Here is a 57671-nt window from a genome sequence, read left to right as displayed (position 1 = left end):
ACTGCCCGTTTGGGTGCGAGCGCTACCTGAAGGCCGGCGGCAAGGCGGAGTACAAGAAGGGCCAGTGCCCGGTGGCCGACGACCTGTTCGACCGCATGATCAGCGTGGGCCTCAACCAGTGGTACAGTGCCAGCGACTGCAAGCACATCGCTGCAGCGATCAACAAGGTGTTGAGCGCGTACTGCACGCCGGACGCGAAGGGGAGAAAGTGGCTGTAGGCGGGTCTTGTGCGGCGGGGCATAGTGATGTATACTGCGATGTATACATCACGAATGAGAGCAACCATGACCACCACACGCATGGTCCGCAAGCAGGTCTACATCACGCAGGAACTCGAAGAGCGACTGAAGCGGCGCGCGCTGCGCGAGGGCCGGTCCGAGGCCGACATCATTCGCCAGGGCCTGGCGGCCGCGCTCGCGGAGTCCGGAGATGGGCTCGCCCCTGATGAGGCGTGGGCTGCGGAGGAGGCTTTCATCCGGGAGCGCCTGAGCATCAGAGTGCCGCAGCGTCGGCACGCCTGGAGGCGGGAGGACCTCTATGGGGAGCGCCTATCCAAGCTGCCTGGTGGACACAAACGTCCTACTGTACCAGTATGACCCGGCGCAGGTGAGCAAGGGCCGCCGCGCACTGGAGGTGGTCAGGGCGCTTAGTCAGGGCAGGCGGGGGCTCGTGAGCGCCCAGATCCTCGGAGAGTTCTTTGTGGGTCTGCGACGGCTGGAGCCACGGCTATCGCACGAGCACATCGTGCGCCGGGTGCGCTACTATGTCGCGCACTGGCATGTCTGCGCGGTAGACTCCGACACGGTCATGGAGGCCATCCGCGGCACGATGGAGCACCAGTTCGCGTACTATGATGGCCTGATCTGGGCCACAGCGAAATGCAACCATGTTCCCATCGTCCTGAGTGAGGACTGCCACGACGGCCGCACCATTGAGGGCGTGCTCTTCCGCGACCCCCTCGCCGACGGGTTCGACCTGGCCAGCCTGCTGCGAGACCAATGAGCTACGACCCGCACGACGACAGACAGCCGGAACCCTCCGGCCCCAGTTGCCGTCTCGACCAGCCCAGCTACGGGTGACCGTTCGTCGCCCTGGTCACGTGGATCGTGACCGGCATCGCCTGGCTCGTGCGGGCCGTGGCGCGGCTGTGGCGGCGGAAGGGTCCTCGGTCTGAGTAGTCTGACGCGACGCAGATGAGACGCAACCCGAGTAGGGCAGGCGATTCCGCCTGCCCTACTTGATTCCGCGGGCACCCCTTGCAGGAGCAGCGAGCAGGCCGGCTGAGTACGCCCTAGGAACTCTGTGGGAAGTCTCGGCAGGAAGTCGTACGCAAGCGGTCGAATAGCCCCAACGAGGAGTGTGACGACAGCGGCGCGTACAACAGCTCGACATAGGGAGGCAGCCCGTGAGATACCGTGGGTTCACGCTGATTGAGCTTTTGGTCGTCATCGCGATCATCGCCATCCTGGCGGCGATCCTGTTCCCGGTGTTCGCCAAAGCGCGCGAGAAGGCGCGCCAGACCAGCTGTCTGAGCAACGTCAAGCAGATTGCCCTCGGGGGTGTGGCCTACTGTCAGGACTACGATGAGCGCTTCCCGGCGCACGGCTGCGGCTGGGGGAACCGGGCCGATCAGACCTGCTATGCCTCCAAGATCTACCCGTACGTCAAGAACCTGCAGATCTTCACCTGTCCCAGCGCCACCTACAAGGCCGCCATCGGCGCTGACGGAAACGCGTACGGCCACAACCTGCAGTACCTCGGCAACCGCGCCACGACGATCACCATCGGCCAGGTACAGTCGCCGGCGGAGACCATCTGGTATGCCGACGCGACGCGCGGCTACGTCCGCGCCCCGTACTGCTGTGGGATCACAACCACCGCGGCCCTGTGCACCACAACCCCGGCGCCCGGCGACGACAACATTGACTGGCGCCACAACGGCGGCGGCAACTTCGGCTTTGTGGACGGTCACGCCAAGTGGGTCAAGGAGAGCGGCGCGATAGACCACACCAATCACTTCTGGGACCTGAACTAACCATCACCCAACCATCGCCGGTGAACCGCCCGCGGGTGCGCCGGGCCAGGGTTGTGCGCACCCCTTCACGTCCGAGGTGGCCGCTGTGGCCGGCCTCGGGCGTGCTGTTGCTGCTGGTCGGTTGCCGGCCCGCTCCGCCGCCGACGACGACGCAGCCGGCGCCCTCCCGGCCCGCCGTGCCCCGCTGGCAGTGGCTCCATCCCGACGAACTGCAGGCCACCGAGGCGCTCATTGCGGTCGTGGATCGCGGGGCGGTGGCTGCGGACGCCCCGAAGCGCCAGGCGTTCCTGAAGACGTATGCGGCCGCGTTCGCGGAGCTGTCGGAGGCGAACGCTCCAGTCCTGCCCGTGCTGCAGCGGCTGTGGGAGCTGGGCATGGCCGCGCGCCGGGCGCGGCTGTCGGCGGGGGAGGTGCGGCGGGCAGTCGGCCTGGGCAAGGCGGCAGTGCCACCAGCGGCGCGCCACGCGACCAGAGAGCAACCCGTGCTAGGTGTGCGGCTGCTGTCACCGGGTATGGTAGACCCGGCCGTGCGTCGGCTGCTGCGCGCAGTGAAGACGGGGGAGGGCTCGTACGCAGGCTTCGTGAGCCGCTGGGTGCGACGTGTGGTGATCGTCGAGGACCCGGCGTTCCTCAGCCCCGACCTACCCCTCAAGTGCGAGGGCGCTGCGGAGGTGTGGTCGGGCACGGTGTTCCTGACCGCGCGCGACCCGATCACCGGGCAGCCGCGGCCGCCATGGAAGGTCGCCGCGGCGTTGGTGCACGAGGCCGAGCACATCCGCTGGGCCTACGCGGTGGCGGGCGACGATCCGCGCCTGCTCTACAAGGCTCCTGACGAGCGCAACGCCTACCGCGAGATGTTCGTGTTCCTGCGCGAAGTCCGGCTCAGCCCGTCCGGGCGAGCGGGCGGGGCGACCGAGGCCGCCGCGATCAGTGCCGACATGCACAGGTGGCGCGCGGTCGTCGAACGGGCCAACACGCTGCTGGGCTATCCCACGGCGGACCTGTCGCAGCGCACCGAGGCCCTCGTCGCCGATGAGGCCCTGATGACTGACCCGATGAGCGCCCTGCCCGCTACGGGCGCGGCGGCGCCGTGACCGTGACCGCCGCGTCGGCGGCTCGGCCGCTGATGGTCTCTGTCACGCGCACACGCCACTGACCGGGCGCGTCGTTGAGGGCGAAGGGGATGCTGAGCGTCGCCGCCGCCTCGCCGCCGGCGGTGAGGGCCTGGGCGTAGAGCGGGTGCGGCTGCCCCGCCGGGTCGAGGACCTCGGTCACGAAGCTGTGGGCGGCGTTGGCCCGGCCCCGGCTGGGGACGGCCTGCACGCGCGCCTGCCACGTCTGACCCGCGACGACACCGGCCCGCTCGGGCTTGAGGATCAGGCCGGTCACCTCGTACGGACACAGGGCGAACAGCTTCGTCTCGCCCGGCTCCAGCGTGACCGGCCAGTCCGCGACCTCCCCCAGGTACCGGCGCGTCCGCACATCGGTCACGCAGGCCTGCCCGCCGGCCTTCAGGCGACCGCTCACGGGCTTGCCGGTGTCGTTGATGACGCCGACGAAGCTCGTGCCGCGGTGGGTGTATGTCACCACCTCGACCCCCGGCGCGATGTCCCCGTTGTCGCTACTGAAGCGGGCCAACGGCGCGAGGTGCAGCGGCTCTAGCCACGCCTGCAGTTGCGCGCGCGCCTGCTTGCCCACGTCCTCATTGCGGCGACGCGGATAGTCGCTCGGGAAGGCATTCATCACGACGGTCATTCCGGTGCCGGTGTGCTTGACCTCGCCGGGCTTCCCGAACAGGTCAGCCAGCAGCGACCCGCCGAACGCCGGCCGCAGCAGCGCGTCGTACTGGCCCGGCAGCACGTCGGCGATGACCAGGCCGCCCTGGTTGACGAAGTCGCGGATCTGCTTGGCCGCCCCCTCCGACAGGGCCAGCGCCTGGGCCATCACGAGCACCCGGTAGCCCTGCCGGCCGAGCAGGCCCTGCTCCACCTGTGCCCCCGCGACGTAGTCGTACTGCAGCCCCAGGTCCTCCAGCAGGCCCTGGAACACCGTGTAGGCGTTGACCAGCGCCGAGGGGTGCTTGTAGGCCGTGACGGCATGGACGGCCGTCTGGTCATAGAAGATCGCCACGCCGTCATGGTGGCGCTGCGCGGGCTGGATCAGCTCGGCGAGGCCCCGCCGGATGTCCTGGACCTCGTTCAGACTCGTGGCATAGGTGCGCGTGAGGCGGAAGTCCGGCCCGGCGATCCCCGGCGCGGAGCCGTAGGTCGCCTTGCCGTTGGCGATCCACCAGAACAGCCCGTTGTAGTCATGCAGCAGGGCATACCAGGGCAGCCAGCGCATGAACCGCTGGTTGCCGAACTGCCCGTCGTACGACCCCCAGTACAGGCTGCGCAGCTTCAGGTTCGGGCAGCTCTGCGCCAGCGACCGCACGATCTCCATCTGCGGTGGGTCCTGATAGGTATACAGGTTGACGAAGCCCCAGTCGTGCAGCAGGTTCCACCAGTCGGCCCCGTCGGTCGAGTTCAGCCGCCCATAGCCGTCCTCGCCCACCAGCGCCGGCGGGTCGAAGCTCCTGATCTCCCGCGTGACATCCTGCAGATGCTCGCGGTAGCTCTGCTCCATGAAGCGCGTATGCTCCACCCACGACGCGAATCCCCCTCCCTGTAAGGAGGGGGTAGGGGGTAGGACGCCGTTCGCGAGTCGCGCCTTCGCCCTGTCGAGGCTGTCGGGCACCACTGCCCCCCAACTCCCAAACGTCGTCCCCCACGCCGCATTCAGCTCCTCCAGACTCTTGTAGCGCCCCTGCAGCCACTGCCGGAACGCCGCCAGCGTCTGGTGTGAGAAGCAGTTGCCGCGCATCCCGGCGTCGCTGCCGGAGGGGTAGAACAGGTTGTCGCAGAGCGCGAAGGGCCGCGACTTGTCCGCTGCCTCGCGGCTGGCCTGCTGGTAGGCCGGGTCATGTAGGCACGGGTTGTGCACCGGCCCCAGGTCGCTCTGCTCGGTCTTCGGGTAGTACCCCGCAAAGGCCGAGGCGCCGAAGAGGTCCGCCTCGGCGATCATCCGCGCGGCGGCCTCACGGTTGCTGCGGTCGCCCCGGTAGAAGATCGCATCCATCCCCAGCTCGCGGAAGCGCCGGTACCACAGGCCGGAGATGTAGTCCACCTCCGACTCCTCCCAGCAGGCGAGGTGGAAGTCCGGGCGCTGTCGGTAGCGCACCGGCAAGGTCGCGGCGCTCGTCCGCACTGCGCCGCGCGGATCCAGGACCGACGCTTCCAGGCGCACCAGGGACGTGCCGAGGGGCCGCACGTTGGGGAAGCTGAACTTCAGCTCCTGCCCGGCCACGCCCCGCTGCTCGCCCAGCAGGCGCCCGTGGTTGTCCCACAGCCGCACGCGGAGCCACTGCCCCGGCGCCAGCGGCGCGATCAGCGTCACCTCGCCGCTGATGGTGTCGCCCGCGTCGTACGCGGCTTGCGGCAGGTGCAGCACACCCTGGCGCGGGGCCGACACCGTGAAGGGGAAGCTGCCCCAGTCGAGCGCCCGGCCCTGCGCATCTGCAGCCACGAGGTGTGCCACGTAGCGCCCATCGGGCAGCACCGGCAGGGACAGTCGTGCCTGCCCCTCCGCCACGGCGGCGGGTGCGAGCGGCTGCGACGGCCCATTGGGCACGCGCAGCACGGAGCCGGTCACACGCGTCGGCCGGTCTGCCGGCAGCTTCACCGGCACGACCAGCGTGGCGGGCAGATCGGCCTGGGCGAAGGCGTCCTGCAGCGGCGGCGACAGCACCGACGCGGGCTCGCGCTTCGCCGCGCACAGCACCGCGCGCCCGACGAGCGCGATGTACGGCTCGTATTCCCAGGGCGCGGGCCACGGCCACAGGCTCGGCGTCAGCGACTGGTTGGTCGAGTTGGTCTGGTAGCGCAGCGCCACCCAGCGGCCCTGGCCGAACGTGCCGCTCTGGATGACGTCGGCGATCCGGCGCTCACGGAAGGCAGTCAGCAGGTCCCATGGCAGACCGGCGGCGATGGTCACGCCGCGGTCCTCGACGCCGCGGCTGAAGAGCTGCGCCAGTTCGTCGTTCTTGGGCGGGCCGACGTAGACCAGCCCCGCGCCTGCCTGGACCTGCCGGAGGATCTCCGCCCGGTGCTCCAGCAGCAGCATCCCCCAGTTCAGCCCGCCGATGACGATGACATCCGGCTTCCAGGCCAGCCCCTGGTCGAAGCGCAGGGCCACCTTGTCCGGCGCGAGGAAGCCGGCCTCCTGCGCCAGGTTCATGTGCGTCTCGGTCATGACCGCGCGGCAGTCGAAGTCGAAGCGCTGCTGCAGCTCAACCGTTTCGCGCTGGCTCCAGGCGGGCGCGATCACCAGCACCCGCGTCGTCCCGCCCGCGTATGGCTTGGCCCAGGTGAGGTGCGGTGTCACGACCTCGGTGGAGACGCCGGTGTAGAGGTTGTCCTGCAACTCGGCGGCCTGGACGAGCGGCCCGAGGGCGAGGACGAGCAGAGCGACAAGCAGTCGCGTGGGCGGGCGTGTCCCCACGCCCGCAAGTGCCCTGACATACGCTAGTAGCGCGGGCGGCCTCGCCCGCGCGGGCAGGCGAGCCGCCTGCCCTACTGACCTTGGGAGTAGCAGATGGGCTCGTATCATCTCGCACCCCCTTCCCCGGCCGGCACATCAAACAGGCCGGGCTGCATCATCTCCTCGGCGGCCTGCCGGTACGCGCCGCGGAAGGCTTCCAGCGCCTCGGCATTCCCGCGCGCGGGATACTCCCATAGGCAGAACCGGAGCCGCCGCGCCTCGGGCTTGTATGTGATCCGCCCGCTGACGCCGTAGCCGCCGACATTGACGAACGCCCCGGTCGCCTGCGTCGCGTCGAACACGAAGGCGCTGGGCCCGGCGGCGGCGGGGTTGGTCTCGGGGTCGAGGGCTACATCGCTGAAGAACACCGCGCTTTCCTTGCCGACATCGAGGGCCTGCCGCCCGGGTTGGTCGAGCGTCCGCACCGGCGTCCACAGCACATGCTTCGGCTCGCGGTTGAAGCCGGAGACGTAGTTCTGGAAGTCCACGGCGAGCTCGTGCAGCGGCGTCTTCGGCTCCAGCAGCATCTCCGCAAACAGCCGGTCCTCGCCCGCCACGAGGACGAAGGTCATCTGCAGCTTCGCCTGTTCGTTCTCCCACCCCAGCCGCACCATCCCCTTGCGCCCGGACACGGTCTGCACGGTCTCCCCGTTGGCCGGCAGCAGCTCGAACCGCTTGCCGTCCAGCAGCAGGTGCATCATGCCCGCCTGGTACCAGTTGCACTGGGTCGGCAGCGACAGCCCGACGGTGCCATTGCCGGACTTGCGGTCATGGCGGATCTGATAGGTGAAGCGGCCGGACTTGAGGACAAAGGAGATGCAGGGGTAGCTCTCGGCCCCGCCCCCCCAGGCCCATTCGCTGGCCTTGACCTGCACAAGGTCCTGCGGGCCTTCCTTGAGCACAATCCCCCCGACCTCAATGTCGGCCAGGGCGACAGAGACGAGCGCGAGTGGAAGGGCAATGAATGCGAGGATGCGCAAGGCGGCATCACCTCAGATCTTGTGCTTGTCGCGGTCCAGGTCCACCCGCCTTGGCCGAACGGCCGAACAGCCTGCCTAACAGCGACGGCTTGCGGGGAGGTATCTGGATGGCGAAGAGGCGCTCCATGCCGTGCCGCCGGAGGACGGTGCATGGTCCGTACCTCCCCCACGCGAAGCCGTCGCCGCAGCCTGCCTCGCGCAGGTCGAAGATCTCGAACGTGTCGTCCAACGTCGCGGCGAACTCCGCGAGCGTGTCGTCGTCCGAGGCGAGGCTGTCCGCCACGGTCAGGCCTCGTGACTTCTCGTGCCAGATGCGCATGGCGTGGTCCTCATGCACATCGTTGATCGCACTCTCCCAGGGAGGGTTGCCAAAGCGGATCACCTCGGCCAGGAACTCGGCCAGGGAGTCCGTCTGGAACACGAACACCGCCGGGTCATGGCAGGCGAAGAAGATGCCGTCCCACGTTGCGGCCCCGGGGCGCACGTCCACCACCCAGAAGTTGCCGAACCCATCGGAGGCGATGGGATGCCCATGGGGGAACGCCTCTCGCGCGCTGAAGTAGTCGTGCTGTCCGTACAGGTCCACGGACTCCATCACGCCAGAGAAGCCACGGCTGAACTCGAGTAGCTCGCGCACGTCCTCAGGCAGCGGCCCGATCCGCTCCTCGAGCTTGGCCATCTCAGTCGCGGCGAGCGGCGGGAGTAGCTCGATGGTTGACTTGTTGCCGTCCTCATCCACCAACTCCATGCCGTCCGCCTGCTCCAGAACCTCCCGCGGCGTTGCCATCGCGACCTCCTACACTTCGTACTTGCTCCGGTCCAGCAACGGGTGCGGCAGCGCCCGCGGCGGGCCGTCGAGTTCGACGGCCAGCACCGTCATGATCGGGTCGGGCGACGCGACCGGCAGCCCCTCCAGGAACAGCCGCGGGCCCTCCTGCCGGAACGCCACCTCCTGCCCCGTCCCCAGCACGCGCACACCCTGCACTTCGTTCGCGATGCTGATCAGCGTCGTCGCCGGCCCGTGGTAATGGAACAGCGCGAAGTACGCCGTGTTCCCCCGGCTGGTGGTGAGCCGCTGGTCCTGGTAGTCGAACGGATGCGGGTCGGTGCCGTAGATCGCCTCGCCGTTGCGCTCGAGCCACCGCCCTACCTCGCCCAGCAGCCGCTGCCCCTCGGGCGGGATGCGCCCGTGTCCGTCGGGCCCCATGTTGAAGAGCAGGTTCCCCCCGTTGTGCGCGCATATCGCCAGCGTCTGCACAACCTGCCGCGCGGTCTTCCAGTCCGGGTCGCCGGCGTTGTAGCCCCAGCTCCCGTTGGCGGTCATGCAGCTTTCCCACAGCTTGCCCGGGTCGGCGATGGTGTGCTGCTCGGCGCTGTCCACATCCTCGGGCAGCCCGCAGCGGCTGCTGATGAGAATGCCCGGCTGCCGCCGCCGGATTTGGGCATTGACCTCCGCCGGGTCCCAGGTGTTCACCGGCGGGCAACCGTCGTAGAACAGGTAGTCCACCGGGCCGTAGCCCGTCATGAGCTCCAGCAGCTCGGTGCGGCAGTCGCCGATGAACGCGTCCCACCCGGCGCGGTCCCCCTTCGGCCCGGCCACACACCGCGGGTCGCTCCAGTCCAGCACCGAGTAGTAGATGCCCACGCGCAAGCCCGCCGCACGGCAGGCCTCCACGTACTCGCCGACGAGATCGCGCCCCAGCAGTGAGCCGCTGTGGTAGTCGTCGGTGGCGGTGGGGAAGAGCGAGAAGCCGTCATGGTGCCGGGCGGTCAGGCACACGTACCGCATGCCGCTTTGCGCGGCGAGGTTGGCCCACTGAGTGGTGCAGTCAGCGTCGGGGCTGAAGCCGGCGGTCAGGCGGCGGTACTCATCCACGGGGATGCGCTCGTGGCACATGGCCCACTCATGCCGCCCGAGCACGGAGTACAGACCGAAGTGGATGAACATCCCATAGCGCGCTTCGCGGAACCAGGAGGTGTCGGGGGTCATGCGGCAAGGGTTCGTGAGGGGTGGGAGGGGGACCTGCCGACACGGTGACGCCCGCTCCGGAGCCTCTGCTGCATGCACCCGTGACGCCGGCAATGAGGCGCTAGTAACGCGGGAAGTGGAGGCTCGACTCGCTTCGGTCGTCCGGGGTCAGGCAGAAGATGCCGGCGGTGTGCCCCTGCTCCTTGCGCCACTTGGCGTGGCCGTCGGCATAGACACAGTTGCCGCCGCCGCTATGAGGCGCGCCCCAGTGGCCGTGGTTCACAAAATCACCATAGCCGCCGCCGACGTAGCGCGGCCGAGTATAGGAGTACCCGTTCGCCTCGTCACCTTCCCACATGAGGACTGCCGCCACGGGGTCGTTCAGCGTGGTGTCGTCAACCCACCTCACGAAGACCACGGCGTTGGCGAAGTAGGTACAGCTCACGCCCCCGGTATTGCCTGTGACTCTGGATGAGGGACACCGCCATATCTGCTGATTCTTGATGTAGGGGTTCAGAACCTGGACGGCGCTCTGATAGCGGTCCACCGTGACTGCGTGGTAGAACCCGGGGTAGGTGCCATCGTAGTCCTGTATGTACGAAGAGGCTGCCGTGCCCAACTGCCGAACGTTGCTCAGGCAGCTAACCTGTCTGGCCTTCTCCCTCGCCCGTGCGAAGACCGGGAACAGAATCGCGGCCAGGATGGCGATAATGGCGATCACCACCAGCAACTCGATGAGCGTGAAGCCTCGTCGCATGGCGAGCTACCTCCCAGGAAGGCGGATAGCTACAGCTCTCATGATGGTAGTTCGTCGCTGGTGTGTCATCTCCTGTCAGTGTGGTAGGAGATCTCACGGCGTTTTGCGGTTGGGTGCGGCCCTGGCACGGCATCGCCGACCAGGTCGGGCCCGAGCGGCGCGCCGCCCTGGGACTCGTCGGTCGATCTGGGGAAGAGCAACGAGCCGGCGGTCAGGCGGCGATACTCATCGGGCGGAATGCGGTCATGGCACATGGCCCACTCATGCCGCCCGATGACAGAGTACAGGCCGAAGTGGATGAACATCCCATAGCGCGCTTCGCGGAACCAGGAGGGGTCGGTGGTCATGCGGCGAGGGTTCGTTGGGGGGTGGGAGGGGGACCTGCCGAGGGCCCTTCCTCTCGATACTGCTGGTTGACCCTGCCGCTGCCGGCATGTAGACTCAGGGACTATCGCCATTGGGGGTTCTTGAGATGCTGCAGGAGCTGCGACTGCAAAACTACAGAGGCTTCCGAGACCACGCCGTGGAGTTCGGGCCCCTAACAATCCTGGCCGGCATCAACAATGCGGGCAAGTCAACGATCGTCGAGGCTCTCACAATCGTGTCTCGCGTGGTTAGCGGGTACAGGAGCAAGCCGCGACAAGAAGCGCCGCCATGGCTCTCGCATCTGCCGGTAGGCTGGGGGAGAAGACCGTCACTCGCGGGCGTGGATGTGCCAGTTGATGGGCTCTTCAACAACCTGGGCGACCCGCCTGCCATTCTCACAGCATCCTTCGACTCAGCCGTGTTCACGATCTACCTTGGCGCAGACCTGTCAGTACATGCGTCGTGCCCGCAGCTCGATTCTGCCCATCCACACTCGACTGCGGACTCCGCTTTCGAGGCCGTTCCCGACATGCGTGTTCTGCCGCGCGTTGGGCCCGTCGCGCGATATGAGAGGGTACTGCAGAGAGAGACCGTCCTGCGGCATCTCGGTTCTCATTTGAGCCCAGCACACTTCCGCAACGAGTTGGCGATGTTCCCGCTCGGTTATGAGAGGCTGAGGACGCTTGCCGAAGACACGTGGAAGGGACTTCAGCTTCATGACCTGAGCCGCATCCATCGCCAAGAGGGATGGGTTCATCAGCTCATGGTCCGGGTGGGCGACTTCACGGGCGAACTGGCGTTGATGGGGCATGGTCTGCAGATGTGGTTGCAGACGCTGTGGTTCATGGTCCGCACCCCAAGCACTGCGAGTGTCGTACTTGACGAACCCGACATCTACATGCACGCCGACCTCCAGCGGAAGATCATCAGGCTCCTCAAGGGGCGCTACGTCCAGACGATCATCGCCACCCACTCAACGGAGATTATCGACGAAGTCGAGCCTTCTGATATCGTCAGCGTAAATCGCACGGCCGCGCGGTCAGCCCGCTTGGCGGATAGGACCCAGGCTCAAGGCGCCGTCTATGAGTTGGGGTCCATGCACAACATAGCGCTCAGTAGGTTAGGGTCGAGGCGCAAGTTCCTCGTCTGGGAAGGTCAGGACTTGCCTCTCCTCAAGTCATTCCAGAACACGCTTTTCCCGCGGAGTGAGACCCCCTTCGACGCCCTTCCGGGTGCCGGTGTAGGTGGGCAGGGCCAGTGGGGAAGTGTGGTATCGTGGCCAGAGCTGCTGCGGCAGACCGTCATGGCCGATGTCTCCGTCTACTGCGTTCTGGACAGGGACTTCAAGCCAGAGGACGAGATCAGGGGGATGATCAGCGAGTCTCGCCAGAACGGGGTGAACCTCTATGTGTGGCGACGGAAGGAGATCGAGAACTACCTGCTTCTACCCGAGGTGATCGCGAGGTTGCTGCGTCCCGCCGAGCAAGGCTCGGCCGGGACCGATCTAGCGGACCTGGTAGCGCTCAAGATTGACGAGGTTGTTGGCTCCATGGAAGAAGACTGCTTCCAGTCGCTAGCCAGCTCGTGGTGGGCTTACCAGACGAGGGCAGCCAGGCAGGAGGGCAAGCCGCCACCCGACATCAAGACAGTCATGCAACAGGTGCGCACCTATCTCAACAGAGTGTGGCAGAGCCAAGACGGCCGATGGGGTGTCGTGTCCGGGAAAGCGGTCTTCAGCCGACTGTCGGGATGGTCACAGACTGAGTACGGTATCTCGCTCGCGCCCGTCAGAGTAGCGCGTGCAGTGCGCGAGAGCGACCTACCCGGAGAGGTCGTGATGGTTGTGAGCGCCATCGAGAAAGGGGAGGCATTCCCTACTGAGACTGAGTAGTTCACGCCCGGTCGTTTCTCCGCCCACTCGTCTTCTATCGGGGACAGCCGCTTGTGCTCTTACAACCCCTCCCTCTCCAACACCTCCGCCACCTCCGCGCAGTCCTTATCCCCTCGCCCCGAGATGTTCACCACTACGATCTCGTCGGGGCTGAACTCGTCTTTGAGGCGCAGGGCCAGGGCGACGGCGTGCGCGCTCTCGAGGGCGGGGATGATGCCCTCTGTCTCCGAGAGAATCCTGAAGGCCCGCACCGCCTCCATGTCGTCCACGATCTCATAGCGCGCGCGGCCGATGTCCTTGAGGTAGCAGTGCTCGGGACCCACGCCGGGGTAGTCCAGACCCGCGGCGATGGAATGGGCCGGGGCGACCTGGCCGTCCTCGTCTTGCAGCACGTACTGGGCCGAGCCGTGCAGCACGCCGAAGGTGCCCAGGTTCAGGGCCGCCGAGTGATCGCCGACCCGCAGGCCACGCCCACCCGCCTCGGCGCCGATGAGCTGGACCTCCGTGTCGGGGATGAAGTCGGCGAAGAGGCCCATGGAGTTGCTGCCCCCGCCCACGCAGGCGATGACGCGGCTGGGCAGCCGCCCCTCCTTCTCCAGGCACTGCGCGCGCACTTCGCGGCCGATGACGGACTGGAAGTCCTTGACCATGGTCGGGAACGGGTGCGGGCCGGCCACCGTGCCGAACAGATAGTACGTGCTGTCCACGTTCTCCATCCAGTCGCGGAAGGCTTCGTTGATGGCGTCCTTGAGCGTGCGGGTGCCGCTGGTCACGGGCACGACTTCCGTACCCAGCAGCTTCATGCGGAAGACGTTGAGGGCCTGGCGGCGCACGTCCTCCTCGCCCATGTAGACGACGCCCTGCATCCCCAGCAGCGCGGCGACGGTGGCGGTGGCCACGCCATGCTGCCCGGCGCCCGTCTCGGCCAGCAGCCGGGGCTTGCCCATCCGCCGGGCCACCAGCGCCTGGCCCAGGCAGTTGTTGATCTTGTGGGAGCCGGTGTGGTTGAGGTCCTCGCGCTTCAGATAGACCTTGCAGCCGATCATCTGGCTCAGCCGCCCGGCATAGTACAGGGGGCTGGGCCGCCCGGCGTAGTCCTGCAAGAGCCCCGCGAACTCCGCGCGGAACTCTGGGGTATCCTTACAGGCGTTGTAGGCGGCCTCGATCTCGCCGAGCGCGGCGATGAGCGTCTCGGGCACGTACTGGCCGCCGTAGCGACCAAAGCGACCAGCGGGAGAAGGGGTGGCGGCAGACATGAGTTGGGTCCTTTCTGCAAAGCTATGGCAGGATGGCAAGTAGACTGGCACAAACAAAAGCGCCACAGGCGGGTACGGGTGCCTGTGGCGTGTCGGGTACGGCTAGTTTGGGAAGCAGCAGATCAGGCGCCCGCTCAGTTAAGCGAACCAGCGCCAGCACCAGACGAAGGTGAACCTGCTGCTCATGGTGCGCCTATCATATTGCGGCCGGGCGGGGCTGTCAAGGCGGGGGTGGAGGCTGGTACGCCCGACACTCCTGTCGGGCGGATCGTCGTGTCGCCCGACACCCCTGTCGGGCGGATCGTCATGTCGCCCGACAGGAGTGTCGGGCGTACCGCCACCGCCACGGGCGACACGCGGGGGAGGGCTGTCCGCGCGGCGTCACGAATAGGCTGGGGCAGCCACACTTCCTGCCAAGAGGGTGAGAGGCTTGCCCCAGTCACTGCTCATTGTGCTCCTGCTGTTGCTCCTCATCGGCGTTGCTGCCTCGGCGCAACCGGCGCCGCCACCGGACGACCTCATTGCCGGCCCGCCCGCCGGTCCATGGCGGCGGCTGTTCCTCGATGCCATGGTCACCGAGCAGCAGCAGGGCCTGCAGCGCGTCTTTCACCAGGCCACCAAGCACCCCGGCAATCCCGTCATCAAGGCCGATAGGCCGTGGGAGCAGTACGCCACCTTCGGCGGGCCATACCTGTACGGCACCGTCATGTGGGATGAAGGCAAGCTGCGCATGTGGTACCACGTGCATGGCGAGGGTGGGTACCTGAACTGCTATGCGGAGTCGGCCGACGGCGTGCACTGGACCAAGCCCTCGCTGGGGCTGGTGGACTTCCACGGCTCGAAGGACAACAACATCGTCCTGGGCGTCACGCCGCAGGCGGAGGTCGAGTTCCCGGACCTGTACAAGGGCGCCGGCAAGTGCCACAACCCCTCGATCATCAAGCGCCCCTGGGAGCCCGACCCGCAGCAGCGCTATGCCCTGTTCTGCTATGGCGTCGAGTACCGCCGCACGCGCGTGGCCTTCTCGCCCGATGGCCTGCATTGGACCTTCGTTCGGGAGACCGCGCAGAAGGGTCTGTTCAGCTCCGGCGACGTGACCAACTTCACCTGGGACCCCTACAAGAGACGCTACTTTGCCACCTGGAAGACGGGGGACCGCCGGGGCCGGGCCGCGGGTGTGGCCGTCTCGCCCGACGGGCTGAACTGGACCAAGCCGGTGGAGACGCCGGTCTTCGGCGCGGACGACCTCGACCCCGACGCGACGCAGGTCTACGGCATGCCGGTCTTCTGCTACCAGGGGCTGTACCTGGGGCAGCCGTGGATCTACAACTCACGCTGGTTCAAGTACGGCAGCTACACCGACCAGCGCATGTACGAGGTGGAGAAGGACAGCTCCTGCACGATGGATGTGCAACTGGCGTGGAGCTGGGACCTGATCCGCTGGACGCGCCCGACCCAGCGCGAGCAGTTCATCCCGCGCGGGGCGGAGGGCACGTGGGATGACGCGATGATCTACACGGCCCGCGCGCCGGTCCAGGTGGGCGACCAGCTCTACTTCTACTACGGCGGCTGGGATGGCCCGCACAACGCGACGAACGCGAAGGCGAGCATTGGCCTGGCGACACTGCGGCTCGACGGCTTCTGCTCCATGCAGGCCGGGGCGCAGGAGGGCTGGCTCATCTCGCGGCGGGAGGAGATGAAGCAGCCGCGCGTGGTGATCAACGCCGCCTGCAGGACGGGCGGATACATCGTCGCCGAGCTGCTCGATAAGGACAACAAGGTGCTGGCGGGCTGCTCGCGCCAGGACTGCGTGCCCTTCAAGGGTGACTCCGTGCGGCATGTGCTGACGTGGAGGGCGGCGGCCTTCGCGCCTGAGCAGACCGAGGGCGACAAGAAGGTGCGCTTCTTCGCCAAGAACGCGGATCTGTATTCGTACCTGCCGCAATGAGCGCGCGGCCGGGCAGGTCCCGGCGCCGCCGCGCACGAACGTTGCACCCGCGGCCTCGTCCGAGCGCAAGCGGATGGGGATCGCGTGACGCCTCTGCCGCTGCTGCCACCAATCCGTCGCTCCCCGAGGTCAGCATGAGCCACCCATGCCTGGTCTGCCGTTGCCGGTGGGCGATTGCCATCTCCGCCATGGCCGCGCTGTCTGCGGGGGCGGCTGTGGGCGCGGGGAACACGCTGGTGCTCGACCCCGGCGGCGTCTCGATGGACTTCACCGGCTGTGGCCTCACGGCCCTGACGGGGCCCGACCTGCTGCGCAATGGCGGCATGGAGCAACTCGACGCCGCGCAGAAGCTGACCGACTGGCAGCCGGACTGGTATGTCTGGCTGGCCGTACCCGATGCGGCCCGGCAGGCGCAGATCGAGCAGCGCGTCAAGCCGCACCTGCAGTGGCGCGTGCAGGACACGGGGGCCTTCGCCGGGCAACATGCCGCGCGTCTGGCCATTCCTCAGCCCGCCTTCAGCCCTGACGATCCGTCCGGCCACGAGTTTTGCGCCATGTACCACCAGCGCGTCGTGTTGCCGCCGCTGACGCGGCCGATGCGCGTAGTGCTGACCTACCGCTACCGCGGCTGGTGCGGCCAGGACATGCCCAACTGCCGCGCCTACACGCGGATCACGTTCTATGACAGCGAGAACCCGGCGCAAGCCAAGCAGACCCGCGTGTACGACCAGGCGCTGTTCCAGCCGAGCAATGCCTGGAAGCCGGGACAGTTGGTCACGACCGTCCCGCAGGCCACGCGCGTGCTCGATGTGCGGATCGCCCTCACCGGTGTGGGCGAGGTCGAGTTCGATGATGTAGCCCTCCACCAGGCGCAGGAGCAGGACACCGGGCTGAGCGCCCGCCTGATGCCTGGAGCCATGCTCGACAACCGCATCTGCCTGTCCAGCGGCGACCTGCTGACGATGATCTTCGGCTTCCGCAACGGCGACGACCGCAAGCTGGACCGGCCGCAGCTTGTGCTGCAGTTGCCGGCGTGGGTGGAGGTCATGGAGACAGCTCCGGCGGTGAAGCGCGAGCAGACGCCCCTGGCCGATGGCCGCACTGAGCACCGCTTCGACCTGACGCCGCTGCGGGGCAACATCCGTGGGAGCGACTTCCCGTATCCGTGGCACCAGTGGGGCGGGCTATGTCTGTTCGTGCGCACGGGCGAGCCACCGGGCGAGAAGCTGCACGAGGCGACGTACTGGATGGAGGACGGGACGACCCGGGGCGAGGCGCAGCGCTTCAGCCTGCAGGTCGTGCCCAGCCTCCCCACGGCGGAGCGGCCCAAGCTCTTCCGCACCGGCGCCCATCCCTTCGGGATCTGGTCGGCGCGGCAGCCCGAGACCGTGGCGGGGTTCGGCCATACCTACGAGCGCGTCGGCTTCAACTGCGTGCACTGCTCGCCCTCGCCGATCGGTGACGATCTGGGGAAGCGCGGCATCGAGCGCTTCACCCAGCCGTTCGCCAATGGCTACTCCATGGGCGGCCAGAAGCCCGACAACGTGGCGTTCCGTGATATCGAGGGCAAGGCTGTGGCGGGGGCCATCTGCCCGACTGAAGTCTACCGCCGGGGGCCGTACTTCCAGAGCGCCATCGTGGGCGACATGCTGCGCCAGTTGCTGGTGACGGACCGCAAGGCCGACCAGCTCATGTGCAACTGGGAGCCGTACATGTACGTCGGGAAGGGCTGCTATTGCAGTCGCTGCCAGGAGGAGTTCCAGGCCTTCAGCAAGCTCCCGGCCGCGGAGGTGGAGGCGACCTGGCCGCGGACGGTGGCCGAGAAGCACGGTGAGGTCCTGCGCCGGTTCCGCCGCTGGCAGCACGCGCAGTTCATGGCGACCCTCGAGGAGACGGTGCAGGCGCTCGGCAAAGAGGCCGGGCGGGAGATGCACTTCATCCCCGAACTGCACTACGGGCTACTCACCTCGGGTTGGGAGAAGTCGGGTGACGCCGGGGAGTTCGCGGCAGTGGACTACCTGGACAAGCTGCCGGCGTTCAACGCCTGGGGGCCGTACAACTGGTATGTCTTCGGGCGCGGGCCCTATGAGTATGTGCGGGGGTTGCACCTGAACTGTCACGCCACGGCGCTGCAGGTGAAGGACTTCCTGCGCTCCCGGCTCCCGGCGGACAAGCAGCCGGACCTGTACGCCTTCCCATACGGCACCTACGAGGGCGCGACCGAGCCCGAGGCCATCGGCTTCGAGCTGCAGACCTACTTCCTGGATGGCTACCGGGGCGCGATTGTGTACCTGTACCCGGGCGGCTATGATGCGCGCCATTGGCGGGCCATAGCCGCAGCCAACACGCAGATCGCGCGCTTCGAGCCGTTCGTCATGCAGGGCCGCCCGGCCAGACGACACAAGGTGCAGCCCGTGACGCCACTGCCGCCGCCCGACCCGCGCTTTCTGCAGAGTGGGTGCATGGCGGCGGCCGACGTCGAGCGCTGGCAGCAGGCGTCGCTGCTGCAGAGCTGGGAGTTCGAGCGCGACGACCAGCGCCTGTTTGCCGTGGGCAACTTCTGGGAGCGCGGCGAGTGCTTCTTCAGGCTGACGGTGCAGGCGCCGCCCGGGAAGTATGCGCTGACCGAGCCAGCGACGGGCCGCTGCTTCTCACAGAACACCGATGGCACGCTGTCAGCGGCAGACCTGAGCAAGGGCGTACTGCTCCATGCCGGGGCCCTGAGATATGCGTTCTTCGTTCTCGAACCGTACCGGACCGGCAGCAAGCAGGACACGATCGTTCGCCCGCAGCAAATGGAAACGGCGAGGCGCGAGCGGGAGCCCGCGATCCGCAAGGCAGCGGATTAGGCCGCCGCCCGGCCCATCAGCGATCGGCGTCTCAACGACTCAACGATTCAACGGAGCCCTCATGGACATCTCGCACCTCATGCGCACCCCCGAAGAAGTGGACCGACTCTTCCCCTGGCTGCGGGAGGACCTCATCCGCGGGATCCCACACTTCATCAGTCCCGCCTGGGGCAAGGACCGCTCGCAGTTCGACGCTGAGCTGTGGGCTGAATGGTGGCAGAGGATCGGCTTCGGCTCGGCGACGCTGCTGACGGGACACCATGACGGCTACCTGCTGTACCCGAGCAAGCTGCAGCGCCAGCAGCCCGACCGCGACTACTTCGGGGAACAGGTGGCGGCCTGTCGCCAGCGCGGTATGCACGTCATGGCGTACTACTCGCTCACGCTCGACAGCCTCGTGGGCAGTGAGCATCCCGAGTGGCGCGTGCGTGACATGGCCGGCCGCATCTACCCACCCAACTACGAGCAGTTCTCGCACTACCACTGGCTGTGTCTCAACAGCCCGTACCGTGAGTACGTTGTCGCGCAGCTCGAGGAGGTCGTGGACCACTACGACGTCGAGGGCGTGTGGATTGACATCCTCTATCTGCCGGGGCACACCGAGGAGTTGGAGCGCGACACGTGCTTTTGCGACCACTGCCACCGGCAGTACTCGGAGTGGACCGGCGGCGAGCACCTGCTGGATGCCGCGGGCACGCCGCGGGCCAATGAGTTCCGCGCGCTCACGTATCGCAACTTCCTGGTGAGCCTCAAGACGATGCTCATGAGCAAGGACCGCCCCATCGCGCTGACCTTCAACGGCGCGGGGCGGCGGCGGATGCCGGGCTACAAGATCTGCGACGATCTGACGGACTTCTTCTCCGGCGAGGCCCACAACCCCACCTCGCTCTCGATCACCAGCAAGAGCCATCGGCACTCGGGGCGGACGTTCGAGCTGCTCAGTTGCTCCGAGGTCTGCTGGTCGCACAACCAGCTCAAGCCCGATACGCTCATCAAGCTCGAGAGCCTCTCCACACTCATCGCCGGCGGGACGTACACCATGGGCATCACCCAGGCGCCGGACGGGCGGCTGTCGGAGCCGAACGTGCGGCGCCTGGCCGACTGGGGCCAGTGGATCAACGCGCGCCGGGACCTCTTCCGCCCGGCCGAGCCGGTCTACGAGATGGGCCTGCTCGCCCCGGAGCTGGGCCCCACCGGCATCGAGAAGTGGGCCGAGTGGCTGCGCAAAGGCCACTTCCTGTTCGATGTGTTCATGGACGTCCCGAGGGGTCTGTCCCCGGAGGGGCCGCAGGCCCCGCAGGGGGCTGACCCCGTCGCGAGCGCCACCGGGGACAGACCCCCTCCGCTGATCCTCATCCCCCAGACCCGGCCCGTTAGGGCGGACGAGACGGCGGTGCTGCGCGACTACGTGGTCGCGGGTGGGAAGTTGCTTTTCGAGTGCCCCGCTGCCGCCTGGCGTGACCACCAGCCGTGGATCGAGGAGCTGACCGGCGCGCGGCAGTTGCGCGACCACCAGGCCTATGCCTTCTACCTCGACCCTCGTCTCGAGCCGCTGGGAGCGGGCCTCACCGGTGACCCGGTGATGCTGTACGCCAAGCAGGCCGTGGAGCTGGAGTTGCAGGGGGCGCAGGCTGTCGCCGACCTCGTCTTCCAGTTCCGCGACAAGGTGCGGACCAGCGACATCCAGACCGTGGCGAACTTCTGGGCGCGCGAGGACGACCTGCCGCGCCCGCCGGGGATCGTCGTCAACCGCCTCGGCGCGGGGCTGGTCCTGTCCACCGTGCTGCCTCTAACGGTGGCCAACCGCGACGAGGACCGCTGCCCGTGGCCGGAGATGCTGGCCCGCAACTGCGTGCGCTATCTGCTGGGCGAGCCGATGGTGTCGGCGGGGGCGTACAACCAGGTCGAGGTGAACCTCTGCCGCCAGCCCGGACGGTTGCTGCTGCACTTCGTCAACCACCTGTACGGGGCTGGGCCCTACATGCATGGCCTGGGCGAGACGCAGTTCCTGCGCGACCTGCCGGTGCGCCTGGCCCCGGCGTTGCGACAGACTGTGACGGCCGCGCGCGTGGAGCCCAACGGACCGGCGTTGCCGCTGACCGACGAGGGCTTCATCCTGCCGGAGTTGGGCGTCCACCAGGCAGTCAGCCTAGCCTAACGCGCGGGCGGGCTGCCCGCGCCTCTGAGGACGAGAGTGAGTTCATCGCACACGAACGAAAGCGGCGTGCCGGACCTGGACCGGCTACTGGCCACCCGCGGCCTGCGGCGCCACACACTGGGGCCGACCGGCGCGCGCGTGTTCTGCCGCCGCCTGGAGAATGCCCTGGGCGTGCGTGGGCGCTTCTGCGTGCTTCACGACCGGGACGAGGCCGCGCTCCCCGACCCGATCATCCTCCGCCTGAGTGTCAATAACGAACCCGTGGCCGCCCCACGCGCGGCGTGCATGTGGTATCCCAGCCACGCCCGGCGTCAGACGAAGGAAGCCGGGCTGGGACTCGTCGAGCACAAGTTCATCACCTGGGATGACGTGGTCTGCGATGTCCTGAGCCTGACCAACCACGCGGCCGAGCCGCTGGCCGTGCGGGTCGAGGCGGAGACGGGGGCGGTGCCGGACGTGACCCGCGCCGGGCGCGACACGCTGGCCGGCACCGGGCCGATCCTGGGCGAGCGCGCCCGCGTGCTGCTGGCCATGCCCACGACCCGGGGCGTGCCCCCCCAGACGCTCGTGTGTGACCTCACGCTCGACCCCGGCGAGTCCACCAGCCTGCTCATCGCCCTCGCCGTGGGCCTGCGGCAGGGCGAGGCCCAGACGGCCATGAAGCGCTGGGCCCTCGATCCCGACCCGCTCGCCCGGCACCAGCAGGAATACCAGGAGTGGTTCGTCCGGAACTGCCCGACCCTCGAGTGCCCCGACGAGCGCTTCCTGCGTCTGTGGTGGTATCGCTGGTTCCTACTGCGCCACAACCTCGTGTGCGACGCGGCCCCCGCGTTCCACGAGGCGCGGCAGGGCGACCACACAGACGTGGCGCCGGTCGGCGCACCACTGGTGCTGCAAGAGGCGCGCTGGCTGCGCGACGCGGCCTTCACGCACGGGGAGATGCGGGCGCTCATGCGGCGTCAGGACGCGGCTGCGACGGCCCGGCCCGACGGGAGTCCCGCCGCCGTGCCGGTCAAGGAGTGGCTGCCGGCGGCTTTCTGGCAGGCCCTACAGGTGTGGCCCGACGAGGAGTTGACCGCGCAGGCCGCCGAGTATGCCCTGCGCCACCTGGCGGCGGTCCGGGAGTGCTGCGACCCGAACAACGACCTGCTGCTGTCCGGCGGCGTCGGCCCGCTGGGGTCGGAGGCCGAGGCCGCGCTGGCGACGACGGAGGCGGTGGACCACAGCGCCATGTACGCGGCGTCGCTGCAGGCCGCGGGCGAGATGCTCGCCCGCGCGGGGCGCGAGGTGGATGCCCGCTGGCACACGGGGCTGGCCGAGCGCTGCCGCGACGCCCTGCTCGAGCATCTGTGGGACGAGTGGGACCACTGCTTCTACGACCGCGACGCCGCCACCGGCGAGCCCCTGCGCACCCTCCACGTCGGCGGCTTCGCGCCCTTCGCGTTCGGGCTCGTGCCGGATGACCCGCAGTACGCGCGCGCGTTGGCGCTGCTGGTGGACGAGGGGCATTTCTGGACCGAGCACCCGGTCGCGCAGGTCAGTTGCGCCGCCCGCAGCGCGAACGGCTCGCCTGACCCGTTGGCCGGCCTGGCCCTGCCGTACACCAACAGCCTCATCGCCGAGGCCATGGCCTTCGCGATCCGCTCCCTCAAGCAGCGCCACCTCACCCGTCGCCGGCTCATGGACTTCCTGTGGCTGTACGCCAGGCTGCAGTTCGAGGCCGATGACCTCGCCCGGCCGCTCGCGCGTGAGGCCTACGCGAGCGACACCGGCGAGGGCCTCGGCGCCAGCGACTGCCTGCAAAGCAGCTTCAACGATCTGCTGATCCGCCACGTGGCGGGCCTGACGCCCCGGTCGGACGACACGCTGGAAGTCGCGCCGCTGTGCACGGGCTGGGATTGGTTCGCGGTGCGCGACGTGCCCTACCGGGGGCGCCGCATCACCATCGTCTGGGATCGGCGTGCGGACCGCAGACGCCCCCCGGGCGTACCACGGGGCTTGAGCGTGTACGTCAACGGCGACCTCGTCGCCGAGTCGCCGGACCTGGAGCGGCTGACCGTGCCACTGCCGTAGCCAGAGCCTACATTGTGTCGCATGCCATAGCACCAGATAGGGAGAACTCATGTCCACCTACCGCGTCGGCATCATTGGCCTTGGCCGCATGGGCAGCACCATCTGTGACGAGATCGTCGGCTACCCCGCCTTTGCTCTCCCCTACTCCATCGCCGCCTCGGTCCGCGCCAGCGACCGGCTGGAGTTGGCCTGCGGCTGCGACCTGCTCCCCGAGAAGCGCGACGCCTTCCGCGAGCGCTGGGGCGTCACCGCACTCTATGACGACTTCCGTCGCATGATCGAGCACGAGCGGCCGGACATGGTCGCCATCTGCACCAGAGGCGAGAACCATGCCGAGCTGGGGATCGCCGTCGCGGAGCTGGGCGTGCCGATGATGTATTTGGAGAAGGCCATGGCCTGCTCGATGACCGAGGCCGACGCCCTGCGCGACGCGATCGTCCGCTGCGCCACCGCCTTCAACACTGGCGTGCTGCGGCGCTTTGACGAGCGCTACTGGTGGGCCCGCCAGCTCATCGAGCGCGGCGAGATCGGCACGCCGCACACCGTCGTGCAGTACTCGGGCGGCAACCTGCTGCACGGCGGCATCCACATCGTGGACACCATGATGTACTTCCTGGGCGACCCGCAGGCGACGAGCGTTCGCGGGGAGTTGACCCTCGGCGACATCACCTTCGACAGCAACCGCTTCAGCAACGACCCGCGCGCCATCTTCGAGGTGAGCTTCGCGGGCGGCGCGACCGGCTACGCCATCAGCGGCGGGGGCTGGGACATCGAGGTGTTCGGGAGCGGGGGCTCGATCCGCGCGACCAACAACGGCATTGACTGGTCCTGGCGCAAGCCGACCAAGGACGCCGACAAGTGGGTGGCGTACCGCGAGGCGGCGTACCCGCAGGTGGGCTTCCGCAGCTCCACCCTCAACTGCCTCGAGGACCTGGTGGACGCCCTCGAGCAGCAGCGCCCGACGCTCAACCACATCGCGCAGTGCCACCACTCGATGGAGATCTGCATGGCGGTGGCGGAGAGCCACGTACAGGGCGGCCGCCGGGTGGAGCTGCCCGTCGCGAACCGCGACCTGTACATCTGGCACGTCTGACGCTCCGTGACGATCACGGGGTGCCGGCGGGATCCTGGGCGAAGCGCTCCACCGTCTTGCTTGCCGTCGCGAACTCGCCTGGCCGCGCGGCCAGGATCATCTGCAGCGCCTGCTCGGCGTCGTAGGCAAGGCGGCCTGCCCGGTCGGCCGGCAGGGCCTCCAGGCGCGTCCACTGCGTCGCCTGCAACTCCCCCAGTTCGCTCCGCATGCCGACCAAGCTGGCCAGTGTCACGGACGCGCGCTGCTCGCCGACGGGCGGCGTCGAGCCGTGCCCCGGGAAGGGCAGGATCAGCAGTTGCGTGGCAGCGGTCAGGTCGCGACCGTCCAGGCTCTGGACGATCACGTGACCGGTCGCGGTTAGTACCGTCCGTCCGCGCCGAGTGACCACTCCCTGCGTCTCCACCGCCGTCAGGCGCCCCTGTCCGTCGACGACCACCAGCCCCGAGCCCTGCGCCGCCAGCCCTACGCCTACGCTGTCGTCTGGCGCACCCTCCGCAAGGGTGAGGGTCGCGCTCGTCGGCTTGTCGCCGCTGTTGTGGAGCACGAAAGCCTTGCCGTCGCCCTGCAGGGGCACGCGGAAGCACTGCAGCTCCGGGCCGTTCGGCGTAACGGGGTTGCGGGCGATGCCGGCTCGCCGCAGGAAGTCCAGGTAGAGTGGGCGCAGCCACGGCGGCTGCTCCTTGCGGACCTCGGCCGGGTCGGCGCAGAAGACCACCTGCCCGCGGCCGAGCTTGAAGAGCGTGGCCGGAGCGTCACCGGGCAGGGCCTCCGCGCCGCGCAGCCGGAACGTGGTCGCCGTCGCACAGGGCGCTGCTTTCGGGTCGCCGACCCCCGTGCGCTCGACCCCCGCCAGCTCCACCAACCGTCCCGCGCGCGTCAGCTTGCGGCTCGGGTCGTAGCTGATGTCGCCGGAGAAGTACAGGCTCCCGCCCTGCTCGACGAACGACCGGAGCTGCGCGACGACCTCATCCGGCGGGCAGTAGGGCACCGGGTAGATCAGCGCTTTGACCCCGGCGGGCAGCTCGCCGAGCTTCGCTTCGCTGATGAAGCCGCAGTCCACCTGGCAGCTCATCAGGACCTCGCCCGTCCGCGCCAGGGCGGCATTGACCGCCGTCCGCGAGCCGCCAAAGCGATGCGTCTCGGGCACGACGACGGCCACGGCAGGCACCTCATACCGGGGGCGCAGGCGGCCCAGGGTGAAGGCCAGCGCCCGCATGACCGAGGCCGAGGGTCGGGGCACGCGGTCGCTGCGCACCTGCCCGCACGGGAAGATGCCCTCGATCGGGTCACGCCAGTGCCAACTGCACAGCGCCGTCGCTCCCAGGCCGAAGGCATGGTGGACCAGGTAGTCAAACCGCTGGCTGTACCGCTCGTCGTCGTCGCCCATGCCCCATGGGTCGGCGGCGGCGAAGGTCGGGTGGTCCTTGGCGCCGCACTCGCCCATGATGAGCGGCTTGCCCACCAGGCGCTGGTCAATGCTCTGCAGTTGCGCCGGCTGGCCGACGGGCGGGCCGTAGTAGTGACGGTCGGTGAAGTCCAGGTTGGCATGGCACACCGGCGGGTCCCACAGGTGGACGCTGTCGCCGAAGTTCTGCATGAGCCCCACCGAGACCAGGCGGGTGGGGTCGGCGTCGCGCACCGCGGCCCGGTTGGCGTCGGCCCAGCGTTGCTGGACCAGTGCGAGGAACCGGTGCGTGTCGTAAGCCCGCAGGTCGTCCCAGCGGTCGCTGATCCGCGCCAGCTTCACCTGTCCCAGCTCGACCTCGTCCGTCCCCCACGCCTGGCGCAAGGCTGCCGTCGTCTGGTAGCGCTGCTGCAGGTACTCGTTGAAGGGCGCCACCAGTGTCTCGTCGGTCACCCACAGGCTGGGCTCGTTGCACACATCCACCGCCAGCCAGGGCACGCCGCGGTAGCGCTTGCCCAGCGTTCGGGCGAGAGCCGTCTCTTCCGCCAGCTTCTCCGGGACCGCCGTGTTGCTCAGGTTGGGGGCATGGTAGAACACCACCCGGTGCTGCTGCGCCAGATGCACCATGGCATCGCTCTGGCGGCGGTCGCTGTCGGTCTTGAAGGGTACGAACGAGCGTGAGAGATGCAGCCCGTAGTCCTGCATCAGGCTGAAGTCGCGCTCGAAGTTCAGGGGCGATCGCGCGGTCACGGAGCCGTTCTGGCCCCAGTACGCCTGCGAGCCCATCAGGAACATGGGCCGGTCGCCGAGGGTGAAGTACGGCCCCTGCCGCGTCACGGCCGCCAGCCCCGGCGCGGTGGCGCCCGGCCAGATGACCACCGCGTTTTGCTCGCGGTCTATCGGCTGCCCGCCAATCAGCAGGTCGCAGTGGAAGCGGCACAGGCCCCCCACGCCCTGTGCGGGCACGGGCCACTCGAAGGTCAAGTCCCGCGTCTCGCCGGCCTGGAGCGTGAGGCTCTGGGTCTGCCCCGCCGCCGATGCAGTGTCCACCGTCAGGCGCACCTGGGCGGCGACGGGCTGCCGACCGTCATTGCTGGCGCGTGTGCGGAAGCGCACGGTCTCGCCGGGGCGAACGCTGGAGAACTCGGTGTCGGTGTCGTGCAGGTACGTGCGGCGTAGCAGGGCGGCCACCGTGTTCAGCAACAGCGGCCGGGCCTGCGGGTACGCCGGGCCGAAGAGGTCGTCACTGCTCACGCCGAAGAACGCCGCCGCCGAGCCGCGATAGAAGCCGTCGTAGTGGTAGACGAGGGAGCCCAGGTAGCCTCGGTGCCGCCCGAAGCGGTCGGTGGCCTGCAGCAGCGGCACGAGCCGCGACAGGTTCGGCCCGAAGCCATGGCCCTGATTGGAGATCATGGCCGTCGCGCTGTAGCCTGCGAACCGCCCGGCCCAGGGGGCGCCTGTCGCCACGAACTGATCGGGCGCGGGGCGCGCACCGGTCACGAACTCCAGGCGGTTGGCCGGATCGAACACGGGGATCTGGTCCGGGTCGGGCCACATGGCATCGCGGATGCGGGCCGCACGGGTGTTGAGGCAGCCGGGCCGGGCGCGCAGGTCACCCAGCGGGTCCGCCTGCACGCACACCTGGCTGATCTGGTAGGAGTGCGGTTCGTCGCGCGCCGCGATGTCCAGCGCCAGCCCCAGTTGCAGGGCCCGCGCGCGCTCGGGGTGGAAGGTGTCGCCGGCCCCGCCGCGCCCCACGCTCGGGTTGTCATGCCAGTAGCTGAAGTCCGCCGGGGTCAGCACCACCTCGCGCCACTCGGTGGTCAGCGGCACGTTCACCTTCCAGCGCGAGCCATCCACCTCGTCCCACTCGAACGCCATCTTGGGGGTGTTCGCATCGCCGCGAGCCCAGAAGCGGGTGACGGTCCACTGGCGGCCCCCGGTGGCTTCCGGGGCCGGGAGGCGGGCCTGCACATCGCGGGTGGCTGTCGCCCAGATGCGCATTGGGGCGACGGCGAACTCCAGCGCGGTTTCCCCTGCGAGCCGCCCCGGCACGGTCTTCAGGGTCGGCTTGTTGCCACCGACATCGCACCCGAGGCTCCAGTTCGCCTCGGCGTCCTCCGCCTGCCCCGGGCTCAGGACCGGCAGCCCCGGCCCCCGAGGCAGCGGCACGTCGTCGGGTCGCAACCACTTGCCCTCGTGCTCCACCAGCAGCGTGTCGAAGGCATAGCCACCCGTGGACAGGAAGGCGCCGCGCTGGCGCAGGTAGCTCTTGAGGGACTTGGCCGCCGGGGCGGGGAAGGCCCCGCCATAGGGCAGCACCACCAGGTCAAAGGGCGGCAGGGGACCCGCGCCGGAGGCGGGCCCGCGCAGGATGAAGGGGTTCGCCAACTGCCGGCCGGTGACGAAGACGACGCCATAGCCGGCCTCTCGCAGCCAGGTCGCCAGGCGGTCGGGCGAGGAGGCGCAACCGTCAGCGGGGAGCGTGTCCTTGAGGATCGCCACCAGCCCCAGCTTGCCCGGCTGCGCGCGCAGGCTCGGGGCCAGGGCCTCGGCTTCCTGCCGTTGCGCCGCCGCACGCTGGGCCGCCTCGATATCCACCGCCGAGGTCTGGTAGGGCGTGGCCTGGGCGCCGTCCTCCAGTTGCGCATCATCAAACCACGCCGTGCCATGGCCGTGCAGCGTCAGGATCACGACGACCTGGTTGGCGCGGGGCGGGATCGTGGCCGTCACGGTCTGCCGGACCCAGTCTGCCTGGGTGCCGGTGGTCTTCACGGGCGCGTCGAAGATGCCGATGCGCTCCTCGGCCCCGGCGTAGCAGTTGAGCGAGCAGTAGGCGCCGGCGCCATCGCGCACGTTCTCGGCGGCCACGTACACGCTGAGGGTGACGGTCTGACCGGGCCGCAGCCCGGGGATGCTCTGGCGGATCTGGTACCAGTTCACCGGGGCCGCGTCGGGCACGATGAGTTGGTGGGAGAAGCGCCCGCTGTGGGCCCGGCCATCGGTGACGCAGTTCGCCCCGCCGCCAGGCGGCGTACCCGCGCTGGTCCAGCCTTCGGCGAGAGTGCCGGCGCTCACAGCCCCCTCGAAGCTCGCATCGGCGATCAGGTTGGCCGCCGCCGCCCCGCCGGCGGCGACGAGCAGGAGGCTGAGTGCTGTCCACGAGACCAGGCTCGGCAGCCGGACGTGCGCTTGGTGTCGCATGGCTCTCCTCTGCTGAGGCCTGCCGCTCCGGCGGTCCCCGCGAGACGGACCACTGCGCGGCGCAGGCCGTCTGATGCCAGGCTGTTCAGCAGCGGCGGCGTCTTCCCCTTCTCCCCGGCGGCGGAGGGAACTGCCGCGGCGAAGAGAAGGGACCGGGGCGTCTGCACTCCCGGCGGAGGTGACGAACGATGTCGCGGAAGCTGATGTTGCTGTGCGCTGTGCTGCTCCTGGTAGGCGGGGGCGTCGCGATCGGGGCCGAAGAGAACCTCGGCGCGACCCCGCAGCTGCTCGCCAATGTGGGTTTCGAGCGCGGGGACGGGGAGCGGGCCGCCGACTGGGGCCTCTGGCCGCCCCACGGCGCCACCCCCGGCGTGAGTAGCCTGCGCGATGCCAACGTCCATCACTCCGGCCAGTACAGCGGCCGCCTGCGCATCACTGCTCCCGACTTCGCGGGCATCTGCACCTGGCACCACCCCGCCGTGCCCGTGGTTGCCGGGCAGGAACTTGTCCTGCAGTTCTGGGTGAAGGCCGAGAACGTCGTGGACCGCGCCGGGTGCGATGTGCAGCTCCGTCAGGGCCCCGACAAGATCGTCGGCAGCGCGGGGATGGCGAACGTGAAGGGCAGCTTCGACTGGAAGCTGATGACCCATCGCTTGGTCGTGCCCGAGGGCGCGGACCACCTCTGTGTCGTGCCGCTGCTGTACGGCAACGGCACGGTGTGGTGCGACGACTTCCGGCTCTATGGCACACCCTCGGCCAACGTGCCCCGTGCTGCCGCCCCGCCGCGAGTTGACGGGGACGGCAGTGACGCCTGTTGGGCCGGCGCCGCGACGCTGGAAGGGTTCGCCCTTAACGAGGGCGCCGGCTCGCCCGAGCGCCGGACGAGCGTGAAGGCGCTGTGCGACAGCCAGACGCTCTACTTCCTCTTTGACTGCGAGAAGCAGCCCGGCGACAAGCTGCGGGCCACCGTGAAGCAGCGGGACGGCGTGGTGTGGTCGGATGACGAGATCGAGGTCTTCGTCAACCCGCGCGGCAACTTCGGCGACTACTACCAGTTCATCGTCAACCCGCTGGGCACACGGTATGACTCTCACGGCACGGATGCCTCCTGGAACGCCGACTGGCAGGTGGCCACGCGGCAGACGCCGCAGCACTGGGTGGTCGAGATCGCCCTCCCGATCCGCAGCTTCGCCCTGGACCTGACCGTGGGGCGCGACTGGTGCGTGAACGTGGGGCGCGGGGACAAGCTGGCGAGTCAGGCCAGCTCGTGGTCGGCGGCCTTCGGCGGCTTCCACAATCCCGGCCGCTTCGGGCGGCTGCTGGGCCTGGACCTCGACCTGCTGCCATACTATCAGCAGGACGCCCGCACCCGCACCGTGGCTGTGCGCCAGGCATACGAGGCGACCGTTGCCGGCCTGGACCTGACCCACGCCCCGACGGCAGTGGCCGCGCCGGTGCAGGAGCGCATGCCCGCGATCACCGCCGCGTTGGCGCGCCTGGAGAAGCTGCTGGCCGACCCGAAAGGGGCCACTCCGCAGGACTGGGCACAGGTGCGGCCGGTCGCGGCCCAGCTGACTGCTGACATCGAGGCGCTCCGCGCCGCCAGCCTGCGCCTGCGGGCTTGGAGTACCTGGCGCGAGCCCGGCGCCGCCGAGCCCCGGTTCGGTCTCGCCACCGCCCCGGCGATGGTCAAGGTGCGGCGCGATGGCCAGGACTTCGGCGGCGAGGTCAGCCGCGAGCTGAACCTGTCGGCCGCGCGCAATGAGTACGAGAGCGGGCAGATCGTCGTCGTGTCGCTGTCGGGGGAGGAACTGACCGGCTGCCGCGCGAGCATCTCGCCGCTCACCGGCCCGAACGGGGCGACGCTGGGCCCCGAGTGCCTGCAGCTCAGCCTGGTCGGCTACATCACCACGGCGAAGCCGGGCTACGAGACGGCGTATGTCGGCGACTGGCCGGACCCGATCCTGCCCCTGCAGCCGTTCACCGTGGCGGCGGGGCAAGTCCAGCCGCTGTGGCTGCGCGCCTACGTGCCGCCAGGGACGCGGCCGGGGCTGTACCGGGGCGCCGTGACGGTCAGCGCGGGCGTCCAGGACAAGCGCATGGCCGTGCAACTGCGGGTCTTCGACTTCGAGTTGCCCCGGCGCCAGCACCTCGCCACCCCCTTCGGCTGCGCCCCGGGTACGCTCTCCCAGTGGTACACCGGCAGCAGCGACTACATGACCCACATGCCGCCCGAGGTGTGGAAGCGCTGGAACCGCTTCCTGCTCGACTACCGTATCACGCCGACCCACGTCGCCCGGGCCTATGTCAAGGAGGTGCGGCGGCCCGACGGCAGCGTGCAGTATGACTACAGCGTCACTGACGACTGCATGCGCGATGTGCTGGACCGCCTCCCGGCCGATGGCGTGGCCGTGGCGGGGATCGGCGACATCGGCTGGATGGTCAACCGTGGGGCCACGTGCCAGCCCGTGGACACGGACGCCCACACCGGCCGGCGCTCAGGCCGGGTGAGCTGGCCCAAGACGGACTCGTGGGCGGCGCTGGATCACGCCATGGACGGGAGGCTGCTGGCGGAGCGCGGCTGCCGGGCTTTCCGCTTCTGGGTCAAAGCCCTCGACCCCGCCGACGCGGGCGAGGAGATCGTCGCCTTCGTCAACTGCTTCCCGAACCGCTGGGTCACGACGTTCAAGGTCGGCGGCACGGACTGGCACGAGGTGCGGATTCCCGTCGAACAGTACCACCACAACACGACCGGCGCGAAGCTGGACCTGGCCGGCCTGCGCACCTGCAACGACTTCCAGTTCGTCATTAGCAAGAAGAGCCGCGCCGTCAGCTACCTGCTGGATGACATCGTGGCCGAGTGCGACGGCGGCGCGGTCGTGCTCGACGACTTCGAGGCGGAGTCTGAGGTGCGCCACATGCGGGAGAGCCTGGGGCAGCAGATACGCCACTTCCGCGACCGGGGCTGGCTGCAGTGGGGCCATGTCTACGCCAAGGACGAGATCCAGCCGGTGGAATACGCGCAGGTTCTGCCGCGGTACCGGCAGGCGCTGCAGGCCGTGCCTGATGCGCGGCTCATGCAGACGTACTATGTCAACCGCACGCCGCAGGAGCTGGTCGGCCTCATCAAGATCTGGTGCGCCATCACCTCGATCTATGACGAGGACTTCCTGAGCGCCCGGCGCCGAGCCGGGGAGAAGACATGGCTCTACGTGTGCTGCGGTCCCCATCCCCCGTACGCCAACTTCTTCATTGACCAGCCCGGCGTGGACCACCGCGTGCTCTTCTGGCAGGCCTGGCAGCGCCACTGCACCGGCCTCCTGTACTGGGAGACGGACTACTGGCATGGCATGATGCCGCCGACAGCCGAGGAGCCGCGCTGGCCCGCCGAGCCGTGGGACCAGACCAAGGTGGCGACCTACCGCGAGTTCAAGGTCAACGGGGATGGCTTCCTGATCTACCCGGGGCCGGACTGGACGCCGTGGCCATCGGTGCGGCTGGAGAACATCCGCGACGGCATCGAGGACTACGAGTATCTTTGCCTGCTGCGCGAGCGAGCGCCGCAAAGCAAGCTGCTGACAGTGGGGGAGGACATCTCGCGGGACTTCACACACTTCACGAAGGACCCGCGGGTGCTGCAGGAGCGGCGCCGGCAGATCGCGGCCGCGCTGGAGAGCGGCCGACGGCCCTAGCGCGCGGGCGAGGCCGCCCGCGCTACGGGGTAGTGCTTGCCGCTGGCGGCGCAGGGGCGGCGGCGGGAGCCTGGTCCGGCAGGTTCCGGCCGATGGCATGCTCCATGGCGGCCCGCGCCTGCTCCACCTCGGACCGCGTGTTCACCAGCGCCGTGTTGGCCTCGTCGAGCGCGGCCTGCGCATCGAGGACGTCTATGAAGACCCCCAGGCCGGAGCGGTAGCGGCCCTCGGCCAGGCGCAGAGCCTCCGTCGCATTGGCGACCTCGGCCTGCGCGGTGATGCTCCGCTGCTCGGCGGTGCGCAGGTCCAAGTAGGCCTCCGACACCTGCGCGACGATCTGCAGCCGTACCGACTCCACCTCGGCGGCGGCGATCTGCACGTTCGCCTCCGCCTCCTGGATGCGCCCCTTCGTCACACCGCCATCAATCGCGCTCCACGATACCCCCACGCCCAGCGTCACGAGCTGAATCTCGGGCGGGAAGTTGTCACCCTTGCGGCTCATGCCCAGGCTGCCGGTGACGACCGGCGAGTTGACCGTCCGCGCCGCCGCGGCCGCGCAACGGGCCGAGAGCAGCGAGGCATTCACCTGCGCCATCTCCGGGCGGGCGACCGTCGCCTCGTCCACGAGGTCCTGCACGGTGCGGGACAGGGGCGGGGTCTCGGCGCTGTCGGCAGGCACAAGCGGCGTGCGCGGATCCAGGCCGATCAGCTCCGCCAAGACCACCCGTGACTGCGAGGCCGTGTTGCGAGCCACCGTGAGTCCGTAGATCGCCGATGAGACGGCGGTCTGCGCGCGCACCACGTCATAGGGCAGACCCAGGCCGCTCTGCAGCCGGGCCTGCGCCAGCGCCAGGTGCTGCTGCTGGTTGCGCACATTGGTCTCGGCCACGCCGACCAAGCGCACATCTTGCAGGTACGTGTAGAAGGCGTGCTTCACGTCGAGCACCAGGTCCGCCTGCACTGTCGTGAGCACCGCCTGTGCGATGCTCTCCTGCGCTTGCGCCTGGCGGACGAGATCACGCGTGTGGTTGTAGTCGTAGACGAGTTGGCGGAGGGTCGCCGTCGCGGTGACGTTCGACGGAGCCCCACCGCTGCCCGAGCCGGCGCCATGCACCTCGGAGGCGTTCAGCCCGGCGGTGACCGCCAGTTGCATCTTCAGACCCGCCCGCGCCACCAGCGTCCGGCCCTGGGCGGCGCTGACACCAGCGGTGGCGGCGGCGATGGCGGGCTGGTGGTGCAGGGCCAGCGCCGCGGCCTCGGCGGCCGTGATTGGCGCCGTAGGCGTATCCGCCGACGGCGTGGCCGGGCCGGGCAACTCCACTGCCGGGGGCAACTGCACCTCCTCCAGCTTCGGCATGACCGGCGGGGTCGGCTGGGCGCCCGCGACCGACCAGACGAGCAGGCCGCATAGGTGCAGCGCCGCGAGAAGTGATCGCTTGTGCATCAGTCATCAGTTCCTAACGAGGCCTCAGGCGCGCTGTGGTTGCGCTTCTTCTGCAGGTACCCGGCGATGTCATCCAGCAGCGAGTACACGACCGGCACGACGAACAGCGTGAGCACGGTGGAGGTGGCCAGCCCGCCGATGACCGCTGTGGCCATCGGGGCCTGCACCTCGGCGCCCTCGCCAATGCCGGTGGCGATGGGCAGCATCCCCAGGATGGCGGCAGAGGCGGTCATGAGGATGGGCCGCAGACGGGTCGGGCCCGCCTGCAACAGGGCCTTGTCACGCGGCAGCCCCCGCGCCCGCAGCCGGTTCGTGTAGTCCACCAGCAGGATGCCGTTCTTGACGACGATGCCCACCAGCATCAGGGTGCCGATGAAGGCGGTCAGGCCGAAGGAGCGGCCCGTCAGGAACAGCCCCAGGGCCACGCCGGTAGCCGCCAGGGGCACCGTGAGCAGGATGGTGAAGGGGTGCAGGAAGGCCTCGAACTGCGAGGCGAGCAGCATGTAGATCAGGCCGATGGCCAGTATCACCGCCAGCCACAGTCCACCGAACTCCTCGGCGCGCTGCTTCTGGTGGGTGCCCCAGTCCCAGTAGTAGCCGCTGGGCATGGTCATGTCGGCAAGGGCCTTCTCGACATCAGCCTGGACCTCACCAGCCGAGCGGCCCTGCGGCGCGCCGCGCACCGAGATGTACCGCTGCCGGTTCAGGCGGGTGATCTGGCTGGGGCCGACGCCGTACTTGGCAGTCGCGACCTGGCTCAGCACGACCCCCGGCCCACCGCCGGAGGGCGTGACGATCAGGCTGAGCATGTCCTCGACCGTCTTGCGCCGGCGCTCGGGCACTTGCACGATGATCGGGTACTGGAAGCCGGCCTCCTGGTAGTAGCTGGCGATGCTGCCGTTGGTCGCCGTGTCAATCGTGTCGGCGATGTCGGAGAAGCTGCACCCGAGTTGGTTGGCCTTCTGCCGGTTCACCTGCCACTGGATCTCGGGCATGGCCTCATCCCAGTTGACATCCAGGTTCTCCAGGCCGGGGATGGTGCGGATGCGCGCCATCGCGTCGTCGGCCAACCGGGATAGCACGCTCAGGTCGTTCCCGAAGATGTTCACCTCGACGTTCTGCCCGCCGCCGGTCATCAGCATGGAGACCAGATCGTTCTGCTCCAGCCGGGCTGTCACGCCGGGCAGCACTGACAGCTTCCGCCGCAGTTGGCGGATGACGTCGAGGGTTGAGCTCTTCCGGTCGCGCTTGAGCTTCACGCTGAGCCCGCCCTGGAAGGGGGCTTGTGAGCCGCCGATGCCGGTCATGCGCACCCCGGTGCCGGCGGCGGCGAAGCCTGCCGCCACGTCCGGGTGGCTGAACACGATCTTCTCGGCCTGCTTGATGACGCGGTTCGTCGTCTCCAGCGAGGTGCCGATGGGCATCTTGATGCTGACGGTGAAGTCGCCACTGTCGGCCATCGGCATCAGCTCGCGGCCGATCTGCGTCATGAGGGGGATCGTCGCGAGGGTAATGCCCAGGGCCCCACCCACGACCCACAGACGGTGGTGCATCGCCCACTGCAGCCCGGCGCGATAGGTGGCGTCGAGCCCCTCGAACCACCGGCCCCACGTGCGGAAGATGCGCTGGCCGAGGGTCAGGTGCGGGCTGGTGCCGTTGAGGCTCTCGTGGTGCGCCTCGCCCGAGATCAGCCGCGTCGCCAGCATCGGCACCAGAGTGGCGGCTACCATGTAGGAGATGCCGAGCGAGAAGATGACTACCAGCGCGAACTGCATGTACATCTGCCCGGCCTGGCCCTTGATGAACACCAGCGGCAGGAACACGACCATGACCGTCCAGGTGGAGGCGAACACCGCGGACAGGATCTCGTTCGTCCCGTCCACTGCCGCGTCCCAGATGCCCTTGCGGTCGCGCTCGAGGTGGCGGAAGATGTTCTCGATGACCACGACCGCGTCATCCACGATCAGGCCGGTCGCCAGCGCCAGCCCGCCCAGGGACATGGTGTTGAGCGTGAAACCGCACAGGTACAGCAGCGTGAAGGTGGAGACGATGGCGACGGGGATGGAGAGGCCGACCACGATGGTGCTGCGGACATTGCGCAGGAAGAACAGCAGAATCATGATGGCCAGGAAGCCGCCGATGAGTGCGCTGATCTTCACGTCCTTGATGGAGTTGGCGATGTACTCGCCCTGGTTGTAGGACAGGCCGAATCTCAGGTTCGGGTAGAGCTGCTTGATGCGCTCGATCTTCTTGGCGACCTCGGTCGCGGTCTCGATGGTGTTGGCACCGCTCTGCTTGGCGACCACCAGGCCCACGGCCGGCTCCTGGTTGAAGCGGGAGTAGACGCGTGTCTCCTCGTGGCTGTCGCGGACCTCTGCAACCTCGCCGATGGTCACCTGCTGCCCGTTGACGGTCGCCACCGGCAGGCGGCGCAGCTCGTCGGGGCTCAGCAACCAGCCCAGGCTGCGGATCACGTATTCGGTCTTGCCCTGCTTGCCGATGCCCGCGGGGAGGTTCATGTTCTCCTGGGCGATGCGGCGGATGATGTCGTTGGCCGAGAGCTGGTGGGCTTGCAGGCGCGCGGGGTCCACATCCACGATGATGGCGCGCTCATCGCCACCGGTAACGCTCGCCGAGGCCACACCGTTGGCCGACTCCACGATGGGCACGATCTGGTTCTCGAAGATGGTCCGCAGTTTGACCAGGTCGCTCTCGCCGGTCACGCCATAGACCATGATGGGGAACTGGTTGGGGTCGAACTTGCGGATGATAGGGGTCTTCAGCGTGTCATCGGTCGGGAAGCTCTGCTTGGCGCGCTCGACCAGTTGCAGCACATCCACGGCCGCCTGCCCGATGTCCGTCCCCCACTGGAAGCGCACGCGCACCGAGCTGCTGCCCTCGGACGTGGTTGAGCTGACCTCGTACAGATTGGGCGCTGCCGACACCGCCTCCTCAATCGGCCGCGTCACCTGCGACTCGATCTCCTGCGGGGCCACATTAGGCCAGGTGGTGCTGACCGCGATGGTCGGCAGCGACACCTTGGGCAGCAGGTCCACCGGCAGGCGGAACAGGCACACCAGGCCCATGAGGGTGGGCGCCGCGACCAGCATGGTGATGGCGACGGGACGACTGACCGATATCCGCGCAATGTTCATGGGGGCTCTGGCTCTCGGTGTCTGGCGTCAGTGCGCAACCGGTTGGGGCAGGGCGCCTGTGGGCGCGGACGTCCCGGACGCGCCAGGCGTAGGCGCAGACGCCCCGGATGCGCCAGGCTCAGATGTCCCGGACGCGCCGGCTCTGCCTCTCCCCTCTCCCCGCCCGCCCTCGCCCGACTTGACGGTCTGGCCCTCTTTCAGCGGCACGGCGCACAGCGTCACGACTTGCTCGCCCGCCTGCAGGCCCTCGGTGATGGACACGTGGGTGGCATCTGCCAGGCCGGTCTTGACCGCCCGCCGATGGACCTTGCTCTCGGCGTCCACGACGTTGACGTACTGCCCGTCGGTGTCATTCTGCACCGCCTCGCGCGGGACGGCCACGGCCCCCACGACCTTCTCGGTCACGATGGAGACATGGGCGAACATGCCCGGGCGGAAGCTGCCGTCGGGGTTGTCCAGCGCCGCCCGCACGGTGAACTGCCGGGCCTCCGTATCGGCTGACGGGTTGATCTGCACCACGGTGGCGGCGAAGGTCTTGCCGGGCATGGTGTCGAGGGTCACATCCACGGACTGACCTGTTCTCATGCGGGCGCTGATGTCCGCCGGCGCCGAGACGCTGACCCACACGCGCTTGAAGAACTGCACCGTCAGCAGCGTCTGCCCGGGGGTAGCCATGCTACCCGGGTCGGCGGTGCGGCCAGTGACATAGCCGTCGAGCGGGGAGGTCAGCACGGTCTCGGCCCGCTGGGCTTTGGCGGCGGCCAGACTGGCCTGGGTGGCCGCCAGCGAGGCGCGCAACGCCGCCAGGCCCTGCTGGTAGGCGGGGTTCTGGGCGGTGTTGGCCTTGGCCATCTCCAGGGCCGCCTCGGCCTGCCGCACCTTCTGCCGGGCTGCTTCGATGTCGGCGGCGCCCTTGGTGCGCACGATCTTCACCTGCTGCTCGGCGGAGCGCTTCTGCGCCACCACCGACTCGCGCGCGCCCTGGGCCGACTGCAGTTGCCCCTGTGCCGCCTCCAGGGTCGCCTGCTCCACCGCCACCTCGGCCTTGGCGTCATCCACATCCTGCGCCGCGGTGAAGCCCTGCTTGTAGAGGTCCAGAATGCGGTTCAGCTTCGTGTGGGCGTTGTTGAGGGTCGCCTGGACGCGCTTGATGTCAGCCTTCGCGTTGGCGATGGCGGCGTCCGCGATGCCGATGCGCGCCTCGATGTCGGCCACATCGGCCTCAGCGGCGGCGATCTGCGAGGTGAGGTTCTGCTGCACCTGGTCATAGTCGGCCCGGGCGCTGGCTACCGCCGCCATCTGCTGCTTGATCTGCGTGGCGACGTTGACGGTGGTTGGCCCCTGGTTCAGTTGCGCCTGGGCCAGACGGTACTTCGCTTCGGCCACCGCCGCCTGGGCCCGCCGCACATCGGCCTCGACCTCCGAGCCATCCAGCCGCACCAGCACCTGTCCGCGGCCGACGCGGTCGCCCTCGTGGACCGTCAAGTACTCGATGCGCCCGCTGACCTTCGAGGAGATCTTCACGTTCAGCGGGGCCTCGAGGCTGCCGGTGGCGTCAAAGCGGGCGACCAGGTCGCGTAGCTCGGCCGCCGCCACGGTGACCTGCGGCACGGCGCCGGCACGCGCCGCTCGCTGCTTGGCCATCGCGGCCGCCTCGCCGCGCTTGACGGTCAGGCGCCAGGCGATCAGCGACCCAAGGATGAGCAGTGGCAGGATGATGACCAGGAGCCGTTTCATGGCGAGGAACCCTCTGGGCGGGCGCTGCAGCGCCGGCGCTGTGGCGCGAGTGCGCCTGGTGATCAGGGAACGGGTGTGTCTGCAGCCGGAGCGGGTGCGGCCGGAAGGCCCCCGGCGCGAGCGATGACCTTCGCGAACTGCTGGTGGTACAACGTCGCATACAGGCCGCCCGCCGCCAGTAGCTCGGCGTGCCGGCCGTGCTCCACGATCCGCCCCTCATCGAGGACGATGATCTGGTCGGCGCCCAGGATCGTGGACAGCCGGTGAGCGATGATGAGTGAGGTGCGGCCCTGCAACAGCGTCTCCAGCGCCTGCTGGATCAGGTACTCGCTGGTGGCGTCCAGATTGCTCGTCGCCTCATCCAGCACCAGGATGCGCGGGTCCTTCAGCAGTGCCCGGGCGATGGCGAGACGCTGCTTTTCGCCGCCCGAGAGGCGGAAACCTCGCTCGCCCACAATGGTGTCGTAGCCGTCGGGTAGAGCCATGACGAAGTCATGGATGTGGGCGGCGCGGGCGGCGGCCATGACCTGCTCCGCCGTGGCCTGCGGCCGGGCGTAGATCAGGTTATCGCGCACGCTGGCGTGGAACAGGAACGTGTCCTGCGTCACCGCCGCCATCTGCGCCCGCAGGCTGTCCTGGGTGGCTTCGCGCAGGTCGTGCCCGTCGAGCGTGATGCAGCCGCTCGTGGGGTCATACAGCCGCGGCAACAGATACGTGATCGTCGTCTTCCCCGCGCCGCTGGGTCCCACCAGCGCCACGCGCTGTCCGGGCCGGATGTGCAGGCTGATGTCCTTGAGCGCCCGCCGGTCGGCGCCGTCGCCGGGCGGGGCCTCGGGCTCCCCGTTGACCGTGGGCGCCGCCTGGCGCGGGTACTCGAAGCTCACATCCTCGAAGCGGATGTCGCCCTGCACGGGAGGCAGCACGACCGCGCCGGGGGCGTCGGCTACCTCGGGCTCCCGGTCCAGGTACTCGTAGATGCGCTCGAATACTGCCAGCGCTCCCTGCAGCGAGACGTAGACATCGGCCAACTGTCCCACGGGACGGTACAGGCTCGCCAGGTAGGCCACGAAGGCGATGATCGTGCCGACGGTGAGGGCGCCGTGGATGGCCTGCAAGCCGCCGTAGCAGTAGATCGCGGCCGGGCCCAGCACGCTGAAGATGGCCAGGCACATGAAGAGCCAGCGCCCGGCCATGGATTGGCGCACATTCAGGTCCATGACCTCACGGCTGTGCTGGGCGAAGGTGTCAGCTTCGCTCTCGGCCTGCCCGAACAGCTTGGTCAGCAGCATCCCGCCGATGTTCAGCCGCTCCTCCATGAAGGACACCAACTCGGCCTGCTGCTCCTGCGTGCGCCGCGATAGGTTCCGCCGAATGCGCCCGACGTAGCGGGTGGGCAGGTAGAAGGTCGGCACGATGACAATGGCCAGGAACGCCAGCCAGGCGTTCATCGAGAAGATGACGACCAGCGTGAAGGTGAGGGTGAAGAGGTTGCTGGCGATGGAGACGGGGGTGTTGGTGGCGACCTCCTGCACGGCCGCCACGTCGTTGTTGAGGCGGGAGACGATCTCGCCGGCGCGGGTCGTGGTGTAGAACCCCAGCGACTGGCGCTGCAAGTGCTGATAGAGCTGGTTGCGCAGGTCGAACATGAGGCCCTGCCCGACCCGCATCGTCAGGTAGTTTTGCAGCACGCCCAGCAGGCTGCTCACCACCGTCAGCCCGACCATGGCCCCGACCAGCAGGTACAGCAGGTGCGGGTCTTTGCCGGGGATGGCGTGGTCAAGAATGCCTCGCACCAGCAGGGGCGGCACGACCCCCAGGCCCGCCGCCACCGCCACACAGCCCAGAATGCAGACCCACCACCCGCGGTAGGGCCGGAACTGCCCCAGCACCCGGCGCACGAGTGGGCCGGTCAGCGGCACCGGCGGCACGTCCTCACGATCGGCCTGCCGCTGCAGGCCGAAGGTGCGCTGCATGCCGCCCAGGCTGCGCCAGGGCCCGCCCATCCCCCGCATCATCGCGGCGCCCCCGTCCCACACGGACGGTCCGCAGCGTCGGGGTCCACGCGGTCGGCGTGGGCCAACAGCCGTTCCAGCCCCGCAATCATCGCCCGTCGCTCCTCCGGCTCCAGGCACGCAAACAGCTCCGCAACACGCTTATCGAAGGCCGGTCGCACCTGGCGGTACAGCGCCTCCCCGGCCGGGGTGAACACGATCAACTGGGCGCGTCGGTCGTCAGGATGAGGCAGCCGCTGCACCAACCCCGCCTCATCGAGATTGTCCACGACGCCCGTGATATTACCCGGCGTCACGTGCAGCGCCTCGCTGATCTGTCCCGGCGTCAGGCCTGGGCCGCGCTGCTCGCCCAGCAGGCGGAACACGCGCCACTGTGGCCCGGTCAGGTCATGGGCCGCAAAGATCGGGCGGATGCTCTGTCGCAGGCGGAGGAAGGCGTTCAGCATGGCCTGCCACAGGTCGAGGGAGAGCTGCCGGTCGGTAGAGGTCGCCATGCCTTTATGATAGTCCTCAATTGTTTAGGTGTCAACTAATGTGCTCCGCAAGCAACCCGTCCGCCCCGCGCTGGTGCGGGACGGACGGTGAGGTGCTGCACGATGGCCAGTGGCTACTGCGCGGGCGGGGTAGCCGGCTTCTGCTGCTGCTGTTGCTGCTGCTTGGCCTGGGCCTCTTCGATGGCCCGGCGGGCCTTCATCATGGCCTGCTTCTGCTCGGGGGTCAGAATGCGCTCCAGCTCCGCGGCGAAGTTGGCCTTGATGCGGGCGTTCATGTCGGCCTGCACTGCTTCGGCGACCTTGGTGAAGGCGGCCTGCACCTTGTCAATCAGCTCCCGCTGCTGATCGGTGAAGACCGCGCGGGCGCGCGCCTGGAAGGCCAACTGCGCCTGCTGCAACGTGATGGTGGCGACGCGCCGCTGCTCGGGCGAGGTGCTGCTGTCCTGCAGCACCATCTGGGCCAGGATGGCCGCGGCGGACTCGAGGGTCTCGCGATAGGCCGCGGCGACCTGGTTGGCCTGCTCCTGGGTCAGCGACACCGTCGCGTCAATGCCCGGGGCGAAGTTGTTGACCTGCGGGGCCATGATCGTCAGTACGATCTGCCGCTGGGCGGGTTGCTGCTGTGCGGGGGCGCCCTGCGCAGCCGGCTGTTGCTGCGCTGACGCACAGACGCACAGCCACAGCGCGGCAGCGGCGAGCGACAGGGTTCTTGCGGTCCTTGTCATGAGTCACATCACTCCAGGTTTGAGCGGCGTGGTGCGGCTGCTAGAAGGCCACCAGCAGACTGGCCAGGCCACCGTGGTTGTCGTAGCCACTGCCGAACTCGGCGAAGTAGCGCCCCGCCACGGATACGTTGTGGCCGGTGAACGTGACGCCGGCGGCGATGCGGAAGCGGTCGGTGCGCTCGCGCCCGTCAATGGTCAACAACTCGGTGGGCGCGCCGGCGAAGGCCGCCGAGACGTCCTCCGCGCCGCAGAACTCATGGTTCCACGCGAGCAGCAACTCCGGCACGAACACGTTCTCGCCCGACGGGATCACGCACGTCACCCGGACACCCAGCTCGGTGGCCAGGGACTGCGAAGTGCGACTGTCCACGATCAGATTCACGGCGTCAGCGCCGGTCTCGGTGAAGCCGTCCTCATGCAGCGAGGTGTAGTACAGGGAGGCGTACGGGTCCACGTTGACCGAGCCCATGCGCCGGTATAGCCCGGCGGTCAACAGCCCCGAGAAGGAGCTGCCGTCATGGCTACCCTCGGCATTGCGCACGTAGGACCCGACCGCGATGCCGCGCATCAGTTGGAACTCGTGCGAGCCGATGGCCAGGGCGCCCTCGACGTAGTACTGGCGGCCCAGGTAATCGGCGTACAGCGCGCCCAGCTTGCTGTTGACGCTGGCCTTCGCCGGGCCGATGTCCACCGTGAGGTCGAGCGCATTCTGGATGTACGCGGCGCCGACCGTGAAGCCGCCGGACAGCCGGTGCTCGTAGGCCATGCTGTTGCTCTGCAGGTCGAACTTGTAGCCCGGCAGACCCGGGTCCGGATCCTGCGTGCCGTTCTCGATGTAGTGGTCCGCCCAGAAGGCGTTCACCGCTTCGTGCTGCGGCTTGCTGCCATCGCCCAGCGCGGTCGGCACCACCTGCCGGCGGACTTCCTCGCGGCGCCGCTGCAGGTGCTGCAGCACGTTCGCCACGGTGCTCTGCGTGGTGTCTATCGTCGCCCGCGTCGCCGCGTCGTGGGCGGCCGGGGAGAGTTGGTCGTAGGCTGCCGCCACCTCGGCGACGGTCTCCATGCCCACCAGCTCGGACACGATCGGAGACATGTCGGTCTCCACGCCGGGAGCCTGGATGCGATTGAAGCAGTCGCCGATCTGGCCCTGGTTGCGGGCCAGGCCGTCGGGGGCGAAGTCCACGTCGGTCGCCAGCAGCACGTTGTTCGTGCCCGGGGTCAGGTCGAAGCTCACGATCGCCGAGGTCGGGTGGTTGAACTCGACGCCCGACACGTCAATCGCCTGGTTGCCCGAGAAGAGCACCCCGTCGCGGTGTCCGGACTGGATGGACCCGGGGTGCAGCAGCGTCAGGTTCACCTGGCCGTCCAGCGTGACTTTGCCGGTGGTGAGCAGCGCGTCCTGGCCGCCCGGGTTGGAGAGGTCTACCTGCAGATCGAACGAGCCGGTCGCGGTCTGCGTGTAGTCACCGGTCAGGTTCGTCACCTGCAGCTTCTCCGTGCCGCCGGGGCTGAGCAGGCCGGCGTTGGTGAACAGGCCGCCGTTCAGGTCAATGACCTGACCGGACAGGATGGTGCAGCCCTCGTTGTTGGTCATCTGCTGCGTCACGACGGCGGCGGTAGTGACCGAGGCCGTCCCGGTGTCGCCCTGGACCGTGTCGGCCTCGATGTTCATCTCGATGTTGCCGATGATGACGCCCCAGTTGTTGACCGTCGCGATGGTGCGGTTGCCGAGCACCGCGATGCCGTCTATCCCGTTGAGCGACCGGATGGTGCCGTAGTTGTTGACGGTGTTGTTGTTGCCGTCCATCAGGACGATCGCGCCCACATGCTCGCCGGTGCCGCCAGATACCGAGCCGCCTTCGGCGATGTTGATGGTGATGTCGCCCTTCCCCTGCAGGCCCTGGCTTTGCGCGACGATGCCGCAGGAGTACTGGCCCTCGGCGATGATGTTGCCGGTGACGGAGATCGTCACATTTCCGGCCTTGCCGTCGCCGGCTACGCTCTGGGCGAAGACGCCGTGCGAGCCCTTGGTGTAGTCAATGGTGCCGTCCTCACCCAACGTGTTCGGGCCGGCGGTGCGGATGTTGCCGTCCACCACCACGGTCACGTCGCCGGCATCGCCCGGGGCGCCCACGCTGCCGCTGAAGTTGATGCCGTACCCGTTGTTGCCGCTGACGCCACCGCCGCCGCCCACGCTCTGGGCGTAGATGCCACAGGCGGCAATGCCACGGGTCTCGATGTCGCCGCTGCTGGTGACGCTGACGGCCGCGCCGTTGCCACCCGCGCCGCCATCGCCGCCGATGGCCAGGCCGAGACCGATGCCGGCGAAGCCGAACACATCGGCCAGACAGCGGTCCACATTGCCTGCGATCCCGCCGCCACCGCCGACGCTCTGCGCCTCGATGCCGTGGGCGCCGTCGCCATAGGTGTCAATCCGGGCGCTGTTGGTCACCGTGACGGCGCCTGCGTCGCCTCCGGCGCCGCCCGAGCCGCCGATGCCGCACTTGCCCGTCGCGCCGATGACCGCCTTGCCCGTCGAGTCTTCGGACTGGGCGAAGCTGCGGGCCAAGCCGCCGCCGCCGCCCACGCTCTGGGCGAGGATGCCGATCGAGGCATTCCCCTTGGTCAGGATGGTGCCGCTGTTAGTGACAGTCACGTCCTTGGCGTCGCCATGGGCGCCCTGGCTACCACCAACGACCAGCGACAGGTCACGTGCCATGCCCAGGGCCGTCTTGACGATCTTGTTCCCGCCGCCGCCGGCTTCCTCAAGGATCAGGCCGGCGATGGCCCACGGGCCGTCGGCCATCGTGCCGGTGCCGAGGATGCCGTCGCCGCCGGCGCCGCCGCCGGCGCCCACGCTCTGGGCGAAGATGCCGTTGGAGCAGGCGCCCTCGGTGTAGATCATGCCGGAGTTGTTGACGACCACCTCGCCGGCGTCGGCCGCCGTACCGCCGTTGCCGCCGATGACCATCTGCAGCTTCCAGTTGCTGCCCATCGTCTCGCCTTCCTGGAGCTTGCTGCTGCCCTGCTTCAGGAGGATGGCGAGAGACCGCGCCGCGCCGCCGTTGCCGCCGCCCCCGCCGATGCTCTGGGCGCGGATGCCGTCGGACAGGTTGCCGAGGGTCGCGATGGTCGCCGTGTTGGTGACGTCCACGTTGCCGGCGACGTTGCCGTCACCGCCGACACCGCCGACCGAGACATTCGCGTCAATCGAGTGGCCCTGGTTGGCCGCGCCGCGAGCGATGGTGACAGCGAAGCTGTCGCCACCGTTGCCGCCGCCGCCGCCGATGCTCTGAGCCAGGATGCCGTAGGAGTCATCGCCGCGCGTCACGATCGCCGCGTTGCTGGTGACCGAGACATTGCCGGCGTAGTTGCCGCTGCCGCCGACGCCGCCGATGGAGACTGCCGCGTTGACATTGTAGGTGTCCTTGCCGCCGCCGAAGCCAGCGCCCAGGGACATGGACGAGCCGCCGTTGCCGCCGCCCCCGCCGATGCTCTGCGCCAGGATGCCGGTGGACTGGATCCCGTGAGTGTCAATCTGGCCGTCGTTCACCACGGTCACGTCGCTGGAGTAGCCGCCGGCGCCACCCCAGCCGCCCATGCTGACCGCGATGGACTTGGCCTCGGTGCCGCCGACCGACCCGGCGAAGGCATACCCACCGTTACCGCCGCCGCCACCGATGCTCTGCGCCAGGATGCCGACAGCGCCGTAACTGTACGCGCCGATCGGGTCAATGGACGGCTCCTCGGCCAACTCGTCGGGGTCTATGAACCCATCGAACCCGGCAAGGGTCTGGATGTGGCCGGAGTTGGTGACGGTCACTGTACCGCCATTGCCGCCCGCGCCGCCGAACCCGCCGAGGCTCAGCGAGATGTCCTTGGAGTTGGTGCCCTTGCCCAGCGCGCCGCTGGCGCTGAAGCCGCCCGTGCCGCCGCCACCACCGATGCTCTGGGCGAGGATCCCGTGCGACTTGTCGCCCTCGGTGACGACATCGCCCGTATTGCTGAGGGTCACGGCGCCGCCATCGCCCGCCGCGGCGCCGAAGCCACCGATGGAGAGCGACAGGTTGACTTGCTTCTCGTCCGTGCCGATGGCTGCCGCCAGACTGCCACCGCCATCGCCGCCACCGCCACCCACGCTCTGGGCGAACAGGCCGTATGCCGCCGCCCCGTGCGTGGTGACCAGGGCGCTGTTGTTGAGAGTGACCTGATCCCCGTTGCCGGCCACGCCACCGGCGCCGCCGACGGAGACAGCGAGGTTCGTCCCGTCGCCGAAGCCGCCGGTGAACGAGCCGCTGAAGCCACCGGCGCCGCCGCCGCCACCGACGCTCTGGGCGAAGACACCGTGTGAGCCGTCACCTTCGGTGTAGACCTGGCCGGTGTTGGTCAGCAGCACGGTCGCGGCATCGCCGCCCGCGCCGCCGAAACCGCCCATGCTGGCGGTCAGGCCGCCGCTCTCCTTGGAGAAGCTGCCGGCGAGACTGAAGCCGCCGATGCCGCCGCCGCCGCCGAGGCTCTGCGCCAGGACGCCCCACGATACGCCGCCATAGGTTGCGACACTCGCGCTGTTGGACAGGGTCACATCGCCACCGTCGCCGCCCTCGCCGCCGAAGCCGCCAACACTGAATGCGAGCGCCCGGTTCTTGCTGGCCCCACCAGCGATGCTGAAGCCGCCGGCCCCGCCACCACCGCCCACGCTCTGGGCCACCACGCCCCCAGCGTTGTCGCCGGAGGTGACGACGACCTGGCCGGTGTTGGTGACACTCACCGATCCGGCGTCACCGCCGCCACCGCCGAAGCCGCCGATGGAAGCGCCGATGGCGTTGCCGTCGGTGCTGATGCCCCCAGCGACGCTGAACCCGCCCGCCCCGCCGCCACCGCCCACGCTCTCGGCGAGGATGCCGTAGGCGTATGCTCCCTTGGTGGACAGGTTGCTGCAACTGGTGACGGTCACACTGGAGCCGTCCCCGCCCTGCGCGCCCCAGCCGCCGAGAGCGAGGGTGACGCTGGTGGACTTGCTGATGCCGCCGGCCACGCTGAAGCCGCCGTTACCACCGCCGCCCCCCACGCTCTGCGCGAGTATCGCGTTGCTCCGATCGCCGGAGGTCACGACGGAGTCCCCGGTGCTCGCCAGGGTCACGGCCCCGCCATTGCCGCCGCCGGCCCCGAAGCCGCCGACGCTCAGGCCGACCGCCGAACTGTCGGTGGAGATGCCCAGGACGGCGCTGAAGCCACCGTTGCCGCCGCCCCCGCCGATGCTCTGGGCCGCGATCCCGTTGGCGTCGGCGCCCTCAGTGATGACCGTGGAGGTGCTGCTGACACCCACCGTGCTGCCGTTGCCACCGCCGCCGCCACTGCCGCCGAGGCTGAGGTTGACGGCGGCGGACTTGGCGATCCCGCCCGCGACGCTAAAGCCGCCGTTGCCGCCGCCGCCGCCGAGGCTCTGGGCCAGGATGCCCGCGGACCGGTCACCCAGCGTGTGGATGTACTGCGCGGTGTCTGTCACGGTGACTGCCGAGCCGTCGCCGCCGCCCATGCCGAAGCCGCCGATGCTCAAGCCTACCGCCGCGCTGTCGGTGGAGATGCTGCCGGTCACGCTGAAGCCGCCGTTGCCGCCGCCCCCGCCGATGCTCTGCGCCAGAATGCCATTGGAGTCGGCGCCCGCAGTGTGGATGCTAGTTGAACTGGTCACGTCTACGGTGCCCGACGCGCCGGCATTCCCGCCAAAGCCGCCGAGGCTGAGGTTGACTGCAGCGGACTTGCTGATGCTGCCCGCGATGCTGAAGCCACCGTTACCGCCGCCCCCGCCGATGCTCTGCGCCAGGATGCCGTCGGACCGGTCGCCGTCGGTGAAGATGGTGGTGCCGCTGCCGTCGCCGACGGCCGCCGTGCTTACGCCGCCGCTGGTGACGCTGACGGCGCCTGCCGCCCCACCGCCGCCACCGAAGCCGCCGACGCTCAGCCCGACTGCGGCGCTGTTGGTCGAGACGCCGCCCACGACGCTGAAGCCGCCGTTGCCGCCGCCCCCGCCGATGCTCTGCGCCGCGATGCCACGGGAGTCGGCGCCCTGGGTGCTGATGCTGGCCAGGCTGCCCACGGTCACGCTGTCCGCGTTGCCGCCGCCATCGCCGGCCCCGCCCACGCTGAGGTTCACCGCCGCCGAATTACTGATCCCGGCCGACACGCTGAAGCCGCCGTTGCCGCCGCCGCCACCCAGGCTCTGAGCCAGGATGCCGTCCGCGCGGTCGCCGGCCGTCGTGATGACAGCCCCGGTGTTGTCTACCGTCACGGCCGCCGCGTTGCCACCGCCGGCGCCGAAGCCGCCGACGCTGAGCCCCACGGCAGCGCTGTTGGTCGAGATGCCGCCCGTGACGCTGAAGCCGCCGTTGCCGCCGCCGCCGCCGATGCTCTGCGCCACAAGGCCGCCGGAGTCGGCGCCCTGAGTGCCGACCTCGGCGGTATTGCTGACCGCCACCGTGTCGGCGTTGCCGCCGCCGTCGCCGAAGCCGCCGAGGCTGAGGTTGACCGCCGCGGAGTTGCTGATCCCGGCCGCCACGCTGAAGCCGCCGTTGCCGCCACCGCCGCCGAGGCTCTGGGCCAGTACGCCATCGGCCCGGTCGCCGGCGGTGGTGATGACCGACCCGGTGTTGGTGACCGTCACAGCCGCTGCGTCGCCGCCGCCGCCGCCGAAGCCGCCGACGCTGGCGCCGACCGCCGCACTGCTCGTGGAGATGCTGCCCGTCACGCTGAAGCCGCCGTTGCCACCGCCGCCGCCGATGCTCTGCGCCACGAGACCGCCGGAGTCGGCGCCCTGTGTGCCGACGTCGGCCGTGTTGCTGACGTCCACGGTGCCGGCGGCGCCGCCGGTGTCGCCGAAGCCGCCAAGGCTCAGGTTCACGGCTGCCGAGTTGCTGATGCTGCCGGCCACGCTAAAGCCGCCGTTGCCGCCGCCGCCACCGAGGCTCTGGGCCAGGATGCCGTCGGCCCGGTCGCCCTCGGTGCTGATGATCGCGCCGGTGTTGCTCACGCTCACAGCCGCCGCGTTGCCGCCGCCGGCGCCGAAGCCGCCGACGCTGGCGCCTACTGCCGCGCTGCTGGTGGAGATGCCGCCGGTGACGCTGAAGCCGCCGTTGCCGCCGCCCCCGCCGATGCTCTGGGCCACCACGGCGCTGGAGTCATGTCCGGTGGTACCGATGTTGGCGGCGTTGCTCACACCCACGGTGCCGGCGTTGCCGCCGCCCCCGCCGAAGCCGCCGAGGCTCAGGTTCACGGCCGCGGACTCGCTGATGCCGGCCGCGACGCTGAAGCCACCATTGCCACCGCCACCGCCGAGGCTCTGGGCCAGGATGCCATCCGCCCGGTCGCCCTGGGTGCTGATGGTGGCGCCGGTGTTGTTGACCGTGACCGCGCCGGCGTCTCCGCCGCCGTCACCGAACCCGCCCACGCTTGCCCCGATGCTAGGCCCGCCTACCGTGATGCCGCCGGTGACGCTGAAGCCGCCCGAGCCGCCGCCCCCGCCGATGCTCTGTGCGACGATGGCGCCGGAGTCGGCGCCGGTGGTGCCGATGTCGGCACTGTTGGTGACGGAGACCGTGTCGGCGATGCCGGCATTGGCGCCGAAGCCGCCGAGGCTCAGGTTGACCGTGGCGGAGTTGCTGATGCCGCCCGCCACACTGAAGCCGCCGTCGCCGCCGCCGCCGCCAATGCTCTGCGCCAGAATGCCGTAGGCGCGCTCCCCGGCGGTCGTGAGCAGCGTCCCGGAGTTGGTGAGTGTGACCTGTCCGCCGGCCCCACCGTCGCCGCCGAACCCGCCGACGCTGATGCCGACCGTCGCGCCTTCGGCGCTGATGCCGCCCACGACGCTGAAGCCACCCGCGCCGCCGCCGCCACCCAGGCTCTGGGCGACCAGGCCGTGCGACTCGGCCCCGCCCGTCGCGACGTCCGCCGCACTACTGACGCTGACGACCCCGCCGCTGCCGCCCGTGCCGCCGAAGCCGCCGAGGCTCAGGTTCACAGAGGTGACATCGCTGATGCCACCGGATACGCTGAAGCCGCCCGCGCCGCCGCCCCCACCGATGCTCTGGGCCAGGACGCCTGTCGAGCGGTCGCCGATCGTCTGGAGCGCCATGCCGGTGTTGTTCACCGTGACGCTCAGGCCGTCCCCGCCGCCCCCGCCGAAGCCACCGACGCTGGCCCCGACCTGTGCGCCCTGGACGGAGATCCCGCCCGTGACGGCGAAGCCGCCCGAGCCGCCGCCGCCACCGATGCTCTGGGCCATGATGCCATGGGCCTCGGCGCCCTGCGTATACGTGTCTGCCGTGCTGCTGACGCTCACATTGCCCGCCGCCCCGCCGTCGCCGGCGAAGCCGCCGACAGCGAGGTTGACGGCCGCGTAGCCGCTGATCCCGGCCGCCACGCTGAAGCCGCCGTTGCCGCCGCCCCCGCCCAGGGCCTGCGCCAGGATGCCGCACGAGCCGTCGCCGACCGTGGTGAGCAGGGAGCCGGTGTTGGTCACGGTGACCGCGGCCGCATCCCCGCCGCCGCCGCCGAAGCCGCCCACGCTGGCGCTGACCTGCGCCGCGCCGCCCACGCTGCCGCCCACGCTGAAGCCGCCGTTGCCGCCGCCCCCGCCGATGCTCTGGGCCTCAATGCCATGGGACTGCGCGCCGGAGGTGCCGATGTCGGCTGCGTTACTGACATCCACCGTGCTGGCGCTGCCGGCGTCGCCGCCGAAGCCGCCGAGGCTGAGAGCCAGGCCGCCGCCGCCGCCGATGGCGCCGGACACGCTGAAGCCGCCGTTGCCGCCGCCCCCGCCCAGGCTCTGGGCCAGGATGCCGGTGGAACGGTCGCCCACGGTCTGGATGGTCTGCCCGGTATTGGCGACCGCGACGCTGCCTGCGCTGCCCCCGCCGCCACCGAAGCCGCCGACGCTGACGCTGACGCCGTTGGAGCTGCTCAGAGCGCCAGCCACGCTGAAGCCGCCGTTGCCGCCACCGCCGCCGATGCTCTGGGCGGCCAGGCCATGCGAGTCGGCCCCCGCCGTGCTGACATCGCCCGCGCTGGTGACGCTGACGTTGCCGCCTGCGCCGCCGCCGTCGCCGAACCCGCCGAGGCTGAGGTTCACGGCTGCGGAGTTGCCGATGCCGCCGGCCACGCTGAAGCCGCCGTTGCCGCCGCCGCCACCCAGGCTCTGGGCCAGCACGCCACTGGACCGATCGCCCTGCGTCTCGATCAGCACGCCGGTGGTGTTCACTGTCACGCTGGAGCCGTCGCCGCCGCTGTCGCCGAAGCCACCGACGCTCGCCCCGATCTGCGCGCCCGAGGCGGAGATGCCGGCAGCTACGCTGAAGCCACCCGAGCCGCCGCCGCCGCCGATGCTCTGGGCGAGAATGCCGCCGGAGTCGGCGCCCTGGGTGCCGATGCTGCTGGAGTTGGTGACATCCACGGTGCCTGCGGCGCCGGCGCTGCCGCCGAAGCCGCCGAGGCTGAGACTGACGCTGATGGCGTTGGAGATGCCGCCCGAAACGCTGAAGCCGCCGTCACCACCACCGCCGCCCAGGCTCTGGGCGAGAATGCCGATGGAGCGCTCGCCGGCGGTCGTGATCGTCGCGCCGGTGCTGCCGAGGGCCACGTTGCCCGCCGCGCCGCCGCCGCCGCCGAAGCCGCCGACGCTGGCCCCGACCGTGGCGCCGAGGGCCGAGATGCCTCCGGCCACGCTGAACCCGCCCGTGCCGCCGCCGCCACCGATGCTCTGGGCGGCCAGGCCGTGCGCGTCAGCGCCGCTGGTCGCGACACTGCCGCCGCTGGTCAGGCTTACGCTGGAGGCATTGCCGGCGTTGCCGCCGCCGCCGCCCACACCAATCTGTATGGCGGTGCCCAGGCTGAGGCTCCCCGCCGCCGCAAAGCCGCCGTCGCCGCCGCCGCCGCCCACGCTCTGGGCCAGGACGCCATAGGCGTGCTCGCCGCCGGTTGCGATATCACCGGAGGTGTTGACGGTCACGGCGTTGGCGCTGCCGCCATCGCCGCCACTGCCGCCGACGCTGACCGAGGCCGAGATGCCCAGGCTGCCGCTGGCCGCGACGCTGAAGCCGCCCGAACCGCCGCCGCCGCCGATGCTCTGGGCGAAGATGCCGTGTGAGTTGGCCCCGCTGGTGGTGATCGAGTTGCCGTTGCCGACGCTGACCTCGCCGCCGTCGCCGCCCTGGCCCCCGCTGCCGCCGATGGCGACCGCCAGGGAGCCCTCGTTGCCGACCGCGACGGTGATGCTGTAGCCGCCGTTGCCGCCGCCGCCGCCGACGCTCTGGGCGAAGATGCCCTGGGAGTTCGCCCCCGAGGTGGTGATGCTGCCGGCGCCATTATCAATGGTGACCTTGTTGCTGTCGCCGCCGGGCCCGCCCTTGCCGCCGATGCTGAGCGAGACGTAGGCGCTGGCCGCCACGGCGCCACCGCCGGTGCCGCCACCGCCGCCAATGCTCTGGGCGAAGATGCCCGCGCCGTCATCGGACGAAGTCTGTAGGGTGCCGCTGCTGCTGACGTAGACCTCGCCAGCGTTGCCACCGGACAAGCCCTTGCCGCCGAAGGAGAACAGGCCGCCGGCAAAGCCGCCGTCGCCGCCGCCGCCGCCGATGCTCTGGGCAAAGATGGCGTGCTGGACGGCGGTGATGTTGCCGCTGCTGGTGACGGAGACGTTGCCGGCATTGCCGGCGCTGCCGCCGCTGCCGCCGATCGCGACCGCCCCGCCGGAGGCCGCCCCGTTGCCGCCGCCGCCACCGACGCTCTGGGCATAGATGCCGCTGGATCCGAGCTGCGTGGTAGTGAGGTTGCCGACGCTGGTGACGGTGACACTCCCGCCATTGCCGCCGGTGCTGCCGCTGCCGCCGATGGACACCAGGCCGCCCGACCCGGAGCCGCTGCCGCCGCCGCCGCCCACGCTCTGGGCGAAGATCGCGTGCCAGGTAGAGTTGATGTCCCCCTCATTGTGGACGGTGACGCTGCCAGCGTTGCCGCCGCCACCGCCCGAGCCACCCACGGACACCAGCCCGCCCGAGCCGCGCCCGTCACCGCCGCCGCCGCCAATGCTCTGGGCGAAGATGCCCGATGCGTTGGCCCCGGTGACGGTGAGCGTGCCGCTGCTCGAGACTTCCACGTTGCCGCCGTTGCCGCTGCCGCCGCCCGAGCCGCCGATGGACACGAGGCCGCCCGACCCGGCTCCGCTGCCGCCGCCGCCACCGACGCTCTGGGCGAAGATGGCATCGCCCGACGAGACGATGGCGCCAGTGTTCGTGACGGTCACGTGGCCGCCGCTGCCGCCGCCCGAACCCTTGCCGCCCAGGGAGACGAGGCCGCCGGAACCTCCGCCGTCGCCGCCGCCACCCCCGATGCTCTGAGCGTAGATCCCGCGCGCGCCGGCGCCCGTGGCGCTCAGGGCGCCACTGTTGGTGATGGACACGCTACCACCGCTGCCGCCGCCGCCACCGTCGCCGCCGAGCGCCAGCACACCACCCACACCGCCCGAACTCCCGCCGCCGCCGCCGATGCTCTCGGCGAAGATCGCGTGGGCGTAGGCGCCGGTGGTGGCAATGGTGCCGGTATTGGTGACTTCGGCCGTGCCGCCGGCGCCGCCGGTGCCGCCGTCCGAACCGAAGGCGAAGAGCCCGCCGCCACTCCCCGAGCCGCCGGCGGTGCCGCCGATGCTCTGGGCGAAGATGCCATAGGAGTAGCTACCGGAGGTCTGGATGCTGCCGCCGCTGGTGATGTTGACTGTGCCGCCGAGGCCGCTGTTGGCGCCCGCGCCGGCCTCCGCGTAGAACAGGCCGCCGCTGTTGCCGCCCTGACCGCCCTTCCCGCCGAAGCTCTGCCCGAGGATGCCGTTCGACTTATCGGCGCTGGTGGTGATGCTGCCGGCGCTGTTGATCGTGACCGTGCGGCCGCTACCGGCCGCCCCGCCATCGCCTGCGCTGCCACCCAGGGACACATCGCAGTCGCCGCCGCTTCCGCCCCTGCCGCCGACGCTCTGGCCCCAGATGCCATGCGTGTTGGTCGGCGACATCGTGGCCGCGCTGGTGATCGAGATGATGGAGCCATCGCCACCGCTACCGCCATCGGCGGCGTTGCCGCCGATGTACATGTCACCACCGTGCCCGCCGGTGCCACCGGTGCCCTGGGCGCTGATGCTCGGGTAGGCCCAGCCCCCGGGCTGGGAGATGGTGTCGCCGCCGACGTTGATGCTGATGGAGCTGGCGTTGCTGCCGTCCTCGCCGTCGTCGGCGCCGATGCCGACACCGCCGTCGCCGCCGGAGTCGCCGTTGCTGCCGCTGCGGACCTCACGAATCGGCGGAATCACGGCCTCGGTCGTGACCGAGCCGTCGGCGTTGATCGTGGCAGCGTCATCGGCCCAGGCCGTGCCGGGGCCAAAGCACACGACCGCCACGCACAGTGCCGCCAGTAGCAGTAGACTCAGGTGCAGGGGGGGACCAGCAGGGCGAGATGGGTCAGGAGGAACACGACGCGCGACTATCCGGGCACGCAGACCTGACGTCGTGGTAGCGCGACTCATGCGGACGCCTCCCGATGCGCAAGATCAGACGACCGGCGACGGCTCGTCATCCAGCGCCCGCTGGGCTGCGATGGACCACACCGCCCCCCCGATAGAAGCGTGCGTGTAGTGGGCACCCGGACAGTAATAGTAGAGTACGATAGTATGTACGTTCCGCGCCATCTGTCAAGCACCTTCCGGGGCGCCTTCCGCGCAGGAATCTCCCGGTCGGGCGGCCAACAGAGCGTCGGACTCAAGTGACCATGCGAGGGCACAGGATGCGTCCGTTCGGTGGTGTACGCTGGTTGGCCATGGCCAGCCTCGCTCTGCTGACAACGCCGGCCTTGGCCGGGCCGGTGCTGCAGTGGACCGAGGCTGCCCCGCGCGACCAGATCCTGCGTGACTGGCTGCAACAGGACGGCGCTGACCCCGGCGCCTGCTTCACCGAGGCCCGGGGCCATGCCGCCGAGCGTGCCGCCGTCGAGCACGCCCTCTCCAGTCTACAGGACCGGGCCGCCGGAGAGGCCTTCCGGCGGGAGCTGCAGGCCCTCGTCGCCGCCGGGGCGCCGGGCACGGACGCCCGCTGGCGCGACCTGTACGACCGTGTCTGCACCGCCCGGCGGCAGGAGCGTCTCTCCTGGACCGCGGGCCTCCAGGCCCGCACGGGTAGCGGCTCTGGAGAGCCGCGCTCCTTCGTCTACACCCGCCACTACAACCTCGGCGGGTCCCACTACGCCTACACCGAGGGGCAGTCGGATGCCCAGGCAGAGCGGCACTTCGTGGCCGGCGCGGCACTGTGCCTGCTGAAGCTGGACGGGCCCTTCGCGCAGACGGCGACCCTCGTGGACGCCCCCACGGGCGTCATTCGCGACCCCGACGTGGACTACGACGGGCGGCATGTCCTGTTCTCGTGGAAGAAGTCCGACCGCGAGGATGACTACCATCTCTACGAATACGACATGGAGACCGGGCAGGTGCGGCAGATCACCGAGGGCCTGGGCTTTGCCGACTATGAGGGCGTGTACCTGCCCGACGGTCAGATCCTCTTCAACTCCACCCGTTGCGTGCAGATAGTGGATTGCTGGTGGACGGAAGTGAGCAACCTGTACCTCTGCCGGCGCGACGGGCGGGCCCTGCGGCGGCTGGGCTACGACCAGGTCCACACGAACTGCCCCCAGGTACTGGGTGACGGGCGGGTCGTCTACACGCGCTGGGACTACAACGACCGCGGGCAGATCTTCCCCCAGGCGCTGTTCCAGATGAACCCCGACGGCACCGGCCAGGCCGAGTACTATGGCAACAACTCCTGGTTCCCCACCACGCTGATCCACGCGCGGCCGCTCCCCGGCGAAGACCGCCTCCTGGCCATCGCCACCGGCCACCACAGCGACCAGAGCGGCAAGCTGGTGGTCGTGGACCGCACCCGGGGGCAGCAGGAGAACGAGGGCGTGCAGTTGATCGCCCCGGTGCGCGACACCCCGGCGGTGCGTGTGGATGCCTACGGCCAGGACGGCGAGCAGTTCGGCTACCCGTACCCTGTGGACAGTCACACCTTTCTCGTCGCCTATGCCCCGGCGGGCGAGCCGCGCGAGGGTCTCTTCGCCAAGGGGCACTTCGGGCTCTACTGGATGGACATGGACGGCCGGCGGGAGCTGCTGGCCTGGGACGCGGCGCGGCCCTGCAACCAGCCGGTCGCGCTGGTGCCGCGCGCCCGGCCGCCGACCCGTCCCAGTGCGGTAGACTACCGCCAGACCCAGGGCACGTTCTTCCTGCAGGACATCTATGCGGGGGCGGGTCTGTCGGGCGTGGCGCGGGGCGCGATCAAGCGTCTGCGAGTCGTGGGACTCGACTTCCGTGCCGCCGGCATTCGTGCCAACGGCAGCAACGGCCCCGCCGGGGCTGCCATGGCCAGCACACCGATCGCGGTCGGCAACGGCTCCTGGGACGTGAAGACCGTCTACGGTGAGGCCGAGGTACAGGCGGACGGGTCGGCCTGGTTCACCGCCCCGGCGCGCACGGCGCTGTACTTCCAGGCCCTCGATGCCCGTGGCCGGGCGGTGCAGACCATGCGCTCCTGGGCCACGCTCCAGCCCGGCGAGTACGCCTCGTGCGTCGGCTGCCACGAGCCCAAGCCCGCCGCTCCCGTCGTCTCCCGCCCGGCGACGCCGGCCGGTCCGCAGGCCCTGCGCCCCTTCTATGGCCTCCCGCGCGGCTTCAGCTTCATCCGCGAGGTCCAGCCGCTGCTGGACCGCCGCTGCATCGCCTGCCATGCCGACCGCAGCGCGTCCCGCCCCGGGGCGGCCGAGGTCGTCAGCCGCGAGCGCCTCGACCGCGCGACCCCGCTCCACCCGGCGGACATGGCCTGGCAGTTCACCACCGACAAGCCCCCGACGGGCTGGGAGCAGCCGGCGTCTGACGCCGGCCGGTGGGCGAGCGGCGTCCCAGGCTTCGGCACCCAGGGCACGCCCGGGATCCAGGTCAAGACCGTCTGGCGGACCCCGGATATCTGGCTGCGGGGCAGCTTCACCCTCGACCGTGACCTGGCGGGCCACCAGCTTGCGGCCATGACCTACCACGATGAGGACGTGGAGATCTACCTCAACGGCGTGCGGGCGGCGGAGGCGACGGGCTATGTGGTCGCCGCCCATCCGCTGGCGGTCAAGCCGGCGGCGGCGGCGGCCCTGCACCGGGGCGTGAACACGATCGCGGTGCACTGCCACCAGACCGTCGGCGGCCAGGGCGTGTCCGTGGTGCTGCTGGACCTGGGGGCCGTGGAGGGGCCGGATACCATCCGGCCCATGCGCAACGGCGGGCCGGCTGATAGCCGGCCCCTCCGGGTCTTCAGCCTCCTGGGCACGCAGACCCCCGAGGCGGCCTCTGGGCGGCAGTGGAGCGATGCCTACCTCGCACTCACGAACGCCTACGTCAACCCCGGCCAGGGCTACCTGGCCGGACACCCGACGCCCCTGGTGAACTGGGTGGGCGCCCAGAGCGCGCCCCCGATCCTGCCGCCCAATAGCGTTGGCGCCACGCAGAGTCGCCTGCTGGGCATGCTCGACGCGGGCCACCACGGCGTGAAGCTCTCAACCGAGGAGTACGAGCGGCTGGCCTGCTGGATTGACCTGAACATCCCCTACTGTGGCGACTACACCGAGGCGAACTGCTGGACCGACGCGGAGAAGGCGAAGTACGACCACCTCCTGCAGAAGCGCCGCCTGTCCGACGCCCTGGAGCGCCAGGGCGTGGCGGAGTGGCTGGCAGGAGGGCTGTAGAAGGGCTGTAGGGCGGGGGCTTGTACCCCGCCCCGCATGGCAC

At 69.5% G+C, this 57671-nt stretch carries 28 protein-coding genes (1 of these 28 running past the window's edge); 13 read left to right on the top strand and 15 right to left on the bottom strand.

The window, feature by feature from the left end:
- From LLH23_16520 to LLH23_16500, 5 genes are all read left to right on the top strand, one after another.
- On the top strand, positions 1 to 218 hold the 3' end of the coding sequence (locus LLH23_16520) for an aminotransferase class V-fold PLP-dependent enzyme (GenBank protein ID MCE5240067.1). 1168 nt of this gene lie to the left of the window's left edge; 218 of the gene's 1386 nt are visible here — the last part of the coding sequence; its start codon lies off the left edge, out of view; it ends in the stop codon at positions 216 to 218.
- Between the two features lie 66 nt (positions 219 to 284).
- Positions 285 to 596 (top strand): ribbon-helix-helix domain-containing protein, encoded by a 312-nt coding sequence (locus tag LLH23_16515; GenBank protein ID MCE5240066.1) that lies wholly within the window; start codon positions 285 to 287, stop codon positions 594 to 596.
- A complete protein-coding gene (locus LLH23_16510) occupies positions 538 to 1002 on the top strand; it encodes a PIN domain-containing protein (GenBank protein ID MCE5240065.1) in 465 nt (154 codons plus the stop codon). The genes LLH23_16515 and LLH23_16510 overlap by 59 nt, the downstream gene beginning before the upstream one ends.
- 403 nt (positions 1003 to 1405) lie before the next feature.
- A complete protein-coding gene (locus tag LLH23_16505) occupies positions 1406 to 2035 on the top strand; it encodes a DUF1559 domain-containing protein (protein MCE5240064.1) in 630 nt (209 codons plus the stop codon).
- Between the two features lie 101 nt (positions 2036 to 2136).
- Positions 2137 to 3129, top strand: coding sequence for a hypothetical protein (locus LLH23_16500; protein ID MCE5240063.1), 993 nt, complete (start codon positions 2137 to 2139; stop codon positions 3127 to 3129).
- On the opposite strand, the gene LLH23_16495 is transcribed toward LLH23_16500, so the two are convergent.
- The 6 genes from LLH23_16495 to LLH23_16470 form a co-directional block, all read right to left on the bottom strand.
- On the bottom strand, positions 3107 to 6574 hold the full coding sequence (locus tag LLH23_16495) for a beta-galactosidase (GenBank protein ID MCE5240062.1): 3468 nt from the start codon (positions 6572 to 6574) through the stop codon (positions 3107 to 3109). The two genes, LLH23_16500 and LLH23_16495, sit on opposite strands and share 23 nt — an antisense overlap.
- 104 nt (positions 6575 to 6678) lie before the next feature.
- Positions 6679 to 7593 carry a hypothetical protein gene (locus tag LLH23_16490; protein ID MCE5240061.1) on the bottom strand — a complete coding sequence of 305 codons (915 nt, stop codon included), beginning with the start codon at positions 7591 to 7593 and terminating at the stop codon, positions 6679 to 6681.
- Positions 7594 to 7600: 7 nt separating this feature from the next.
- On the bottom strand, positions 7601 to 8380 hold the full coding sequence (locus LLH23_16485; protein MCE5240060.1) for an SMI1/KNR4 family protein: 780 nt from the start codon (positions 8378 to 8380) through the stop codon (positions 7601 to 7603).
- Positions 8381 to 8389: 9 nt separating this feature from the next.
- On the bottom strand, positions 8390 to 9583 hold the full coding sequence (locus LLH23_16480) for an alpha-L-fucosidase (GenBank protein ID MCE5240059.1): 1194 nt from the start codon (positions 9581 to 9583) through the stop codon (positions 8390 to 8392).
- Between the two features lie 100 nt (positions 9584 to 9683).
- Positions 9684 to 10319, bottom strand: a complete 636-nt coding sequence (locus tag LLH23_16475; GenBank protein ID MCE5240058.1) for a DUF1559 domain-containing protein — start codon at positions 10317 to 10319, stop codon at positions 9684 to 9686.
- A 65-nt stretch (positions 10320 to 10384) separates the two neighbouring features.
- Positions 10385 to 10666 carry an alpha-L-fucosidase gene (locus tag LLH23_16470; protein ID MCE5240057.1) on the bottom strand — a complete coding sequence of 94 codons (282 nt, stop codon included), beginning with the start codon at positions 10664 to 10666 and terminating at the stop codon, positions 10385 to 10387.
- Positions 10667 to 10791: 125 nt separating this feature from the next.
- On the opposite strand from LLH23_16470, the gene LLH23_16465 reads away from it, so the two are divergent.
- Positions 10792 to 12576 (top strand): AAA family ATPase, encoded by a 1785-nt coding sequence (locus LLH23_16465; protein MCE5240056.1) that lies wholly within the window; start codon positions 10792 to 10794, stop codon positions 12574 to 12576.
- Positions 12577 to 12635: 59 nt separating this feature from the next.
- Here LLH23_16465 and trpB read toward each other — a convergent pair whose 3' ends face one another.
- A complete protein-coding gene (trpB, locus tag LLH23_16460) occupies positions 12636 to 13832 on the bottom strand; it encodes a tryptophan synthase subunit beta (protein MCE5240055.1) in 1197 nt (398 codons plus the stop codon).
- 430 nt (positions 13833 to 14262) lie between these two features.
- On the opposite strand from trpB, the gene LLH23_16455 reads away from it, so the two are divergent.
- From LLH23_16455 to LLH23_16435, 5 genes are all read left to right on the top strand, one after another.
- A complete protein-coding gene (locus LLH23_16455) occupies positions 14263 to 15780 on the top strand; it encodes a hypothetical protein (protein MCE5240054.1) in 1518 nt (505 codons plus the stop codon).
- A gap of 134 nt (positions 15781 to 15914) precedes the next feature.
- The gene (locus tag LLH23_16450) at positions 15915 to 18629 is read left to right on the top strand and encodes a hypothetical protein (protein ID MCE5240053.1); all 2715 of its coding nucleotides are present in this window, start codon (positions 15915 to 15917) and stop codon (positions 18627 to 18629) included.
- 61 nt (positions 18630 to 18690) lie between these two features.
- The gene (locus LLH23_16445) at positions 18691 to 20787 is read left to right on the top strand and encodes an alpha-L-fucosidase (GenBank protein MCE5240052.1); all 2097 of its coding nucleotides are present in this window, start codon (positions 18691 to 18693) and stop codon (positions 20785 to 20787) included.
- Between the two features lie 36 nt (positions 20788 to 20823).
- On the top strand, positions 20824 to 22860 hold the full coding sequence (locus tag LLH23_16440) for a hypothetical protein (GenBank protein ID MCE5240051.1): 2037 nt from the start codon (positions 20824 to 20826) through the stop codon (positions 22858 to 22860).
- Positions 22861 to 22909: 49 nt separating this feature from the next.
- Positions 22910 to 23953 (top strand): Gfo/Idh/MocA family oxidoreductase, encoded by a 1044-nt coding sequence (locus LLH23_16435; protein ID MCE5240050.1) that lies wholly within the window; start codon positions 22910 to 22912, stop codon positions 23951 to 23953.
- 13 nt (positions 23954 to 23966) lie between these two features.
- On the opposite strand, the gene LLH23_16430 is transcribed toward LLH23_16435, so the two are convergent.
- Positions 23967 to 28562, bottom strand: a complete 4596-nt coding sequence (locus LLH23_16430) for a hypothetical protein (GenBank protein ID MCE5240049.1) — start codon at positions 28560 to 28562, stop codon at positions 23967 to 23969.
- Between the two features lie 188 nt (positions 28563 to 28750).
- On the opposite strand from LLH23_16430, the gene LLH23_16425 reads away from it, so the two are divergent.
- Entirely contained in the window at positions 28751 to 32254 is a 3504-nt protein-coding gene (locus LLH23_16425; protein MCE5240048.1) for a DUF4091 domain-containing protein, read from the top strand.
- A 22-nt stretch (positions 32255 to 32276) separates the two neighbouring features.
- Here LLH23_16425 and LLH23_16420 read toward each other — a convergent pair whose 3' ends face one another.
- The 7 genes from LLH23_16420 to LLH23_16390 form a co-directional block, all read right to left on the bottom strand.
- Entirely contained in the window at positions 32277 to 33698 is a 1422-nt protein-coding gene (locus LLH23_16420; GenBank protein MCE5240047.1) for a TolC family protein, read from the bottom strand.
- The gene (locus tag LLH23_16415) at positions 33698 to 36853 is read right to left on the bottom strand and encodes an efflux RND transporter permease subunit (protein ID MCE5240046.1); all 3156 of its coding nucleotides are present in this window, start codon (positions 36851 to 36853) and stop codon (positions 33698 to 33700) included. Before LLH23_16415 ends, LLH23_16420 begins: the two co-directional genes overlap by 1 nt.
- A gap of 27 nt (positions 36854 to 36880) precedes the next feature.
- A complete protein-coding gene (locus LLH23_16410; GenBank protein MCE5240045.1) occupies positions 36881 to 38590 on the bottom strand; it encodes an efflux RND transporter periplasmic adaptor subunit in 1710 nt (569 codons plus the stop codon).
- Between the two features lie 62 nt (positions 38591 to 38652).
- Positions 38653 to 40593, bottom strand: coding sequence for an ABC transporter ATP-binding protein/permease (locus LLH23_16405; GenBank protein MCE5240044.1), 1941 nt, complete (start codon positions 40591 to 40593; stop codon positions 38653 to 38655).
- Positions 40594 to 40601: 8 nt separating this feature from the next.
- Positions 40602 to 41096 (bottom strand): MarR family transcriptional regulator, encoded by a 495-nt coding sequence (locus LLH23_16400; protein ID MCE5240043.1) that lies wholly within the window; start codon positions 41094 to 41096, stop codon positions 40602 to 40604.
- A 113-nt stretch (positions 41097 to 41209) separates the two neighbouring features.
- The gene (locus LLH23_16395; GenBank protein MCE5240042.1) at positions 41210 to 41821 is read right to left on the bottom strand and encodes a hypothetical protein; all 612 of its coding nucleotides are present in this window, start codon (positions 41819 to 41821) and stop codon (positions 41210 to 41212) included.
- A gap of 40 nt (positions 41822 to 41861) precedes the next feature.
- Positions 41862 to 54251 (bottom strand): hypothetical protein, encoded by a 12390-nt coding sequence (locus LLH23_16390; protein ID MCE5240041.1) that lies wholly within the window; start codon positions 54249 to 54251, stop codon positions 41862 to 41864.
- Between the two features lie 416 nt (positions 54252 to 54667).
- Here LLH23_16390 and LLH23_16385 point away from each other — a divergent pair, with 416 nt between their 5' ends.
- On the top strand, positions 54668 to 57628 hold the full coding sequence (locus LLH23_16385) for a hypothetical protein (protein ID MCE5240040.1): 2961 nt from the start codon (positions 54668 to 54670) through the stop codon (positions 57626 to 57628).
- The last annotated feature ends 43 nt before the right edge of the window (positions 57629 to 57671 follow it).

This window comes from bacterium (assembly GCA_021372615.1).
Classification (GTDB): Bacteria; Armatimonadota; Zipacnadia; order Zipacnadales; family UBA11051; genus JAJFUB01.
The sequence above is the reverse complement of the archived record's forward strand: the minus strand, read 5'-3'. Positions and strand labels throughout refer to the sequence as shown.

What these genes read in the sequence shown, in the direction of transcription:
- LLH23_16475 (MCE5240058.1), bottom strand. Translation starts at nt 10,319, where the DNA reads ATGCGACGAGGCTTCACGCTCATCGAGTTGCTGGTGGTGATCGCCATT.
- LLH23_16515 (MCE5240066.1), top strand. Translation starts at nt 285, where the DNA reads ATGACCACCACACGCATGGTCCGCAAGCAGGTCTACATCACGCAGGAA.
- LLH23_16465 (MCE5240056.1), top strand. Translation starts at nt 10,792, where the DNA reads ATGCTGCAGGAGCTGCGACTGCAAAACTACAGAGGCTTCCGAGACCAC.
- LLH23_16480 (MCE5240059.1), bottom strand. Translation starts at nt 9,583, where the DNA reads ATGACCCCCGACACCTCCTGGTTCCGCGAAGCGCGCTATGGGATGTTC.
- LLH23_16450 (MCE5240053.1), top strand. Translation starts at nt 15,915, where the DNA reads ATGAGCCACCCATGCCTGGTCTGCCGTTGCCGGTGGGCGATTGCCATC.
- LLH23_16430 (MCE5240049.1), bottom strand. Translation starts at nt 28,562, where the DNA reads ATGCGACACCAAGCGCACGTCCGGCTGCCGAGCCTGGTCTCGTGGACA.
- LLH23_16425 (MCE5240048.1), top strand. Translation starts at nt 28,751, where the DNA reads ATGTCGCGGAAGCTGATGTTGCTGTGCGCTGTGCTGCTCCTGGTAGGC.
- LLH23_16405 (MCE5240044.1), bottom strand. Translation starts at nt 40,593, where the DNA reads ATGGGCGGGCCCTGGCGCAGCCTGGGCGGCATGCAGCGCACCTTCGGC.
- LLH23_16415 (MCE5240046.1), bottom strand. Translation starts at nt 36,853, where the DNA reads ATGAACATTGCGCGGATATCGGTCAGTCGTCCCGTCGCCATCACCATG.
- LLH23_16385 (MCE5240040.1), top strand. Translation starts at nt 54,668, where the DNA reads ATGGCCAGCCTCGCTCTGCTGACAACGCCGGCCTTGGCCGGGCCGGTG.
- LLH23_16485 (MCE5240060.1), bottom strand. Translation starts at nt 8,380, where the DNA reads ATGGCAACGCCGCGGGAGGTTCTGGAGCAGGCGGACGGCATGGAGTTG.
- LLH23_16400 (MCE5240043.1), bottom strand. Translation starts at nt 41,096, where the DNA reads ATGGCGACCTCTACCGACCGGCAGCTCTCCCTCGACCTGTGGCAGGCC.
- LLH23_16420 (MCE5240047.1), bottom strand. Translation starts at nt 33,698, where the DNA reads ATGCACAAGCGATCACTTCTCGCGGCGCTGCACCTATGCGGCCTGCTC.
- LLH23_16410 (MCE5240045.1), bottom strand. Translation starts at nt 38,590, where the DNA reads ATGAAACGGCTCCTGGTCATCATCCTGCCACTGCTCATCCTTGGGTCG.
- LLH23_16510 (MCE5240065.1), top strand. Translation starts at nt 538, where the DNA reads ATGGGGAGCGCCTATCCAAGCTGCCTGGTGGACACAAACGTCCTACTG.
- LLH23_16445 (MCE5240052.1), top strand. Translation starts at nt 18,691, where the DNA reads ATGGACATCTCGCACCTCATGCGCACCCCCGAAGAAGTGGACCGACTC.
- trpB (MCE5240055.1), bottom strand. Translation starts at nt 13,832, where the DNA reads ATGTCTGCCGCCACCCCTTCTCCCGCTGGTCGCTTTGGTCGCTACGGC.
- LLH23_16395 (MCE5240042.1), bottom strand. Translation starts at nt 41,821, where the DNA reads ATGACAAGGACCGCAAGAACCCTGTCGCTCGCCGCTGCCGCGCTGTGG.
- LLH23_16435 (MCE5240050.1), top strand. Translation starts at nt 22,910, where the DNA reads ATGTCCACCTACCGCGTCGGCATCATTGGCCTTGGCCGCATGGGCAGC.
- LLH23_16470 (MCE5240057.1), bottom strand. Translation starts at nt 10,666, where the DNA reads ATGACCACCGACCCCTCCTGGTTCCGCGAAGCGCGCTATGGGATGTTC.